General features: G+C 54.4%; 53 protein-coding genes and 2 riboswitches (2 of these 55 cut by a window edge). Of the genes, 36 read left to right on the top strand and 17 right to left on the bottom strand.

Annotated elements, in window-relative coordinates:
- The 4 genes in view from B5D39_RS05005 to B5D39_RS04990 are tightly spaced (at most 8 nt apart) and all read left to right on the top strand, a layout consistent with a single transcriptional unit that may run on beyond the window.
- Nucleotides 1–596: the 3' portion of a potassium channel family protein gene (locus tag B5D39_RS05005; RefSeq protein ID WP_078789302.1), read on the top strand. Its footprint begins 457 nt before the window's first position; the window shows 596 of its 1,053 coding nt (coding positions 458–1,053); its start codon lies beyond the left edge, outside the window; its stop codon occupies nt 594–596.
- Nucleotides 589–1,356: a sugar phosphate isomerase/epimerase family protein gene (locus tag B5D39_RS05000; protein ID WP_078789301.1), complete on the top strand. Its 768-nt coding sequence runs from the start codon at nt 589–591 to the stop codon at nt 1,354–1,356. Before B5D39_RS05005 ends, B5D39_RS05000 begins: the two co-directional genes overlap by 8 nt.
- Nucleotides 1,357–1,364: 8 nt before the next feature.
- Nucleotides 1,365–2,351, top strand: a complete 987-nt coding sequence (galE, locus tag B5D39_RS04995) for a UDP-glucose 4-epimerase GalE (protein WP_078789300.1) — start codon at nt 1,365–1,367, stop codon at nt 2,349–2,351.
- A gap of 4 nt (nt 2,352–2,355) precedes the next feature.
- The gene (locus B5D39_RS04990) at nt 2,356–4,998 is read left to right on the top strand and encodes a CBS domain-containing protein (protein WP_078789299.1); all 2,643 of its coding nucleotides are present in this window, start codon (nt 2,356–2,358) and stop codon (nt 4,996–4,998) included.
- Nucleotides 4,999–5,055: 57 nt separating this feature from the next.
- Here the strand turns inward: B5D39_RS04990 and B5D39_RS04985 are convergent, their stop codons facing one another.
- The 6 genes from B5D39_RS04985 to B5D39_RS04960 form a co-directional block, all read right to left on the bottom strand.
- Entirely contained in the window at nt 5,056–6,243 is a 1,188-nt protein-coding gene (locus B5D39_RS04985) for an MFS transporter (protein WP_078789298.1), read from the bottom strand.
- Nucleotides 6,244–6,259: 16 nt separating this feature from the next.
- On the bottom strand, nt 6,260–7,462 hold the full coding sequence (locus B5D39_RS04980) for a bifunctional 3,4-dihydroxy-2-butanone-4-phosphate synthase/GTP cyclohydrolase II (RefSeq protein ID WP_078789297.1): 1,203 nt from the start codon (nt 7,460–7,462) through the stop codon (nt 6,260–6,262).
- A gap of 331 nt (nt 7,463–7,793) precedes the next feature.
- On the bottom strand, nt 7,794–9,500 hold the full coding sequence (locus B5D39_RS04975; RefSeq protein ID WP_078789296.1) for an FG-GAP repeat domain-containing protein: 1,707 nt from the start codon (nt 9,498–9,500) through the stop codon (nt 7,794–7,796).
- A 127-nt stretch (nt 9,501–9,627) separates the two neighbouring features.
- Nucleotides 9,628–10,767 carry a TonB-dependent receptor gene (locus B5D39_RS04970; RefSeq protein WP_078789295.1) on the bottom strand — a complete coding sequence of 380 codons (1,140 nt, stop codon included), beginning with the start codon at nt 10,765–10,767 and terminating at the stop codon, nt 9,628–9,630.
- Nucleotides 10,768–11,249: 482 nt separating this feature from the next.
- Nucleotides 11,250–12,785 (bottom strand): FAD-dependent oxidoreductase, encoded by a 1,536-nt coding sequence (locus tag B5D39_RS04965; RefSeq protein WP_078789294.1) that lies wholly within the window; start codon nt 12,783–12,785, stop codon nt 11,250–11,252.
- A 72-nt stretch (nt 12,786–12,857) separates the two neighbouring features.
- Nucleotides 12,858–13,223: a cytochrome c3 family protein gene (locus B5D39_RS04960; RefSeq protein WP_078789293.1), complete on the bottom strand. Its 366-nt coding sequence runs from the start codon at nt 13,221–13,223 to the stop codon at nt 12,858–12,860.
- A 213-nt stretch (nt 13,224–13,436) separates the two neighbouring features.
- Here B5D39_RS04960 and B5D39_RS04955 point away from each other — a divergent pair, with 213 nt between their 5' ends.
- The 4 genes from B5D39_RS04955 (at nt 13,437) to B5D39_RS04940 (ending at nt 21,408) form a co-directional block, all read left to right on the top strand.
- Nucleotides 13,437–15,071: a sigma-54-dependent Fis family transcriptional regulator gene (locus tag B5D39_RS04955; protein ID WP_078789292.1), complete on the top strand. Its 1,635-nt coding sequence runs from the start codon at nt 13,437–13,439 to the stop codon at nt 15,069–15,071.
- A 2-nt stretch (nt 15,072–15,073) separates the two neighbouring features.
- Nucleotides 15,074–15,988, top strand: coding sequence for a tRNA glutamyl-Q(34) synthetase GluQRS (gluQRS, locus tag B5D39_RS04950; RefSeq protein WP_078789291.1), 915 nt, complete (start codon nt 15,074–15,076; stop codon nt 15,986–15,988).
- Between the two features lie 90 nt (nt 15,989–16,078).
- On the top strand, nt 16,079–20,002 hold the full coding sequence (locus tag B5D39_RS04945; protein WP_078789290.1) for a tetratricopeptide repeat protein: 3,924 nt from the start codon (nt 16,079–16,081) through the stop codon (nt 20,000–20,002).
- A complete protein-coding gene (locus tag B5D39_RS04940) occupies nt 19,999–21,408 on the top strand; it encodes an ATP-binding protein (protein ID WP_078789289.1) in 1,410 nt (469 codons plus the stop codon). The genes B5D39_RS04945 and B5D39_RS04940 overlap by 4 nt, the downstream gene beginning before the upstream one ends.
- 113 nt (nt 21,409–21,521) lie before the next feature.
- On the opposite strand, the gene mnmH is transcribed toward B5D39_RS04940, so the two are convergent.
- On the bottom strand, nt 21,522–22,589 hold the full coding sequence (mnmH, locus tag B5D39_RS04935; RefSeq protein ID WP_279627291.1) for a tRNA 2-selenouridine(34) synthase MnmH: 1,068 nt from the start codon (nt 22,587–22,589) through the stop codon (nt 21,522–21,524).
- Between the two features lie 91 nt (nt 22,590–22,680).
- Here mnmH and B5D39_RS04930 point away from each other — a divergent pair, with 91 nt between their 5' ends.
- From B5D39_RS04930 to B5D39_RS04920, 3 genes are all read left to right on the top strand, one after another.
- On the top strand, nt 22,681–23,658 hold the full coding sequence (locus B5D39_RS04930; RefSeq protein ID WP_078789288.1) for a class II fructose-bisphosphate aldolase: 978 nt from the start codon (nt 22,681–22,683) through the stop codon (nt 23,656–23,658).
- A gap of 155 nt (nt 23,659–23,813) precedes the next feature.
- Nucleotides 23,814–24,188: a PilZ domain-containing protein gene (locus B5D39_RS04925; protein WP_078789287.1), complete on the top strand. Its 375-nt coding sequence runs from the start codon at nt 23,814–23,816 to the stop codon at nt 24,186–24,188.
- Between the two features lie 15 nt (nt 24,189–24,203).
- Entirely contained in the window at nt 24,204–26,189 is a 1,986-nt protein-coding gene (locus B5D39_RS04920) for a methyl-accepting chemotaxis protein (RefSeq protein ID WP_078789286.1), read from the top strand.
- Nucleotides 26,190–26,270: 81 nt separating this feature from the next.
- Here the strand turns inward: B5D39_RS04920 and B5D39_RS04915 are convergent, their stop codons facing one another.
- A complete protein-coding gene (locus B5D39_RS04915) occupies nt 26,271–27,218 on the bottom strand; it encodes a YeiH family protein (RefSeq protein WP_078789285.1) in 948 nt (315 codons plus the stop codon).
- Nucleotides 27,219–27,471: 253 nt separating this feature from the next.
- Between B5D39_RS04915 and B5D39_RS04910 the strand changes: the two genes are divergently transcribed.
- From B5D39_RS04910 to B5D39_RS04840, 16 genes are all read left to right on the top strand, one after another.
- The gene (locus B5D39_RS04910) at nt 27,472–28,362 is read left to right on the top strand and encodes a LysR substrate-binding domain-containing protein (RefSeq protein ID WP_078789284.1); all 891 of its coding nucleotides are present in this window, start codon (nt 27,472–27,474) and stop codon (nt 28,360–28,362) included.
- 58 nt (nt 28,363–28,420) lie between these two features.
- Nucleotides 28,421–28,486: riboswitch (Fluoride riboswitch) on the top strand.
- A gap of 65 nt (nt 28,487–28,551) precedes the next feature.
- Nucleotides 28,552–29,955: a voltage-gated chloride channel family protein gene (locus B5D39_RS04905; RefSeq protein WP_078789283.1), complete on the top strand. Its 1,404-nt coding sequence runs from the start codon at nt 28,552–28,554 to the stop codon at nt 29,953–29,955.
- Nucleotides 29,956–29,970: 15 nt separating this feature from the next.
- Complete coding sequence (locus tag B5D39_RS16915; RefSeq protein WP_153304303.1) at nt 29,971–30,120, top strand: hypothetical protein; 150 nt, start codon at nt 29,971–29,973, stop codon at nt 30,118–30,120.
- Between the two features lie 6 nt (nt 30,121–30,126).
- The gene (locus tag B5D39_RS04900; protein ID WP_078789282.1) at nt 30,127–30,810 is read left to right on the top strand and encodes a phosphatase PAP2 family protein; all 684 of its coding nucleotides are present in this window, start codon (nt 30,127–30,129) and stop codon (nt 30,808–30,810) included.
- Nucleotides 30,811–31,203: 393 nt separating this feature from the next.
- Nucleotides 31,204–31,524 (top strand): type II toxin-antitoxin system RelE/ParE family toxin, encoded by a 321-nt coding sequence (locus B5D39_RS04895; RefSeq protein ID WP_078789320.1) that lies wholly within the window; start codon nt 31,204–31,206, stop codon nt 31,522–31,524.
- The gene (locus B5D39_RS04890; RefSeq protein WP_078789281.1) at nt 31,517–31,873 is read left to right on the top strand and encodes a helix-turn-helix domain-containing protein; all 357 of its coding nucleotides are present in this window, start codon (nt 31,517–31,519) and stop codon (nt 31,871–31,873) included. Before B5D39_RS04895 ends, B5D39_RS04890 begins: the two co-directional genes overlap by 8 nt.
- Before the next feature lie 140 nt (nt 31,874–32,013).
- Nucleotides 32,014–32,076: riboswitch (Fluoride riboswitch) on the top strand.
- Nucleotides 32,077–32,158: 82 nt separating this feature from the next.
- Nucleotides 32,159–32,536: a fluoride efflux transporter CrcB gene (crcB, locus tag B5D39_RS04885; RefSeq protein WP_078789280.1), complete on the top strand. Its 378-nt coding sequence runs from the start codon at nt 32,159–32,161 to the stop codon at nt 32,534–32,536.
- A 16-nt stretch (nt 32,537–32,552) separates the two neighbouring features.
- Nucleotides 32,553–32,900: a DUF190 domain-containing protein gene (locus B5D39_RS04880; RefSeq protein WP_078789279.1), complete on the top strand. Its 348-nt coding sequence runs from the start codon at nt 32,553–32,555 to the stop codon at nt 32,898–32,900.
- Nucleotides 32,901–32,918: 18 nt separating this feature from the next.
- A complete protein-coding gene (locus B5D39_RS04875) occupies nt 32,919–33,611 on the top strand; it encodes an iron-sulfur cluster assembly scaffold protein (protein ID WP_078789278.1) in 693 nt (230 codons plus the stop codon).
- 160 nt (nt 33,612–33,771) lie between these two features.
- Nucleotides 33,772–34,776: a GGGtGRT protein gene (locus B5D39_RS04870; RefSeq protein ID WP_078789277.1), complete on the top strand. Its 1,005-nt coding sequence runs from the start codon at nt 33,772–33,774 to the stop codon at nt 34,774–34,776.
- A 16-nt stretch (nt 34,777–34,792) separates the two neighbouring features.
- Entirely contained in the window at nt 34,793–36,034 is a 1,242-nt protein-coding gene (locus B5D39_RS04865; protein WP_078789276.1) for a hypothetical protein, read from the top strand.
- Nucleotides 36,035–36,422: 388 nt separating this feature from the next.
- Nucleotides 36,423–37,223, top strand: a complete 801-nt coding sequence (gene panB / locus B5D39_RS04860) for a 3-methyl-2-oxobutanoate hydroxymethyltransferase (protein ID WP_078789275.1) — start codon at nt 36,423–36,425, stop codon at nt 37,221–37,223.
- Entirely contained in the window at nt 37,220–38,071 is an 852-nt protein-coding gene (gene panC, locus B5D39_RS04855; protein ID WP_078789274.1) for a pantoate--beta-alanine ligase, read from the top strand. The genes panB and panC overlap by 4 nt, the downstream gene beginning before the upstream one ends.
- Entirely contained in the window at nt 38,071–39,687 is a 1,617-nt protein-coding gene (gene panP / locus B5D39_RS04850) for a pyridoxal-dependent aspartate 1-decarboxylase PanP (protein WP_078789273.1), read from the top strand. Before panC ends, panP begins: the two co-directional genes overlap by 1 nt.
- Before the next feature lie 317 nt (nt 39,688–40,004).
- The gene (locus tag B5D39_RS04845; protein WP_078789272.1) at nt 40,005–41,150 is read left to right on the top strand and encodes a hypothetical protein; all 1,146 of its coding nucleotides are present in this window, start codon (nt 40,005–40,007) and stop codon (nt 41,148–41,150) included.
- Between the two features lie 12 nt (nt 41,151–41,162).
- Complete coding sequence (locus B5D39_RS04840) at nt 41,163–41,462, top strand: hypothetical protein (protein WP_078789271.1); 300 nt, start codon at nt 41,163–41,165, stop codon at nt 41,460–41,462.
- 26 nt (nt 41,463–41,488) lie between these two features.
- Here B5D39_RS04840 and B5D39_RS17305 read toward each other — a convergent pair whose 3' ends face one another.
- The gene (locus B5D39_RS17305; RefSeq protein WP_244161356.1) at nt 41,489–41,656 is read right to left on the bottom strand and encodes a hypothetical protein; all 168 of its coding nucleotides are present in this window, start codon (nt 41,654–41,656) and stop codon (nt 41,489–41,491) included.
- Between B5D39_RS17305 and B5D39_RS04835 the strand changes: the two genes are divergently transcribed.
- From B5D39_RS04835 to B5D39_RS04820, 4 genes are all read left to right on the top strand, one after another.
- Nucleotides 41,633–42,730: an amidohydrolase family protein gene (locus B5D39_RS04835; protein WP_244161355.1), complete on the top strand. Its 1,098-nt coding sequence runs from the start codon at nt 41,633–41,635 to the stop codon at nt 42,728–42,730. The two genes, B5D39_RS17305 and B5D39_RS04835, sit on opposite strands and share 24 nt — an antisense overlap.
- Nucleotides 42,727–44,094: a sigma-54-dependent transcriptional regulator gene (locus B5D39_RS04830; protein WP_078789269.1), complete on the top strand. Its 1,368-nt coding sequence runs from the start codon at nt 42,727–42,729 to the stop codon at nt 44,092–44,094. The genes B5D39_RS04835 and B5D39_RS04830 overlap by 4 nt, the downstream gene beginning before the upstream one ends.
- A gap of 187 nt (nt 44,095–44,281) precedes the next feature.
- A complete protein-coding gene (locus tag B5D39_RS04825; protein ID WP_078789268.1) occupies nt 44,282–44,494 on the top strand; it encodes a hypothetical protein in 213 nt (70 codons plus the stop codon).
- Nucleotides 44,495–44,683: 189 nt separating this feature from the next.
- Nucleotides 44,684–46,312, top strand: coding sequence for a methyl-accepting chemotaxis protein (locus B5D39_RS04820; protein ID WP_078789267.1), 1,629 nt, complete (start codon nt 44,684–44,686; stop codon nt 46,310–46,312).
- A 103-nt stretch (nt 46,313–46,415) separates the two neighbouring features.
- Here B5D39_RS04820 and B5D39_RS04815 read toward each other — a convergent pair whose 3' ends face one another.
- From B5D39_RS04815 to B5D39_RS16710, 3 genes are all read right to left on the bottom strand, one after another.
- The gene (locus tag B5D39_RS04815; protein WP_078789266.1) at nt 46,416–46,715 is read right to left on the bottom strand and encodes a hypothetical protein; all 300 of its coding nucleotides are present in this window, start codon (nt 46,713–46,715) and stop codon (nt 46,416–46,418) included.
- 89 nt (nt 46,716–46,804) lie between these two features.
- Nucleotides 46,805–47,728 (bottom strand): diguanylate cyclase, encoded by a 924-nt coding sequence (locus tag B5D39_RS04810; RefSeq protein ID WP_078789265.1) that lies wholly within the window; start codon nt 47,726–47,728, stop codon nt 46,805–46,807.
- A 15-nt stretch (nt 47,729–47,743) separates the two neighbouring features.
- Complete coding sequence (locus tag B5D39_RS16710) at nt 47,744–48,013, bottom strand: DUF6166 domain-containing protein (RefSeq protein WP_139366678.1); 270 nt, start codon at nt 48,011–48,013, stop codon at nt 47,744–47,746.
- A gap of 221 nt (nt 48,014–48,234) precedes the next feature.
- Here B5D39_RS16710 and B5D39_RS04805 point away from each other — a divergent pair, with 221 nt between their 5' ends.
- A complete protein-coding gene (locus tag B5D39_RS04805; RefSeq protein WP_161947424.1) occupies nt 48,235–49,089 on the top strand; it encodes a LexA family transcriptional regulator in 855 nt (284 codons plus the stop codon).
- A 61-nt stretch (nt 49,090–49,150) separates the two neighbouring features.
- On the opposite strand, the gene hldE is transcribed toward B5D39_RS04805, so the two are convergent.
- The 4 genes from hldE to B5D39_RS04785 form a co-directional block, all read right to left on the bottom strand.
- Nucleotides 49,151–50,626: a bifunctional D-glycero-beta-D-manno-heptose-7-phosphate kinase/D-glycero-beta-D-manno-heptose 1-phosphate adenylyltransferase HldE gene (hldE, locus tag B5D39_RS04800; RefSeq protein ID WP_078789263.1), complete on the bottom strand. Its 1,476-nt coding sequence runs from the start codon at nt 50,624–50,626 to the stop codon at nt 49,151–49,153.
- 3 nt (nt 50,627–50,629) lie between these two features.
- Nucleotides 50,630–51,220, bottom strand: coding sequence for a D-sedoheptulose 7-phosphate isomerase (gmhA, locus tag B5D39_RS04795; RefSeq protein WP_078789262.1), 591 nt, complete (start codon nt 51,218–51,220; stop codon nt 50,630–50,632).
- 11 nt (nt 51,221–51,231) lie between these two features.
- Nucleotides 51,232–52,257, bottom strand: coding sequence for a glycosyltransferase family 2 protein (locus tag B5D39_RS04790; RefSeq protein WP_078789261.1), 1,026 nt, complete (start codon nt 52,255–52,257; stop codon nt 51,232–51,234).
- Nucleotides 52,258–52,339: 82 nt separating this feature from the next.
- The gene (locus B5D39_RS04785) at nt 52,340–53,383 is read right to left on the bottom strand and encodes a rod shape-determining protein (RefSeq protein WP_078789260.1); all 1,044 of its coding nucleotides are present in this window, start codon (nt 53,381–53,383) and stop codon (nt 52,340–52,342) included.
- Between the two features lie 171 nt (nt 53,384–53,554).
- Here B5D39_RS04785 and ileS point away from each other — a divergent pair, with 171 nt between their 5' ends.
- From ileS to B5D39_RS04770, 3 genes are all read left to right on the top strand, one after another.
- Nucleotides 53,555–56,329, top strand: a complete 2,775-nt coding sequence (gene ileS / locus B5D39_RS04780) for an isoleucine--tRNA ligase (RefSeq protein WP_078789259.1) — start codon at nt 53,555–53,557, stop codon at nt 56,327–56,329.
- Between the two features lies 1 nt (nt 56,330).
- On the top strand, nt 56,331–56,822 hold the full coding sequence (gene lspA, locus B5D39_RS04775) for a signal peptidase II (RefSeq protein WP_078789258.1): 492 nt from the start codon (nt 56,331–56,333) through the stop codon (nt 56,820–56,822).
- Nucleotides 56,823–56,915: 93 nt separating this feature from the next.
- Nucleotides 56,916–57,128, top strand: a complete 213-nt coding sequence (locus B5D39_RS04770) for a hypothetical protein (protein WP_078789257.1) — start codon at nt 56,916–56,918, stop codon at nt 57,126–57,128.
- Between the two features lie 71 nt (nt 57,129–57,199).
- Here B5D39_RS04770 and B5D39_RS04765 read toward each other — a convergent pair whose 3' ends face one another.
- Nucleotides 57,200–57,610, bottom strand: coding sequence for a hypothetical protein (locus B5D39_RS04765; RefSeq protein WP_078789256.1), 411 nt, complete (start codon nt 57,608–57,610; stop codon nt 57,200–57,202).
- Here B5D39_RS04765 and B5D39_RS04760 point away from each other — a divergent pair.
- A protein-coding gene (locus B5D39_RS04760; protein ID WP_244161354.1) for an HhH-GPD family protein crosses the window boundary here: on the top strand, nt 57,609–57,671 show its start. Its footprint extends 897 nt past the window's final position; only the first 63 of its 960 coding nucleotides appear in the window; it begins with the start codon at nt 57,609–57,611; the stop codon falls past the right edge of the window. The two genes, B5D39_RS04765 and B5D39_RS04760, sit on opposite strands and share 2 nt — an antisense overlap.

The raw sequence follows: 57,671 nt of genomic DNA, 5'->3' as shown, positions 1-57,671 counted from the left end.
GGATGAAGGGGGATGCCACCCTTGATGAAACCCTGATCCGGGCCGGTATTCAGCGGGCAACCGGTCTGGTCTCGGTGGTTACCTCGGATTCTGAGAACGTTTATATTACCTTGACCGCCCGGGGGTTGAATCCGGATTTGCATATTCTGGCCCGTTCCGGTGAAGAAGGAACTGAGTTAAAGCTGAAGCGGGCCGGGGCCAACAAGGTGGTTTCTCCCTATGCCATTGGCGGTATGCGGATGGCCCAGTCAATCCTGCGTCCCAACGTGGTTGATTTTATCGAGATTGCCACTGCCAGTGAACACCTTGATCTGCAGATGGAAGAGATCAGTATCCCCCATGATTCCGAATTTGCCGGTCACACCCTGGTCAGTACCGGCTTTCGCAAAGAGACCGGTGTCATTATTGTCGGCATCAAGAAATCCCATGGTCACATGGTCTTTAACCCTAACCCCCAGGCTGCCATTGACGAGGGGGACACCCTGATTGTGCTGGGGGACCCTGAATCGGTGGATAAACTTGAGGAGCTGGTCAAACGTCGGATAGAACCTGGACATAGCGCCCGCCGTAAACAGGGGGATGCTGCCCATGCCTAGCCTGCTTTGTGCCCATATACCCTGGCCCCGCTTGGCAGAGCATCGCTCATACCTGCTGGAGGAGCTGATCAACCCAGAGCTGTACCTTCCGGCTGATTCTTTGGATACGTTGAATACGGCTGCTCTGCAGACCTTGGCCAATGACCTGGCCAGCCATGGCCTGTCCTGTACCATCCACGCCACCTTTATGGATCTGAATCCCGGCTCGGTTGATCGGGCAGTGCGTGAAACCACCCGCCAACGGGTTGAGCAGACCTTGGATTGCGCGGAAATACTCAAGGCCCGGGTGGTGGTGTTTCATCCCGGTTATAGTCGGCTTTCCTATGGTTCTGCGGTTGATACCTGGGTTGCCAATACGGTTTCCTTCTGGCAACAGCAACTGCCCCGCATCAGGCAGGCCGGTTGCAAGGTGGCCCTGGAAAATATCTTTGAAGAAGAACCCTCAACCCTGGTGCAGGTCCTGAATCAGCTTGATAGAACCCTCTTTGGACACTGTTTTGACAGCGGCCATTTTAATATGTTCTGTACCGTGTCGCTGGAAGAGTGGTTCACTGCCCTGGGCAGTTTTATTATTGAAAGCCATCTGCACGATAATCATGGCGTGGCTGATGAACACCTGCCGGTTGGGGAAGGGGAGATTGACTTCCAGAAGGTAACCGATCTGCTGAAACAGTACGCACCCCAGGCGGTCTGGACCCTTGAGGCCCACAGTCGTGAACGTTTAGAACGATCAATGCAGGCAATCCAACGCTATCTATAGGACAAACTATGTCAGACAAAATTCTGGTAACCGGTGGATGTGGCTATATTGGTAGCCATGTGGTGCGACAGCTTTCTGAGGCAGGCCATCAGGTGGTGGTTTATGACAACCTTTCCACCGGATTTCGTGACGCATTGTTGCATGGTGAAGAGCTGATTCAGGCTGAACTGGCCGATCATGCAACTCTGGAAGCGACTTTTCAAAAGTACCGCTTCAAGACCGTGCTGCATTTTGCCGCCGCCATTGTGGCGCCGGAATCGGTTTCCCTGCCGCTTAAATATTACGGTAACAACACCCGTAATACCCTCGGGTTGTTGGAGACCTGTGTGCGACACGGCGTTGAGCGCTTTGTCTTCTCCAGCACCGCCGCGGTCTATGGTTTTCCTGAAGGGGGCAGTGCCTCGGAAGAGACCCTGCTGGCGCCGATCAACCCCTATGGCACCTCCAAGTTGATGAGCGAATGGATGCTGCGGGACACGGCAGCTGCCCACGGCCTTAAATATGTTGCCCTGCGCTACTTTAACGTTGCCGGGGCTGATCCCCAGGCCAGGATTGGTCAGCGTACGCCTGAAGCTACCCACCTGATCAAGATCGCCTGCCAGACCGCCCTTGGCCAGCGTCAGCAGGCAGCCATCTACGGCACGGACTATCCCACGCCTGACGGCACCGGCATCCGTGACTATATCCATATTGAAGACCTGGCAGCAGCCCACCTGGCGGCCCTTGGCTACCTGGATAAGGGTGGTGAGTCCACTGCCATCAATGTGGGCTATGGCAAAGGCAGTAGCGTGCGGGAAGTGATGGCCATGGTTAAGCAGGTCAGCGGCGTTGACTTCAAGGTGGTTGAAGAAGGCCGCCGTCCCGGTGATCCGGCCTGCCTGATCGCCCAGGCCGAGAAGATCAAACAGCTGACCGATTGGCGTCCACGCTTTAATAGTTTAAAAACTATTGTTGAAGATGCCTGGCGCTGGGAGAGTAAGTTAGCCGGAAAGTGACTCCATGGATCTGGTCATCTCACATCTGAATGCTGACTTCGATTGTCTGGGCTCCCTGGCAGCTGCCGGGCGGCTTTATCCCGGAGCCCTGCTTTCCTTTCCCGGTTCTCAGGAAAAAAATCTGCGCGACTTTTCTGCCCGTCATCCTGATCTGCTCCCTTCGCTTGTTCGTTCCAAAGATATTGATCTCTCCAGCATCACGCGCCTGATTATTGTTGATTGCCAGCAGCCCTCTCGTATTGGTCGTTTTGCAGAACTGCTGGAGCGGCCCGGCCTGACGCTCCATCTCTATGATCACCATCCAGCCACTGTTGACAGTATTACTGCTTCAGACGGCATTGTCCGGCCTGTTGGCGCCACCAGCACCATTATGACAGAGCTGCTGCGTGAGCGGGGGATAGAACCAACCCCTGCAGAAGCAACCCTGTTGCTGCTGGGCATCCATGAAGATACCGGACGGTTGCTGTTCCCCACGACCACGCCGGAGGACTATCGTGCTGCTGCCTGGCTGCTGGAGCGGGGCGCACGGCTGCATCTGGCGGATGAGATCCTGTCGCCGGAATTGACCACGCCGCAGGTGGAGCTGCTGCATGATCTGCTTTCAACCCTGAAGACCAGTGAAGTCAGCGGAGTGCGGATTTCTGTGGCCCATGCCAGTCGCCCCTGGTATGTGGGGGATATTGCCGGTCTGGCCCATATGATGCGGGATATGGAGAACCTGGATCTGCTGGTGCTGGTGGTGGCCATGGCAGACCGGATCTATCTGGTGGCCCGCAGTCGGGTGCCTGAGGTGGATGTGGGGGAGCTGCTGCGTCTCTTTGGTGGCGGCGGCCATGCCTCTGCTGCCTCGGCAACGGTTAAGGGCGAGCCGTTGTCCGTTGTGTTGGAGCGGCTTGAACGGAATCTACTGCTGATAGTGCATCCCCGCAAGACAGTGGGACAGATTATGTCATCACCGGTTCGTAGTTTGCCCGCAGAAACCACGGTGCTGGGTGCCCGGGATCTGCTGGTGCGCTACAACTACAGCGCCATGCCGGTGCTGCAGGGAGAGCAGTTGCTGGGGATCATCACCCGCAAGGTGGCGGAAAAGACCGTCTACCATGGCCTGGGTGATCGTCCGGTAACTGAGGTGATGCACACCGCAGTGATGCATGCCACCCCTGATACCCCGCTGACAACGGTCATGGACCATATGGTGGGTGGTGACCGCCGTTTTGTGCCGGTCTTTGACGGTGACCAGCTGGTGGGGGTGGTGACCCGCACTGACCTGTTGCGTCATCTGCACGGTAGCAGCAGGGATGGTGAGACCCTCTACGATCTGGAACGGCTTTCTCCTGAGCCAAAGCAGCGGGATCTGGCCACCCTGCTCAGAAGACGTCTGCCCGCTGATTCGGTCCAACTGCTGGAACTGTTGGGTAACAGTGGTGATGAACAAGGGGTGGCGGTGCATGCGGTGGGCGGCTTTGTGCGGGATCTGCTGCTGGATCTGCCTAATCTTGATCTTGATATTACGATTGAGGGGGATGGGATCTTTTTTGCCGAGACCTTTGGCGAGCAGCACGGTTGCAGGGTGCGACCCCACCAGGCCTTTGGCACCGCAGTGGTGGTCTTTCCCGATGGCCGCAAGCTGGATGTGGCTAGCACCCGATTGGAATACTATGACTCCCCCGGTGTTTTACCCACGGTGGAGCGGGCCTCCTTGCGTCATGATCTCTACCGCCGCGACTTTACCATCAACACCCTGGCGCTCTGCCTGAACCATGATCGTTTCGGTGTCCTGCTTGATTTCTTTGGCGGCCAGAAAGACCTGCAGGATAAAACGGTGCGGGTGCTGCACAACCTTTCCTTTGTGGAAGATCCGACCCGCGCCTTCAGGGCGATCCGCTTTGAACAGCGGCTGAGTTTTCAGCTTGACCCCCATACCGAAGGTCTGCTGCGTTCTGCGGTCCGGGCCGGACTGGTGGAGCGGGTTGGTGGCAAGCGCTTGATGGGGGAATTGATCCAGATCCTGAAAGAGCAGGAACCAACCCTGGCGGTCAAGCGGATGGCCCAGCTGGGGTTGCTGCCCTGTATTCATACGGGACTGCGGTTTGGACCAGACAGTGAACAACTATTTGCAGAGCTGGAGCGGGTACTGGCCTGGTACCAGCTGCTCTATCTGGAAACGCCGCTGGAACCCTGGACCGTCTGGTTCCTGGCATTGATGGACCGCCTTGATTCTCCTCAGTATCTGGAGGTCTGCCAGCGCTTGATGATGCCTGAACGTCTGATGGAGCGGATCTTTGGTCATCGGCACAAGGCCTTAAAACGGTTACAGCACTTGAGGCAGGCTCTGGGCCGTGGGCAGGAAATCTCTAACAGCCAGCTTTATACCCTGCTGCATGGCATGCCGCTCGAGCTGCTGCTGTACGGTCTTGCCCGCAGTGGTCAGGACGAGTTGCGGCGGTTGGTGTCCCATTACCTGACCAGACTTGCTGAAGTAAAGTCGCTGGTAAGCGGCACAGAATTGCAGGACTTGGGAGTGCCACGGGGGCCTGCCATCCGTACGATGAAAGAGCGACTGCTGTCGGCTCGGCTGGATGGCTTGATCGCGTCAAAGGATGAGGAGTTAGAATTGGCACGGCAGCTGATTGTGGAGCAATTGTAGGGGAAGGTCAGTTACCGGTGATTGGCCGTAAGGTCTGGAACCGTGCGAATTCAGGCGTTAGACTCGCGCAGTCGCCAGTTTTCGCATCGGCTTATTCAGGATAAACCCGGCAACAGTGCAGAGTCCGATCAGGCCGATGGCGATAAACACCCCCTGCAGCCCTGCTGAACTCTGTAATAGTGACCCCACCAGTGGACCCGCTACAAATCCCAGGTTTAAAAAGGCATGGAAGGTGCCGATCGAGGTCCCCATCCCCAGCCGTTGCCCCTCTTCAGCCAGCAGGGCACTGGTGGCCGGCTGTGAAAGGGCGCTGAAGGCGCCGATCCCCAGTGTGACACCGAGCATCTGCATGAAGTCGGCTGCAACGGGCAGCAGCATATAGAGTAAGGGTACCATCGTGCCGCCGCAGATCACCAGCAGTCTGCGGGGAACCCGGTCGGCTATCCGGCCTGCCGGGCGCAGCAGTAACGTCATGATCAGGGTGGCCGAGGCCATGATGATCCCCACCTGTACCCCGCTCATCCCCAGTTTTGATGAAAGCAGGATCGGCAGAAATGTCCCGCAGGCCGTGATACCGCAGGCCCTGCCGAAGATGAACAGCAGCAGCCCCTGCAGCGTGCCGCTCTGGCGGTACAGGGCACTGATTCCAGGCTGTACAGGAATCTCTGCTGAAGCCTGAGATGGTCTCAACTGTCGCGGGATTATGGCAAAGGCCAGTCCCAGCGCGGCCATGCTGCAGATGATCAGGACGCTGAATAGCCCTTGAAAGCCTGCCTGATCCATGATGATGCCGCCGATGATCGGGCCGCAGCTGAGTGCGGCGTAGAAAGAGATGTCAAAACTGCCCATGGCCTTGCCCCATTGTTGGCTGCTGGTATGATCAGCAATCAGGGTCTGCACCACCGGGCGGAACATGGCGCAACCGGCACCCTGCAACAGGCGCAGGCAGACCACCACAACCAGGTTGTTGGTCACCAGGTAACTACATGAAACCAGCAGGTACACCAGCAGACTGGTAATAACCAGCTGTCGCCGACCAAAACGGTCTGCCAGCGACCCCATGATCGGGCTGAAGATGATCTTAGACAGCGCATACCCGCCAACCGCTACACCCAGCAGCAGACCCCGGGCCCCGATGCTCTGGCAATAGAGCGGGAAAAAGGCGTCGCTGACACCGAACCCCAGCGAGATCAGGAAGTTGATCAGAAACAATCCTTGGAACAACTGCTGGTTGCGGACGGCCATGACTTCCCCCATCTCTTTAGCAGACAGCCAGCAGGTGCCCGAGTTTTTCCCGTTTCGTCTGCAGGTAGCGGACATTGGTACTCAACGCCTTCATCTCGATCGGTATCCGTTCAACAATAGTCAGGCCATACCCATCCAGCCCAATCATCTTCTTGGGGTTGTTGGTCATCAAACGGATCTTTCTGGCTCCCAACGCCCTCAGCATCTGGGCGCCAATGCCGTAATCACGCTGATCAGCCTTGAATCCCAGTGCCTCGTTGGCCTCAACGGTATCGCAGCCTTGATCTTGCAGTTCATAGGCTTTAAGCTTGTTGATCAGGCCGATCCCTCTGCCTTCCTGCCGCATATACAACAGGATGCCTGAACCCTCCTGCTCGATCTGGTCCATGGCCCGGCTTAGCTGTCCACCGCAGTCACAGCGGATGCTACCGAACACGTCACTGGTCAGGCACTCCGAATGCACCCTGACCAATACCGGCTTATCCGGGTCGATCTCGCCCTTGATCAGTGCGATATGCTCCAGGCCGTCAATATCATTCTCAAAGGCGATCACGCGGAACTGTCCGGCCCAGGTGGGCAGTTTTGCCTCCGCCACCGGCCGCACCAGTGATTCGTGATGCAGGCGATGGGCCACCAGATCAGCCACCGAACAGATTCGGATGCCGTGCCGCAGGGCAAACTCCTTCAACTGCGGCATGCGGGCCATACTGCCGTCATCGTTCATGATCTCGCAGATCACTCCGGCTGGTTTCAGTCCGGCCAGACGGGCTAGATCCACCGAACCTTCGGTCTGACCGGTGCGAACCAGTACCCCGCCGGCCCGTGCACGCAATGGAAAGATATGGCCGGGGCGGGAGAGATTTTCCGGCCCGGTGTTATCTGCAATGGCGGTCAGGATGGTATGGGCCCGGTCAGCTGCCGAGATGCCGGTGGTCACTCCGTGGCGCGCCTCAATGGACACCGTAAAGGCGGTTTGGAATGGTGAATTGTTTTCTGAAACCATTGGCGGCAGATCAAGCTGGTCACAGCGCTCTTCGGTCAGGGTCAGACAGATCAGGCCGCGACCGTACTTGGCCATGAAGTTGATCGCCTCTGGAGTGACATGTTCGGCCGCCATGGTCAGATCGCCTTCGTTCTCTCTGTCTTCATCATCAACCAAAATAACCATTTTACCGTTGCGGATATCCTTGATTGCCTGTTCTATGGAGGATCGTGCCATGGGTCTATGCTCCTTTGGCTGGTACTGAAGAGATCTGCTGTCTGCTGAAAAATTGGGGGAGATTGCTCTCCCCCCCATTGCACCACCTAAGGAGGATGCTCACCTGACGTAAGCGTCCGGTCTTAGTTTTGTAGCTGTTAATTGCACGGTCTGTGCCAGAGTGTAACTATTTGTAATTACTTGTTTGATTTCGTGGCGACGGGTAGGTGTTCCTGTCGTTTTGGAGGTTGGTGTTATCATATTGATAGTGATAATGACAAAAGCCCGGACAGTGCCGGGCCTTTGTGTCCTTCAGATTATTTTGTACGTCATAATGCTGGCATCCTGATGCTCAGGGCGTTCCCAGATCGTACATCCGTACTGAAGCCGTACGTGCAGTCAGCGGATTCATTGACGGGAAAGCCACGACAGTAACCAGTTTTGAATTCTCACCAGCCGTGCCGGGTAGCAGCCTGAAGTCTGCCAGATAGCTTTTTTCCGGAGTCGTATGCCAGGTTTCACGCAGGTCTTTGCCGTTCCAGTGGAATAGTTTCAGCTCTGATTTAACATACATCCTGAGACGGCCCAGGAAGCCAAGTCCGCTATTGGCGCTGACCAGGATGTTGCCCTGGCTGGTCGCCTCAACGCGGGCTTTCAGGTACACCTGGCGAGGTTCTCCACCGGTGGCGGTCTCATCGTTCATCTCAAAGTAGGATTCTGTTCCGCCCACGGTATCTGCGCTACCGGCCAACTGTTCTCCTGATGCTGTAAGGACGGAGAGGTAGCCATCATCATCCAGGTTAGCAACCAGTGTGCGGCCCTGGCTGCTGAAAAGGGCAAAGCCGTACAGGTTGATCCGTTTTGGCAGCGGAAAGGTTTCGGCACGAGTAAGGCTATCTCCGGTGCGTTTTACCCTGAAGACCGGCCCGTTGAATTCGCGCCCCAGGCCGTTGTATTCCTGGGCCAGCAGTACGTTGCCTTCGCCTGGCAGCATCACCGTGCGCAGGTGCCAGGAGATCTTGCTGATTGTGGTCCGGTAGCGGCCGTCACGGAACTCGATGCTGATACCGGCAGGATTGCCGTTGCTGTTCATGGCAGAGACGTACAGTTCGGTGCGGCCGTTTGAGTTCAGATCTGCGGCGTCCAGCGCATAGGCCTGGCTTCCGCCAGCAAGCCGGATTGCACCCAGTGACTGGTAGCCATCAGCGTTCAGGCGGCCGATCTCAATCCGGTCACTGAAGGCGATGGCTGCTTCCTGGCGCCCGTCGCCATCAAAGTCGCCCACAGCAACGCCAATCGGTGTGCCTTTCAGGTTGGCATTGTTCCAGATCGGTTCGCCACCGGCCTGGACTGCGCCTCCTGTTGCCGGGGCTATAACCGGTAGCAGTGGAAGGGCAGGCAATGCTGCAGTCGTCAGCGTTGCATTGCTGGTTGAAGCTGGCGTGCCGGTAACCGGATAGCTGTGGATGAGCTCAAAATCAGGACCCCTGACCTCAAGGGTCTGGCTGGTGAGGATAAAATACAGGGTCGGTGTCATGGTTTCGGCGCGTGCAGGTGTCGTCGGGCGTTTTTGTTGAGCATCGGCATAGTCTTTCCATTGCAGATGGGGCAAGCCTGACTGTAGCTGTCTGGCAAGCTGATGACCCTGGCCGGTGTAGTCCCATACAACGGCAGCCATATCCTGAAAACGCAGGATGCTGTCGCCCCGTTTGATGCTATCAGTCACGGCACCCACCGGTCGACTCTGCGAATAGCCGTTTTTGAGGCGCGTAAGGCGAAGCAGTCCCTTAACCTGTTCCTCGGTTCCGATAATCTTGCCGCTCACCGGATGGGTGATCGCCTTTCCGGGGCCGACAACACTGAACAGGTCGCCTGCCACGACCCCTTGACCGATTCCCAGGTCAATCAGGTAGTCATTCCCGCTGGATTGTACGACATAGCCGGAGATTGGTTTAAAATCACGGGCAACCTGCTCAGGCAGTGGCAGTGCGGCATAACCAAGTGCCGTGCTGAATAGTACGATGATAGATGCGTAAAGTACGCGAAGTGTCTTAAACATTGGTTCCCTCCTTCTGTTGGCTGCACCTGTTTGGCTGGGTACAGCGTAAACCACGTCCCCTCGTGGCCTTGAAACCGTGGAGGTCAGGCCCTGTGTTCATTACAGGGCCTAACCTCTACCGTTTTTCTTAGAACGTCATCTCCCACTTGACGCCGGCAGCATAGATCTGCGGTTCTTTAGCGCCTGTGCGGCTCCGCAGGTCGTTTAGATAGGTGAACTCCGGCACTATCTTGAAGTTTTTGGATACGGCGTACTGCAGGTTGGCAAAGGCAGCCATCCGGTCATCTACTTTGCTTTCTTTGGTGTCATTTGATTCGTATGAAGCACCGGTAAACATTTTGATTTTGTTATTCAGGGTGTAGCCGACCTGCGCCCAGCCGCCATAGGTGTAGGCATTATGGCGGTTAAAGTAGTATGAGCCGGTGGCTGCGCCAGAGTTTGCCATCAGGTTGCCCACGTTCTGGCCGGTGTACAGATTAAATTTCAGCTCAACCGGTGCCAGGTCAACGGTGCCATGGGCAAAGCCGAGATAGGAGTAAATTTCGTCCTTGGAGGTGACAACATCACTGGTGGTTTGAGTAACTTTGTAGAAGTTGAAGGCCATACCACCACCGTACTTCAGTATGCCGGCCTTGCCTTCGTACCCGACTGTGGTCTGGGGCAGATAGGTGTCGTAGTTGGTGTTGGTTGCTGCATACTGGGTGGCGGTCAGGTTAAACGGGGTGTTCTGCCAGGCAGGTCCCGTGTTGGTGGTGAAGTTAGAGGTGCCACCGGTATTGCTTGTCGACTGTTTTTTCAGGGTTAGATAGAGTCCGTTGTTCAGGCTTGCTTTAATCTGTGCATAGCGGCCATCCCAGAGTGAGCCGTAACCGTTAAAGCCGCCATCACTGTCGTAGGTCTGCTCAGAGCGGAAGACATAAGGGCTGGGGGCATAGCCGACCCGTACCTTGCCGCCGCCGAAATCCCACTCACCAAACAACATCCGCAGTTCTACGCCGCCTGCGCGGTTTTTGGGGTTATAGGCACCCATTTCTGCGATACCAGAAAAATCGCCCTCTTTAACCCGCATACCGACAAGGCTGTCTCCTTGCAGGTCGAGGGTAAAATCGGCGTCATGCAACGCGTTCTGGCCGTTGTAGTAGGTGCTTGAGGTCCACCAGGTGCCTACCCGGATTGCTCCGTATGGGGTGACGTCCAATGCCATGGCTGGTACGGACAGGCCAAGTGCTGCTGCGATGATTGATGCGCTGATAATTCGTTTCTTCATGCTGTTGCCTCCTTTGCATCTTCATGGGAATTGCTACATTGCTGTAGCTGATCAATGCCACGATGTTACTTTGCGTTTAAATCAGTCCCTCCTTTCCGTATGCGACGTGCTCTATCTGAACCGGTGGTATCCGGCTTGGTGCCTTCTCTCCTGTTGTTTGGCCATGTGCGTGAACGGCTGAGGCGGAGAGAAGGAGGGGGAATCCCGGCGTCTGCACCCTTCACGCACATGGCACGGGCCGGACATGACCGGTAACGGTTATGTCCCGGCTTACGAGCTATTTGCAGTCGCCGTGCCAGACTGCTTTTGAAAAAATAATCAACAAAAACAGTATGTTGATTTTGTAGTGAGCCTGCTGTTGATTTGTTTTTGATAGGTGGTAACTCATTTTGATAGGGTCTGTTTGGGGTGCATTACATACAAAACCCCGGAGGAATACTGTCCTCCGGGGCTGATGGTGTTGATCAGATATAAGGGGTGTCTTACTGCTTGATATATTTGATAGCGTGCTCTGCTGCAAAACGCCCGGAGTTGATGGCGTAACCTGCAGTTCCGCCACCCAGTAACAGGTCGTAGGAGTCACCATACATACCGCCGGAGTCAGTACCGACAGCGTACAGACCGCTGATCGGCTCGCCCTTGGTGTCAACTACCTGGTTGTCGCGGGTTACCTTCATGCCGCCCAGGGTGCCCAGGTGACGTGGGGTAAGTTTTGTTGCATAGAAGGGACCGGTAGCTACTTTACGCAGGAATTTGGCTGGCTTGCCAAACAGTTCATCTGTACGGCTTTCGGCAGCCTTGTTCATCTGGTCAACGCTGGCCTGCAGCACCTCAGGCTTCATCTTCAACTGTTTTGCCAGTTCTTCAATGGTGTCGGCCTTGAAGACAAAACCACGCTTGCGGGCCAGTTCCTTGTTGAAAGAGTCTTCCCATTTGACCAGTTTGGTGCCGGCCAGCACCCACTCACCCAGCGGCATTTCAATCCCTTGTTCAACGGCTGCCTTGCGGGTTGCATCGTCATAGATGGAGTAGGCCACACCACCAACACGGACCAGTGAGTTGTTTGAGTAAGGCCAGAAGACGATGTTAGACTCATCGGTGTAACGCTCACCGCGGGGAGTGACCCAGAAGTAGGGCTGTACGGCCAGGGCGATCATCTGGTCGGCCGGGTGGAAGCCTGGCAGGCCGGGACGATAGCCTTCAACGGTGTTCATACCCTCAAGGTCGGCACCGGCTGCAGTACCCATTCTGATGCCGTCGCCATCCTTGCCGATGTTACCCACCGCGGTGATGTCGGGATACTCAGGATAGTACTTTTTCATCATCTCCTTGTTGCTTGAGAAGCCGCCGGTGGCCATAACCACTGCCTTGGCGTTGATGCGGATCTTTTCGCCGGACTTGTCCTTGGCCCAGACACCGACAACCTTGTTACCCTCTCTGATCAGATCGGTACCGGGGGTCTGCAGCAGAACCTGGCCACCATGGTCGGTGACATACTTGTTAAAGACGTTGATGACCCGCTCGCAGTGATAATCATGCTTGTTCTTGCCGGAGAGGTAGTCCGGGCCCGGTGCGATGACGTGCCAGGTCAGAGGGCCGCCATGGCCACCGACGCCGACATACTCGATCTTGATCCCCATTGCATCCATCCATTCAATGGTCTCTGCCGAACGATCAACAAAGTGCTTGGCCAGTGCGCCGTTGTTCTTCCAGTGGCCGTAATCCATGATCAGCTTGAAGGCAAAATCTTTGGTGACATTGATGCCGATCCGCTTCTGGACCTTACTTTCAGCAGCAAAGACACCCTCACAGAACAGACCGGTGCCGCCGACCTTGGCCTGCTTTTCAAGCACAATTACCTTGGCCCCCAATTGGGATGCCTGGGTAGCTGCAGCCAGGCCGGAAAGCCCTCCGCCGACAACCGCAATGTCTGCCTCCATAGTCTTTTCGGCATAGGCCGGTAGCGCACATGCCACCAGCAGTGCTGCCGAAGCCATACTACTCAACAGCTTCTTCATATCTTCCTCCTGTGTTGGGTGTAGGTCCCTGAACAGCCGTTGTCAGGGACGTGAAAACTGTCTGCGAACCGGTTATTTAGGTACAAAATCGAAGGTGTGGCACTGTCCACAGACCAGTTCCGATGGTTTGTGGGTGCGGTGGCAATCGGTACAGTTGATCGGCCCCATGTGTGACTCGTGCGGATTGGCGTGCGACTCTTTGTCTGCCGGGTTGATCTTTTTGGGTTTGGTCTTCTGTGCCAGTTTCTCGTAGCTTTCGTGGCACGCGAGGCAGGCCTCGTTGGTAGGACCTGCCTGGGGTGCATCGGTCTTGTGGCAATCAGCGCACTTGAAGCCCATGGTGGCGTGGGGGCCACCAACGGTGAGCGCGTGGACAGCGGATACCGTGGCGGTGAGTAGTGTTAAGACAAAGAGCAGCTTGAATGTGGTTCTGAACATGAGAGTCTACCTCCTGGATTTTTTTAGATGGTGCGATCACCTGCGTGCCCCCGGATAAACGTAAGAAGCGGTGCAGGGATAGTGCACCTGTGGATACCATTGCAGATGGTGTGCCATGCGTATATCTAGCTGTTTTTACGTGAGTTGTATGGTTTGTGGCTTGACTTGTTCTATCGAAATGATAGGCTGTTTACTGAATTGAAAGGGGGGCGTATGCGTGCAGAGGATCTTGATTTACGGGAGTTACTGAGCTTTTCTCCAGCTGGCGGAATAATCCAGTTTATGGGCAAGCGGGCACTGTTATTTGATGCTGTGGCCCTGGGGTTACTCCGTAAAGAATTGATTGATACGCTGGGTCAGAATGCAGCGCGCAGTATCCTGACCCGTTTCGGCTATGCCCACGGCCGTCGGACTGCTGAGGCGCTACGGCATGAGTTTCCAAGCCTGCTGGAGGATAGCCAGACCGGCCCTCGCCTGCATAGTCTGCTGGGATTGGTGGAGGTCATTAACAACAAGCGAACCGATGGCAGTAGCGGTACCCCGTTGGTGGAATCTGATTGGCTTAACTCCTACGAGGCTGAGCAGCATCTGCTTCATCTCGGGCGGTCTGATGAGACGGTCTGCTGGACCCTGACCGGCTTTGCCAGCGGTTTTGTTTCGGCTTGGTCAGGTCGGGAGGTCTACTTTATCGAGACCCATTGCTGCGCCAAGGGGGATGCTATTTGTCATGTGCAGGGACGTTTTAAGGAGCAGTGGGGGCCTGAACTGGACGAGCAGTTGCACTATTACCAGATGGAATCTGCCGACAAGCTGCTGGCAGAACTGACTGAAAAGCTACGAACGGTTGAAAGTAAACTCAGGGCGCGAAAGCGCCAGTTATCCTGCCTGGATGGAGATGGCGGCGAGGAGGAGTGTGCCTGTATCACCGCTCGCAGCCCTGCCATGCGGAAGGCGATTGATATGGCCCGTCGGATTGCCAAGGTAGAGTCAACGGTGGTGATCAGCGGTGAGAGCGGTGCTGGCAAGGAACGGATCGCCCAGTTGATTCATGAAGGATCAGCCCGCATGGGACGGCCCTTTGTGGCGGTCAACTGCGGCGCGGTAACGGAGACCCTGCTGGAAAGTGAGCTGTTTGGCTATGTGCGGGGTGCCTTTACCGGCGCTGCTAAGGATACCATGGGGCTATTTGAGGCGGCCAACGGCGGCACCCTTTTTCTGGATGAAATCGGTGAGATCTCACCGGGGATGCAGGTTAAGTTGCTGCGTGCCTTGCAGGAACGGGAAATCAGGCGGGTTGGCGAAAACAAACCCCGGCAGGTTGATATCAGGGTGGTGGCCGCCACCAACCGTAACCTTGCCGACGAGGTGGCTGCCGGACGGTTCAGGCAGGACCTTTATTACCGTTTGCGCGTAATTGAATTGCGTATCCCGTCGCTGCGGGAACGGCGGGAGGATATTCTGCCCCTTGCCCGGATCTTTCTGGATGAGTCAGCCAAACGTTCAAGGCGTACCATCACAGGGTTTGACGCCCAGGCCGCTGATCAGTTGCTGCGCTACGATTGGCCCGGCAATGTCAGAGAACTTCAAAATGCCATGGAGTATGCAGTGGCGCTCAGTAGCGGTGAGCGAATCCAGGTGGAGGATCTGCCTGAAGAACTACGGATGGCGCTACCCAAGCCTGCCATTACCGGCACGATCATACCGCTGGCTGATCTGGAGCGGGATTATATTCTGGCTGCCATGCATGCCATGGGAGACAACAAGGCCCGTACAGCCACTGCCCTCAATATCGGCATTGCAACCCTGTACCGCAAGCTGAACGAATACGGTAAAGGCGAGGAAGCCTGATCATGACGGTGGGTAGAGCTAACACCACCTGTCCGGTCATCGGTCGTTTTGCCCCATCTCCCACCGGACCGCTGCACACCGGTTCTTTGGTGGCAGCTGTTGGCAGTTGGCTGATGGCTAAGGCTGCTGGCGGGCAGTGGTTGCTGCGGATTGATGATCTGGATGGACCCCGTTGTCGGCAGGAGTTTGAGGATGATATCCTGCGGACCATGGAGCGGTTTGGGCTCTGTTGGGATGGTAGCATTACGCGTCAAAGCGACAATGGAACTGCCTACGCCGAGTCTTTTGAACAGCTACAGAAGCTGGGGGCGGTCTACCCCTGTGGTTGCAGTCGAGCTGAGATCGCCCGTTCTGCCTCAGCTCCCCACCCCGGTGAAGAGATCCCCTATCCTGGCACCTGTCGTAGCGGTCTGTCTGCCGGACGTGAACCGCGGGCCTGGCGGTTGCGTACCGATGGGATGCAGATTGCCTTTGATGATCTGCGCCACGGCAGGATAGCTACGGAGCTGGATCGAACAGGTGATTTTGTAGTCAAACGGGCGGAGGGGTTCTTTGCCTATCAGCTGGCGGTGGTAGTGGATGACCACCTGACCGGGGTCAATCAAGTGGTGCGGGGGGATGATCTGCTGGATTCCACTCCACGACAGGTTTTGCTGCATCAGCTACTGGGCTGGTCGTTACCGGTCTATTGCCACCTGCCGCTGGTAACCGGACCGGATGGGGCGAAGCTGAGTAAACGGGACAATACGGTGTCGTTAGCTGATGGACGGGTGGCGGGCAAAGAGTCTGAGTTGTTGGTCTGGGGGTTGCGTTTTCTTGGGCTGGCAGTGCCGGATGCACTGCGTGGGTCGGACTGTGCAGAGTTGTTGAGCTGGGCGCGGGAGGCATGTAATCTCCCAAAATGTATCGCCAAGTAGAAGTTACAACAGCTTGTTGTTATCATTTGGGTAGTCACTGTTTTTGCTGTATGGTGAAACCACTAAACTCAACATGCAGGTGAGGTGGCCGTGTACACTCTGATCTCTTTTGCCACACAATGGGGAAGCAAATACGGCGGCATAAATTCGTTCAATACTGATTTCCTGAGCGCCCTTGGGGTTGCCTATCATCTTGGCATACAGGTTGTTTGCGTTGTAACCAGTGCCACTAACGAAGAGATTGAACAGGCACGCAACACCTACGTAACCCTGGTGCCCCTTCCATATTCTCCAGCGGATAAACAGCTTTCAACAACACATGCTCAGACAGCACTTGATGAGTTGAAACGCCGGGATATCGGCTTTGATCCAGGCAGAACGGTATGGCTCGGCCATGACAGAATTTCCGGGGCTGCGGCCATTGCAGCGGCACAACAGGCTGGTGGGCGATCCGCCCTGATACATCACATGAGCTACGATCACTACGAGTCGTATGCCGAAGATTCAGCAACAGCCAGAACAAAAGTTGAAGAACAAACAACACTCTTCAAACAGGCCGATATTGTACTGGCAATAGGTCCACTCTTGCGAGATGCATTGAGTGACATGATTGAGGCCACAAAACCGGTTTGTATGCTGATACCGGGACTTGCTGAAATATCGCTTCGTGAACCTCCTAAGAAATTCACCGCATTTCTCAGTGGCCGGCTCAGTGAAGACGCGGCCCGGATTAAACAGGGATACCTCGGTATTGCCGCCTTTGCCCTGGCGCACCGAGAAGCATGTGATAAAAGCATGCCGGATGGCCTCTGTAAAGAACCCAAGCTGGTATTGCGCGGTGTCGATCTTGAAGCCCCATTGCTCCAGGACAACCAGATAAATCCTGAAACAGAACTTAAACAGTTTGCGGAAAAATATGCACAACGAGTTATTAACCTCCACACCTTGCCGTTTACCCAAGATCGTCAGACGCTTTATGCCGACTTGAGCGGTTCAAGTGTAGCAATGATGCCGTCCTGGCATGAAGGTTTTGGTCTTGCAGCATGGGAGGCAATTGCGGCGGGTGTCCCCCTGATTATTAGTGAAAACAGTGGAGTGTTTCGGTTGTTGGATGAACTGAACCTGGATAATGAAGTCTACTCAATTAGCGTACGTGCCTCCAGCAATGATCCGTATTTCCGTGAAGAAGACCTACCGGCAGTCGTTGCCAAGCTTACAGAGATTGCCCACAAACCGGACAAGGCTCGTAGCATAGCAGGACGGTTACGCAATAATCTTGCAAAATTCTCATGGCCACATTGCGCAGAGCAGGCTACACAGGCGTTCGGCTGGACTGTACAGAAAGGGAGTTTACCGCCTGTCACGCCTGAACAGATCGCAGCAGTACTGAGTGCTCCTGCGCCTCCTCCCCAATCTCCAGCGACCATCTTTTCCCCCTTACAGATTCCTGCAAGACAATGGAAAGCCGGTAGCGGCCTGGCCGACAGCCAGTTGTTGCGGGCGGAAGAGGCGTTGGTGCCGTTTGACCCTGCCCGTCAGCCCGATCTTGATGCCTTGAATGCTTGGCTTGATGACCGGGAATGGCCGAACGCAGTCCGGTTGATTACCGGTGCGGGTGGATTGGGTAAGACTCGCTTGGCTCTGGAGCTTTGCCAGCAACGCGCGGCAAACGGTTGGCACACCGGTTTTCTGGATGCGCTACTGGAACCTCGGGAGATGAAGCAGGCTTGGGAGCAACTTCATGCTTTCGACATGCCTGTGTTGGCTGTTATTGACTATGCCGAAACCAGACAACCGGTACTGCTTGCCCTTGTTAAAGCAATCCTACAGCAACCCGGCAAGCATCCTATCCGGATACTGTTGCTTGCCCGTGATGGCGGGGAGTGGTGGGACAATCTGCCCAGTAAAGACCCCCATTGTGAAGCCTTGCTCTCCGGCTATGCCACAACTGGGCCATATACGCTGTTACCGCTGCATCCAGAAGAGGAAGGCCGTCGTCATGCCTACCGCCAGGCTCTGAGCGCTTTTGCCGATGCTCTGGGGGTGCGTGTGCCGGAGGTCACGCCTGAGCTGTCGGGAGAGCATTTCGGGCGACCGCTTTACCTGCAGATGGCGGCATTACTGGCACTGCACGGCGAACGCCCAACCACTGCAGAAGGACTGACCAGGGCGCTGCTTAACCACGAGCGCCGTTACTGGAGTCGCTTGCTTGCCAACTTCATTTTCAGTGAACCGGAACAGCATGCCCAGCAACTGTTGGCGCTGACCACCTTGGCAGGCGGCTTTGCCACCCCGAGAGATGCCCAGGTGTATTGGAATAAAAGTGATGCAAACAAGCTGAGTCCCGCTGAATTTACTTCTCTATTCAAAGCCTTGGTGCCGCTCTATCCCGGCAAACAAGGCTTGCAAGCGGTACGACCTGACCTGTTAGGTGAAGCGTTGGTTGCACAAACGCTAGCCGGTTCTGAGGCAACCCGCTTGCTGGATGCTGTCCTGTCAAACGGATCTACTCAGGGCATCCGACTCCACACCCTGACTGTTCTGGCCCGATTGTTAGATAAATACCCAGATTTGCATGAGACAGCGGCAGAGGCACTGGCTCGTAATTTTGCTCATTGTAATCAGGAAGTATTGACTGTGGCGATTGAGACCGCTGGGGATTTTGCTGTTGTGGCAGAAACTGCTTTTGCGAGATTGGATCCATTGGCAAAAAGCCAGGTTGCCGGTTTGCTGGAACCTCAACTACGGCAAGACTCGGTTCAGCTCGCGGTACTGGGGTGCTTGGTAAAAGAGTATCTTGTGGAAAAAGCCCGACAAAAATTAGACAAAAAACAAAATTTGGACAACCATGCCCATTACGCAAGGAAAATGATGAATTACTCGATATCACTCCGTCGGGTGGGTCGCAATGATCAAGCGCTTTATTGTGCTAAAGAAGCATATAAACTGTTTAAGTCGTTGCACTCTTTGGATTCAGAGCGCTTTGCATATAGTTATTCAACATCATTAAACTTCTACTCAAACCGCTTGGGTGATGCCGGGCAACTTGAAGCGGCTCTAGTCCACGCTAATCATGCTTTGGAAATTCGTAAATGGCTGGCTCAAAAAGAATCGGATAACTATAAACCCGCCTATGCTATGTCGTTAAACGACTATGCAAATCACTTAAGCTATTCCGGACAAAATGAAACCGCCTTGATGTTTGCACGACAATCATTGGAAATAAATAAACAATTAGCCCAAAATAATCCCGATCGCTATGAATCTGACTATGCCATATCATTAAATACCTTTGCAAATCGCTTAAGTGATGTCGGGCAGAATCAAGATGCTCTTGAGTTTATGTATAATGCGCTGGAAATCAACAAGCGACTAGTTCAGAAAACTCCAGACCGCTACGAGCCAGACTATGCATCATCACTAAATAACTATGCCGTTTGCTTATGCTCTGTTGGAATATACGAAGACGCTCTTAATTATGCAAAACAATCGTCAAACATTCGTAAACGACTTGCCCAAAAAAATCCAATGCGATTTACTGAGGAAATGTTAAGCAGTAACTGCTTAGCTGGTTTTATCTGCTGGCTACTTAATGATTTAAATGATTATTACGGCCTGGCAAACATTCATAATAATATACAGCCAACAATATTTTCTTATCGTTGGCAACTTATGCAATTGTTCATTGCCTTTGTACAGGCATGCTATTCAATGACACTAGAACAACGTGATAGCTCCATGAAACAGATAATTACCGTTTGGGATGAGCTGTCGCAAGCAAGCAGAAAAAAAGCTCAACCCTATTGGCTATGCGCAGTTGCTTGGTGCGCTACGTATAGTCCAGAGACCGTTGCCGATCTCGCTTGGCAAACTGACTGGCAGAAATTTGCCCAGCAACGCCAAGGCCGCATCCCGCACTGGATGCCGGAAGTGGCGCGACGGTTGGAGTTCCAGTGGCCCGATTGGACGGAACAATCCGATGAGCCGATAATACCTGTGGCAGGTCAGCCATGAGCATCAGCATTCCTGAACTAGAACGCCTGATGGCGGCTCCCCGTGAAGACGAGCATCTTGAATTCAAGGAGGCCAAGAACCAGTACGACACTACCAAGCTGTACCGGTACTGTGTGGCTCTGGCAAATGAAGGTGGCGGCAGGTTTATCCTTGGCGTGACCGACAAAAAGCCGCGCCGTGTGGTCGGCAGCACTGCCTTCCCCAATACCAGTAACATCCAGGCTAAGATTTTTGAAAAGCTGCGCTTTCGGGTTGATGTTGAAGAGGTGAGCCATCCCGACGGAAGGGTGGTTATCTTTCAGATTCCGTCACGACCGGCAGGAACCGCGTACCAGTTTGAAGGTGCGTATCTGATGCGTTCTACTGAGGATACGGTTTCCATGACCGAAGACCGGTTACGCAGTATCTTTAGTGAGGGTAAGGCGGACTGGCTGGCGCAAAACACCATGCAGGGATGTAGTGCAGACGAGGTGGTCAGATTGTTGGACTCCCAGAGCTACTTTGACCTGCTCAAGCTGCCCTATCCGGCTAACCGTGAGGGTGTTCTGGATCGTTTCGAGCGCGAGCGCTTGATTGTTAGACAGGGGGAACAGTGGGGCATTACCAGTTTAGGGGCTATTCTGCTGGCAAAACGGCTTGACGAATTCCCCGATCTTGCCCGTAAAGCACCGCGGGTGATTGTGTACGAAGGCACGAGCAAGCTGCACACCCGTCTGGATAAGCCGGGTAGCAAAGGATATGCCGTTGGTTTTGAAGGGTTGATAGATTTTGTTAACGGACAGATTCCCAGCAATGAGGTGATCGAAACAGCCCTGCGTCATGAGGTCAAGATGTTTCCAGAGATAGCCGTCCGCGAGTTGGTGGCAAATGCCCTGATTCATCAGGACTTCATGGAAAGCGGCAGCTCCGTCATGATTGAAATCTATTCTGATCGTATTGAGATAGCCAACCCCGGCAAACCGTTTATCCCGCCCGAGCGTTTTATCGATGAGTATCAATCACGCAATGAACGGCTTGCCGACTTGATGAGGCGCATGGGGATCTGTGAGGAAAAAGGGAGCGGCGTGGATAAGGTTATCCATGCCGCTGAGGTGTACCAACTTCCCGCCCCTGATTTCCGCATTGGCGAGCGTCACACTAAAGCGATTCTTTTCTCACATAAAGAATTTGAGGAGATGGATCGCAATGACCGCATCAGGGCTTGCTATCAGCACTGTTGCCTCAGATACGTCATGAATCAGAAGATGACCAACCAAAGCTTGCGCGATAGATTCAAACTGCCTGAAAAGAAGACGGAATCCGTGTCACGGGTAATCAGGGATACGATGGACGCTGAAATTATCAAGCTGGCAGACCCTACGATTACTTCGCTCAGATACCGCAGTTATGTGCCGTTTTGGGCGTAGCCGCTTATTTAGATGGTACGGCCAATGCTCGTGCCATTGGCTGGTCAACAAATTGATATCAAAAAGTTTTTTTATTTAGACGCAAAACCTCGCTTCAAGAAGATGCTGCCTCATCACGATTCCTCACCGCAAATCTTCGCCAGTTCCTCTTCCGCCTGTTGGTAATCTTCCAAACTGATGGTCCCTTGCGGTTCCCACTTTCTGACCCGGTAATAGAGTTTGTCGTAGTACTGCTCGATCAGATCCTGGGCCACCCCTGGAATATCCCAGGCCGCAAGTTTGCGCTGTAGTTCCTCGTACTGCGGTCCTCCCAGCTTCTTTTTGATCCGTTCCAGCGCCTCTGCCATCGGCTGGCGATATTCTTCCTTTGCATACTCGGCAGACAGACGCTTGACTCTGGTTGCAACGGAAACAGTACACCAGACCTTGGTGCTGGCTGCCATGACCTCGTGCAGGTCGCCAGGCAGGTTCACCCGGCCGATCCGTTTGCTTTCCCCCTCCACCACAATCGGTCGGTCCGTTGGCGCTTTGCGGAAGGCATCCCAGAGCAGGGTCTCAAACCGTTTCTGGGGTGGTTGTTCCCCTAGTCCCAGCGAGCCAAAGGCTGAACCGCGGTGTCTGGCCAGCCCTTCCAGATCAATGGTCGTGTACCGTTCCTGTGGCAACTGCTGCAGGAACTCGGTCTTGCCTGATCCGGTCATGCCGTGCAGTACCACCAGCTGTACCGGCAGGCTGACCGACTCAAAGAAGGCGCTGACGATTGTGCGGAACGACTTGTAGCCGCCAGCCAGTTTGACCACCGGGTAGCCGGTCATCTCCAGCAGCATGGCAATCGATTCACTGCGCAGGCCGCCCCGCCAGCAGTAGACCAGCGTTGGTCGTCCCTGGGCTGCTTCAGCAATGGTGGCAACAATGGCAGGAAAACGGTGGCAGGTCAGTTCCAGGCCACGGATACGGGCTATCTGTGGTCCCTGTTGCTTGTAAAGGGTGCCGATCTCCACCCGTTCAGCATCGGTCAGAATCGGGACATTGATGGCGCCGGGCAGGTGGTCTTCTGCAAATTCCAGCGGTGTGCGGGCATCAATAATACAGTGGGTCTCAAGCAGTGATGGATCAAACGGAATCGTGCGGGCCATTGCGATCAGATACTCCGGTGTTTTTTCTGGGATCACCCTTGCCATGCAGGGTGTTCAGTGGTACATATAAACACTCTTTCCCACGTATTTGCAAGGTTACATAACCTTCATATCACACATCCGCCAGGAGGAAACCATGGAGAAGAAACAGGTGCATTACAGCGAGCTTGGTCTGGTCAACACCAAAGAGATGTTTGCCAAGGCAATGGCAGGCAAGTATGCCATTCCGGCCTACAACTTCAATAATCTGGAACAGCTTCAGGCAATTGTGGTGGCATGCGCTGAAACCAATTCTCCGGTGATTATTCAGGTTTCCAAAGGGGCCCGCAGTTACGCCAACGAAACCATGCTGCGCTATATGGCCATGGGTGCGGTGCAGATGGCCCGTGAAATCGGCTCGACTATTCCGATCTGTCTCCACCTTGACCATGGTGATTCCTTTGAGCTCTGCAAGTCCTGCGTGGACAGCGGTTTTTCTTCAGTCATGATTGATGGTTCCCACCTGCCCTATGAAGAAAACGTGGCGCTCTGCAAGAAGGTGGTTGAATACGCCCATCAATTTAATGTCTCTGTTGAAGGTGAACTGGGGGTGCTGGCCGGGATTGAGGATGAGGTCTCTGCCGAGCATTCCACCTACACCAAGCCTGAAGAGGTGGAGGATTTTGTTAAGAAGACCGGTGTGGATTCACTGGCCATCTCCATCGGCACCAGCCATGGCGCTTACAAGTTCAAGGCCGGTCAACCGGTGCCGCCACTGCGGTTTGATATCCTGGCCGAGTGTGAAAAACGGCTGCCCGGCTTCCCGATTGTGCTGCACGGTGCCTCTTCAGTGGTGCAGGAGTATGTGGAGCTGATCAACCAGTATGGTGGCAAGATGGAAGGCGCTGTTGGCGTACCGGAAGAGCAGCTGCGTCAGGCCGCCGCAAGTGCGGTCTGCAAGATCAATATCGATTCCGACGGTCGTCTGGCCGTAACCGCCAAGGTGCGGGAATACTTTGGCAAGGATCCCAAAGAGTTTGACCCCCGTAAGTATCTGGGGGCGGCGCGTAACGAGCTGGTTAAGCTGATTAAGCATAAGAATGAGACAGTATTGGGATCTGCCGGTAAAGCCTAAGCGGGAAGCGGTCTTTTTTTGCCCTGCCCCCACCAAGCTGCGGAATGTCTTGTGCGGCGTACTATACGGTACGCCTCCGCGCCATTCCTTGCTTGTCGGACCCAGAACAAAAAAATCCTCGCTTCCTTGTAGATGTCGTTAGGAGGGTGATCACCATGAGTACCAGAAAATTCTCCCGTGTTCCATTTCATGTCACTGCGACCGCCACGATTGGTGGTCGCAGCTTTCAGGGTAAGGTCAGCAACCTTTCCATGAACGGGCTGTTTCTGGAAACAGCCGAGCGGCTGCCGGAAGGTGAAGCAGCAGATCTGGTGATTACCCTGGAAGGGACTGACCCGGAAGTTGCGGTTGCTTTTCAGGGGCGGGTCTGCAGGATCACGGATGATGGTATCGGCTTTCATTTTGAAAAGATCGACCTGGATTCCTATACCCATCTGCGTAATATCATCTCCTATAATATGGCTGATGCAGAGAAGGTCATGGATGAGATATTTACCAATATTGAAGAGAAAATTTCGTCTGGGGTCTGATTATCCGGGGGTGTCATGAGTCGTTGTAGTCACTGCAAAACATACTCTGTATTCGGCTTTCTGTTGGGGGTCGGAGCACCGCTGGGCTGGTTGTTGGTGCGTCTGGTGATGTTTAATGATCCCGGACAAACGATCTTTGAGCAACTGCTGGGAGATATTGTCAAGGATGCTGAACACCGTATGCTGTATCTGTATATGGGGGTCGGAACCTCATTTGTACTGGGCACGGTCGGCTTTTTGATCGGTAGAACCGGGGATGAGCTGCAACAGCGTGCCCATGAACTGGATGAACTGCATCAGGAGGTTGCCTCCCAGAAAGAGGTCTTTGAAAACCGCTTCAAGGTGCTGGACAGCAACGTCAAAAACTTCCATCAGATCAGCAGTAAAATCCAGACCTCGCTGAACCTTGAGGAGGTGCTACTGCTCTGTGCTGAAGGTCTGCATGATGTGCTGGGGTATGAACGGGTTAATATCCTGATGACGGCTAAAAATGGCCGCAGTCTGCGCTTTGTAACTGCAACGGGCAGCAAGGGACGTGAGATTGAAGGGCTTGAACTGCCGATTGATCCGTCAATCGGGGTGATCTACCGCAGTATCAGCGAGCGTAAGCCCTACCTGATTGATGACATTACCCGCTATGATGAAAGCTATCATCTGCAACCTCCCCATGACCGGATTGAGGTGTTGCGCTCCAAGAACTTCATCATCTGCCCGATGGTGGTTAAGGGTGAAGCCCTGGGGGCCTTTGCCATTGATAACAAACGTTCACGCCGGGCACTGAACGAGTCTGATCTGGATACGATCATGCTGTTCGCTGATCAGGTGGCCAATAGTATCACCCGCATCAACCTGCTGACCTCCATTGATACCCTGACCAGCGAGCTTGAAAGCTCGTTCTCGTTCCTGCTTTCCCATCGTGACCAGTATTCCCTGAACGTTGAGGATCTTAAGGCCAGCATTGAGTCGGTGGTGGATGGCGCAGCAGTGATCGCCTCTGCAGCAGAAGGTTCCACCGCTTCGGTGGATGAGACCAGTACGGCGGTTAATGAGATCTCGGTGGCCATTGAAGAGGTCTCCCGCAACCTGGATACCCTGGCCGGGATCGTGCATCAGTCCGCATCTGCCATGGAAGAGATTACCGGCAATATCACCAGTGTTGAGCGTAGCGCTGCCATCTCCCATGAAGTCTCCAGTCAGGTGCAGGCCCAGACCGAAGAGGGGCGTACAGCGGTCAACGAGACCATCGGTTCACTGGCAGAGATTCAGCACTCGGTTGAGGAATCCTACGCCGGTATTACCCGCCTGGCTGAGAAAAGTACCCGGATCGAGAATATCGTCAACGTCATCAACGACATTACCAAGCGGACCAACCTGCTGGCTCTGAACGCCTCGATCATCGCAGCCCAGGCCGGTGAATACGGCAAGAGCTTTGGGGTGGTGGCGGACGAGATCCGCAACCTCTCGCTGCAGACCGGCCACTCCACCGGAGAAATCACCGGCATTATTGATGAGATCATGTTTGAGTCACGCCACGCTGCCGACAATATCACCGCCACCAAAGGGCTGGTGGTGCGGGGGGTTGAGCTGGGGCATGTGATGGGTGAGACCCTGCAGGCGATCTATGACCGTTCGGTCTGCTCAATGGAGATGACCTCGGAGATCAAGCAGGCCACCGAAGAGCAGTCGCTGAGTGTGCAGATGGTGGCCCGCTCCATGGAGGATATCAGCAGCATGACCTCCCAGATCTTTAACGGCTCCAAGGATCAGGCCAAGGCCACCCGCAGTATTGCCCGGGCGATTGAGACGGTGAAGGAGATGGCCCACGAGATGGTGCAGTCCACCTCCAGCCAGGTGGAGGACGGACGCAGGATCAGGCGGACGGTGGAGTCGGTCAGCGCCATGGTGCATCAGATGTTTGATAATATGGAGGCCCGCCGCGCCCAGTCATCAGAGGTGGTCAAGGAGCTGGAGTCGATGAAGAGTACCACCTGCCCGCTGTAGAGTTTTAGTGTTCATGTGAAATGACAACAAGGGCTCCCGTCTGAAAAGACGGGAGCCCTTGTTGGTTTAGGGAGCGCTTGCTTAGCTGATCCAGCCCAGCAGGATCGCTGTGGCACTGGTTACTGAAACAATAATCCAGAGGGTAACCCCCTGCGCCAGCGGTTTGATACCGGTCTTGCCCAGTACCTCCCGGGTCAGGCCGCTACCGATCAGGAACAGCGTCACCACCAGACTCTGCTTGGCGATGCTGTTAAGCGGATGCCAGAGTTGTTCAAACTGCGGCAGGGCTGTCTTGATGGCGGCTGCAGCAATAAAGCCGATGATAAAGAGCGGAAACTTGGCCTTGCCTTCCGACTTGGTAAGCCAGGCCGCCAGCAGGGCAGAAGGCATGATCCACAACGCTCTGGTCAGTTTAACCGTGGTGCCGATTGCCAGGGCCAATCCGCCATAGGCTGCTGCAGCCCCCACCACGCTGCTGGTGTCGTGGATCGCCAGGGCAGACCAGAGCCCAAACTGCTCTTGCCCCATCCCCAGCAGGTGTCCCAAGGGCGGGAACAGGATCAGGGCAATGGAGTTGAGGGTGAAGATGGTTGCCAAGGCAACTCCGGTTTCCTCTGCTTCTGCCTTGATCACCGGGGCCATGGCAGCAATGGCGCTGCCGCCGCAGATGGCGGTTCCGAATGAGATCAGGGTTGATGTGCGTTGCGGGGTTTTGAACAATCGACCCAACAGCCAGCCTGCCAGCATGGTGAAGCTGATGCTGATGGCGGTGTAGAGAAAGGCATCTTTGCCGGTTTGCAGGATCACCGGCAGGTTGATGCCGAATCCCAGCCCCACCACCGATGCCTGTAGCAACCGTCTGCTCCAGGTGGATGTGGTGCTCTTCCAGGGGTTGCCGATCAGAAGGCCGAAGACGAGCCCTGCTGTCAGCGCCATCGGTGCGCTGACCGTCGGCAGGCAGCAGGCCAGCAATAGGAGCCAGAACAGTAGTTTTAATCCGTTATTGGTGGGCACGTTCAACTCCTTCATAGTGATTGATCCTAAAAACGGCAGTTACTCACGCGGAGCCGCGGAGCTCGCGGAGAAAATCAAGTAGTTACTTAAAAACAAGGAACTACCTACGGGTGAAGCAATAACATGGTGTAACCAAATGATTTTACTCTTCGCGTCTCCGCGGCTCCGCGTGCAACGGTTTTTGTAGGTTGATGGTTGCTACTTTAGCCAGAAACAATTATAAATAAAAATGAATAATAATGATTAAATAAATCAATTGGATTTATGTATGGCCTTGTCGCTTCGACAATTGGAAATTTTTGAAAAGATCGCCTCCACCGGCAGCGTTACCAGGGCCGGAGAGGAGCTGCTGCTGACCCAATCAGCGGTCAGCATGGCCTTGTCTCAGCTTGAGCAGCTCAGCAGTGTCCCACTGTTTGAGCGTGTTGGGCGCCGGCTGATGCTCAATGATGCCGGTCGAATGTTGCTCAAGGATGCCCGTGAGATCCTTTTGGCCGTAAAGCAGCTTGAGCAGCAGCTGCAGGGAGATAGCGGCGAGCTGGTGGGTGAACTACTGGTGGGTGGCAGTACCACCATCGCCAACTATCTGCTGCCGTCGTTGTTGGGGGCCTTTGCACGGCAGTATCCCATGACCAGGGTGCAGTTAACCGTTGGCAATACCCAACAGGTGGCTGATCTGCTGGCAACAGGGCAGCTGGATATCGCCTTTGTTGAGGGGCCCTGCCATAACCGCGAACTGGTTGCCCTGCATTGGCGGGATGATGAACTGGTGGTGGTGGCCGGGGCTGAACATCCGTGGGCCAAAGAAAAACGTGTGACACCGGAGCAGCTGACTACAGCCCCCTGGATCATGCGGGAAAAGGGCTCCGGTACCCGCGAGATCTTTGAAGATGCCATGGACAGGGCCGGAATCAGTTATGCCATTGCGTTGGAGTTTGGCCATACCGAAGCGATCAAGAACGGTGTTGCTGCCGGGCTGGGGGTCAGCTGCCTTTCGCGGATTGCCGTTGATCGGGAGCTGGAATATGGTCGCCTGGTTGAAGTGGCAAGCCCATTGCTGCTGACCCGTTCGCTGGCGCTGCTGAAACGGCGTACCAGTCATTGTACAACGTTGTTGGAGGCTTTTTTGAAGGTGTCAGGTGGGCAATGGGAGGCATAGCCCAGAGTACAATCGTTCTTGACGACAGGGACTTCAATCCGTATTGTACGTTACCTGCAATTATTACGGCGATGGAGTTCGCCATAACCGCTTGTTGGCCTAAGCTGATGACTCCTACTTCAATTGCGAGGTAGGGGTCTTTTTATTGCCCTGAAAATCTATTGATTCTTAAAATATGGTGAAATAACAATGCCTTTTCGTTGGAACCCCCGCGAGCATCTGTCATTGGGTGTCTATATCCTGAAGTGGATCTGCCTGGCCACGCCGGTTGCCGCCGCAGTCGGATCTGCCTGTGCCCTGTTCTTGTGGTTGCTTGATCGCAGTACGCAGCTGCGCATTGAAACACCCTGGCTGCTGTTTCTGCTGCCCCTTGCCGGTGCCGGGATCAGTATCCTTTATACCAAGCTGGGGCATGTGGCGGAAGGTGGCAACAACCTGCTGATGGATGCGATTCATGGCCATGAAAAGGTTGACAGCGGCATTGTGGTGCCGCGTCGCATGGCCCCCCTGATCTTGGTGGCAACGGTGGTAACCCACCTCTTTGGTGGGTCAGCCGGTCGTGAAGGTACGGCAGTGCAGATGGGGGGGAGCATCGCCTCCACCATCGGCCGTTGGTTCCGTCTAAGTGGCACAGACATGCGCACCTTGCTGATGGCCGGCATTGCCGCCGGTTTTGGCGGTGTGTTTGGCACGCCGCTGACCGGGGCTGTCTTTGCCATGGAGGTGCTGGCGGTTGGACGGATGAGCTACGATGCGCTGATCCCCTGCCTGATCGCTGCGGTGATTGGTGACTGGGCCTCTGGCGCCTGGGGTATCCATCATGCCCAGTATGTTATTTCATCTGCGGCAGCCAGCCTGGGCGGCACACCGCTTAACTGGCTGCTAACCCTGAAGGTCGCTGTAGCTGCTGTGGCATTTGGCCTGGTAAGCGCCCTGTTTGCCGAGATGATCCATGGCATCAACCAGTTTTTCAAGCGTACCGTTGATCGCCCCTGCCTGCGCCCGATCATTGGCGGCCTGCTGATTATCGCCCTGGTCTACCTACTGGGTACCCGCGATTATCTGGGGCTGGGGGCCAGTTCTGCTGACCCGCATACTGTAACCATCCTCTCCTGTTTTCAGCCGGACGGAGCAACCCCCTGGAGCTGGTGGTGGAAACTGCTCTTTACAGCAGTCACCCTGGGGAGCGGGTTTAAAGGGGGCGAGGTGACACCGCTGTTCTTCATCGGGGCCGCATTGGGCAATACCCTGGCGCATCTGATGGGAGCGCCGGTTGATCTCTTTGCCGGGCTTGGGTTTATTGCGGTGTTTGCCGGTGCTACCAACACACCGCTGGCCTGCACCTTGATGGGGATTGAGTTGTTTGGTTCCCAGTATACGCTCTACTTTACCATCGCCTGTTTTCTGTCCTACCTGCTAAGCGGGCATTCAGGCATTTACTTGTCACAGCGGATCGGCACGCCAAAACTGAATCTGGCACACCTGCCGCTGGGCGCCTCTCTGCGAGCCACACGGGAGCTGAGAAGTGGCTGGGGAGCCTATCTGCTACGGCGTCGCAGCAAGGCTGACAAGCCATCTGATCAAAACAACTGAACCGGGGGAGTTATCATGGCAGATCGTCACCAGGTTGATACATCAGAAGTTGGTCAGGTTCGCCAGGGCGAACGGCGTAAAAGAGCTGGAAAAGGCCTTGAAAACTGGCTTTCAGGCTCGCCGCTGCTGTACCGGGAGACCTTTATTACAGATGAGCAGGAGTAGTTAGCTATGGATCCAATGAGGGCCGTTACCGTGCGGCATGCCAGCTATATCTTTTTTGCGCTGATACTGGGAACTGTCGTCATCGCCTGGTTCGGCTGGGATCTGCCGTTGGCGCGGAGCTTCTATGTTCCGGGCCAAGGGTTTCCGGTCGGTCTGCAGCAACCCTGGTCCGCCCTGTACCGCTTTGGCGAATGGCCTGCCTTTCTGCTGGGTGCTGCTGCCGGGATAGTCTTTCTGCTGGGCTTCTTGCGCCCATCACTGGCAACAGTTCGGAGGCAGGCTCTGTTCCTGGCGTTGTTGTTGATCATCGCTCCCGGTATCCTCGCCAACGCTGTTTTCAAAGATCACTGGGGCAGACCTCGTCCACGGCAGGTCATTGAGATGGGGGGCAGCTTTGCCTTTCACCAGCCCTGGCAACCCGGGCCTGCCCCAAAGAACGCCTCCTTTCCTGCCGGGCATCCGACAGTGGCCTTCTACCTGTCTGCTCCATATTTTGTGCTGCGCCGGACAAACCGCCGCAAGGCTCTGTACTGGTTGTGGGGCGGCCTTGTCTACGGCTGCATCATGGGGGCGGCCCGGATCATCCAGGGGGGGCATTTTCTGTCTGATGTGCTCTGGAGTGCCGGTTTTGTGTATCTGACTGCCTTGGTGCTTGCTGACCTGTTACGGCTTGATGCCGAGCAGGGATGACAACGCTGGAATCTGCGCTATATTCTTTACAAGGAGATAACGAATGGCCGTGACTACACAAACCAGCTATGAAAAGGGACGTTATATGAGCTGAACATTGCGGATCTGCAGCCTGATCCACAACAACCACGCACGTGGAGGAGCGGAGACGCGAAGAGTAAAATTGGTTGGTTGCGCCATGTTATAACTTCACCTGTAGGGTTGCTCCTTGTTTTTAGGTAACTACCTGATTTTCTCCGTGAGCTTCGCGGATCAGCGTGAGTAACCTGTCCACTCAGATCTGTTGTGCGGCACAGCAAATCCTTATAAAAAGTAAATTTCCCAACAAGCAACAAGGCATCTCAATTAAGATTCACCCTTGCCTCAACTGCGTCAATGGCGTATAGTTTTTTCATGATCATCATCGAAACTCCAATATTTACCAAACAGCTTTTAGCCACCCTATCGGACGAGGAATATCGTCTGTTTCAGGCGACCCTGTTGGAGCGACCTGATGCTGGAAAAATCATTCCCGGAGGTGGTGGACTCCGTAAAGTACGATGGGCCTTGGAAGGGCGAGGCAAAAGCGGTGGGGCAAGAGTAATCTACTACTGGTTTACGGGGAGGGGAACACTTTTGCTGTTGTTCATGTATCCCAAAAACGTGCAGGAGAATCTTACACAAGACCAACTTAAACAACTCAAGAAGATCGTTGAGGAGGAATATCATGAATGATGAACTTTTTCAGGAACTGCTGGCAAGCGTGAAGCAAGGCGCAGAGATAATGAAAGGCACAATGCAGCCCTCGCGAACATTTGAATTCCCAGAAACCGAGGTGCGGGCTTTACGTGAGCAGTTCGGTCTTTCACAGGATAAGTTTGCAGAGCTTGTGGGGATCAGCGTAGGAACACTAAGAAACTGGGAACAAGGCCGACGAAAACCAGAAGGCCCGGCACGTGTGCTTTTGCGGGTAGCATCCCGTCATCCAGAAGCACTTTTAGACATCGGAAGGGAACAACCCAAACGTGCAGAGCGCACACCATCTCACTCAACCGGACGAACTAAAAAACTTCGCGCCGCTTAGCAACTTTCACTTGAGGAAGAGACGGGTCAGGTCTTGAAAAGTTAGTTTTTGAGTGAAAAGTGATAGTTCAAGACCTGACCCCACGGCTCCCGGCCGGTTTTGCCGTTTGACAAGCCGCATTCGGCAGATTATGCTTTCCAAAACCTTACGGCGATGGAGTTCGCCATAACCGCCTGTATCAGGCTGATGACTCCTGCTCTTAAACCCGAGGGCAGGAGTTTTTTATTTTTCCGGAAGGTGACATTACCCAGAGTTCGGCTATACTTTGCGTAGGAGACAAAAGCTATGAAAATAGCTGCAACCATTGCCCTGTTCTGTGCCGCTGGGGGGCTTACCCGCTATTATCTTTCTGTGTGGATCCATAGCCTGTTGGGGCGCTCTTTTCCCTATGGGACGTTTGCCGTGAACATCATCGGCGCCTATTTAATCGGCCTGATCATGGAGCTGAGTCTGCGTAGCACCATGATTCCAGGTATGTTGCGGATTGGTCTGACGGTCGGGTTTATGGGAGGGCTGACCACCTTTTCAAGCTTCAGCTATGAGACCTTCAAGCTACTGGAGGATGGGCAGTTTGCGATGGCGTTTGTGAATGTGCTGGCCAGCGTGGCGGTCTGTCTGTTGTGTACCTGGCTGGGGATTGTGACCGTCCGTTCGTTAGCATAGCAAGGAGAAATAAACCATGTCCAAGCTGATTGGTGAGCAGCAGTTGATGCGGATCGTTATTGGTGAAAGCGACCGTCATGGTCACCGCCCGCTCTACGAGGCGCTGGTGGAACTGTTGCGCAAGGAAGGTTTTGCCGGGGCAACGGTGTTGCGTGGAGTCTGCGGTTTTGGAGCCAATCGGGTCTACCACACCCAGAAACTGCTGGACCTGTCGGCTGATATGCCGATGGTGATTGAGGTGGTGGACAGCCAGGAGAAGATTAACGCCATTATGCCGCAGATTGACGCCATGATGGGCGGTGGTATGATTACGCTGGAGAAGGCAACCGTGATTCGCTACAGCCATGATCCAAAGAAGCACTAACCAATACAGGAGGCGCTGATGCTCTATTCGGAAGAAGTTGAGAAGATGACCTGCGTGGCCAAGGGGCCCAACCATGGTCCAGCACCAATCCCCCAAGAGGGCCGCTGGACCCAGGCCAAAGAGGTCAAGGATATTGCCGGTCTGACCCACGGGGTGGGCTGGTGTGCCCCGCAACAGGGGGCCTGCAAGCTGACCTTGAATGTGAAGAACGGCATCATTGAAGAGGCGTTGGTGGAGACCCTGGGCTGTTCCGGCATGACCCACTCGGCTGCCATGGCGGCAGAGATCCTGCCGGGCAAGACTATCCTGGAGGCGTTGAATACCGATCTGGTCTGCGATGCCATCAATACCGCCATGCGTGAACTGTTCCTGCAGATCGTCTATGGCCGTTCCCAGACCGCTTTTTCAGAAGGAGGGCTGCCGATTGGCGCCGGTCTTGAAGACCTGGGCAAGGGGCTGCGCAGTCAGATCGGCACCATGTACGGCACGGTTGCCAAAGGGGTGCGCTACCTGGAGATGGCCGAGGGGTATGTGACCCGTCTGGCTCTGGATGACAACAGCGAAGTGATCGGCTATGAGTTTGTCCATCTGGGTAAAATGATGGAGATGATCCACAAAGGGATGGATGCCAATGAGGCGTTGGCCAAGGCAACCGCCAGTTATGGCCGTTTTGATGAGGCTGTCCGTACCATTAATCCAAGACATGAGTGATCTGCTAACACAATTCTGAATTGCCGCGAAAGAACGCAAAGAACTCAAAAAGCTTCAGCTGTTTGCAAGTTGTCACTGAAACACCAATAGTTTGATCTTCTTTTTAATCTTTAAGCTCTTTTGCGGCTATTAACGGTTTAGGCTCCGGGAGGAATTTAATATGGCACTGTTTGAAGGATATGAGCGCAGGATCGCAAAGATTACCGCCGTGCTGGCTAAGTACGGCATCGCCTCTCTGGAAGAGGCCCGTGCATTGTGCGAGGCAAAGGGAGTGGATCTCTACGGGATTGTCAAAGGGATCCAGCCGATCTGCTTTGAAAACGCCTGCTGGGCTTACATTTTGGGGGGCGCCATTGCCCTGAAAAAAGGTGAGACAAAGGCGGTGGAGATTGCCCGTTCTTTGGGTGAGGGGCTGCAGGCCTTCTGTATCCCCGGCTCGGTTGCAGAGGATCGCAAGGTGGGGATCGGTCATGGTAATCTGGCTTCCATGCTGCTGTCTGAAGAAACCAAATGTTTTGCCTTCCTGGCTGGGCATGAGTCCTTTGCTGCAGCTGAAGGGGCGATCGGTCTGGCAAAATCAGCCAACAAGGCCCGCACAGAACCGCTGCGGGTAATCCTGAACGGCCTGGGCAAGGATGCTGCCCAGATCATCTCCCGTATCAACGGTTTTACCTATGTGCAGACGCAGTTTGATTATGCCAGCGGTGATCTGGCCATTGTGCGTGAGGTGGCCTACTCCAAAGGGGAAAAGGCCAAGGTGCGCTGTTATGGCGCCGATGATGTGCGGGAAGGGGTTGCCATCAATCATCATGAGGGGGTGGATGTCTCCATCACCGGCAACTCCACCAACCCGACCCGTTTTCAGCATCCGGTGGCCGGCACCTACAAGAAGGAATGTCAGGAACAGGGCAAGAAGTACTTCTCGGTGGCCTCTGGTGGCGGCACTGGACGGACTCTGCACCCTGATAACATGGCAGCCGGACCGGCCTCCTACGGCATGACCGACACCATGGGCAGAATGCATTCTGATGCTCAGTTTGCCGGTTCGTCGTCGGTTCCTGCCCATGTGGAGATGATGGGATTTCTGGGTATGGGCAACAACCCGATGGTAGGTGCTTCTGTGGCTGTGGCGGTGGCCTTGGAAGGGGCGTTACGTCAATCATAATCAGGAGGATGGTTCTATGAAGATGCTGAACACGGTGTTGATAACAGCAGGTCTGGTTTCACTGGTTTGCACAATGGCGCAGGCAGCTGAAAAGCCTCGTCCAGCCTATCCCCATTACTGGATCAGTGTGGCAACCACCAATCAGTCCATTCCCGGTATGTCTGAAGAGATGTCCGGCATGGCCTCCATGTTTGGTGGACGTGGGGCCGCCTTTGGTCCCCGCCGTAGCCTGCAACTGCAGCTGGAAGGTCCCCGCGAGGTTGCCGAGCCCAAGGCAGAGCACCTGATTCCGCCGAGCCAGAAGATGGGAGATAGTCTGCCCCTGATTACCCCCAAACAGGAAAAGGCTGAATATCAGCCGGAACAGCGGGGCGAACGGCCTGAAAAGTATGAAAAGCCCAAGGCCCGCATGCTGATTTACTGGGGCTGTGGCGAAAATGTTGCCAAAGGCCAGCCGCGGGTGATTGATACCGCAAAGATGTCAGCCATGGATTTTGGCAAGGCCTTAAGCGGGCGTAGCGGTACCCATCAGACACCACCTGCCCCCCACAAAGGCTGGACCTATGGTGATTGGCCCAACAGCGAAGACAGAAAAGATGTGCCCAAGGATGCCTCACTGGTGGGTGAACATCAGCTAAAAGGCAGCTACCTGCCGGACAGCATCCGTTTCAGTCTTGATCAGAAGCGGGACTTCATGGCGCCGGTCAGTTTCAGCGCCATCAGCAAGACCGCTGCTGGTGCCTGGCCGTTCAAATGGCAGCAGGTGCCCACTGCCATCGGTTATTTTGCCACGGCCATGGGGCATAACCAGAAGACCGGCGAGACCATCTTCTGGTCATCCAGCGAGGTTCCTGAGACCGGATTCGGTCTGATGGATTACCTGACACCCCATGATGTGCAGCGTTTTCTCAAGGAAAAGGTGCTGATGCCGGTCAGCCGCACCAGTTGCACCATTCCTGCCGGGGTGTTCAAGGATGCGGAGGGCGCCATGCTGCAGTTTGTGGCCTATGGCGAAGAACTGAACATTGTCTATCCGCCAAAGCCGAAGGATCCTAAACAACCCTGGAATCCGCAGTGGTCGGTTAAGGTGCGGCTCAAGTCAAACGGCTCGTCACCATTGATGGAAGGCTCTGAAAAGGGCAGCCGTCCATCAAAGAAACGTCCTGCCGCTGATGATGGTGATGAGCAGGAACAGCAACCAGCTGAAAAGAAAAAGGGTGGCATGATGGATGGGATGCGAGGCATGTTCGGCTTTTAACAGGCTGCTTAAAAACTACTGCGGAGCCTGTCTACTGCGTTGCGCGGTGCTCACTTTTTCGCCTAACGGTTTGTTATGTCTCAGTCGTTGCGCTCCGTGCGCCTTGTAGCCAGGCTTTCTCATGACGTTTTTTACAGCCTGGTGTTGAGAAAAACTGCTGGCATTCAAATTTTTGAATGTGCTACTGTAGCAACTCTTTATGACAGCCACCCGTTTGGGGGATGATCTACTGTTGCAGTACCAATTCTAAGACATACCGCCCGGATTTGTTGTTCAGTACAAACCGGGACGGACGGAACATGGAACCTGCCGTTGCACCTGATGCAGCTGGTTTGTGGTAACAGGCACACCGTCCCTTGGTGTGCCTGTTTTATTTTGGAGTCCTGGCATGCGCAAGAAGATGACCATACCTGATATGCTGCTGATGAAGCAGGAAGGCCGTAAAGTGACGGTCCTGACTGCCTATGATTACCCGACCGCTCGTCTGGTGGATGCTGGCGGGGTGGATGCCATTCTGGTGGGGGATTCTGCCGGGGTGGTGTTTAGCGGTCATGAGAACACCCTGCCGGTGACCATGGATGAGATGCTGTACCACGTCAAGGCGGTGGTGAGGGCGAAACCCAAGGCTCTGGTGATTGCTGATATGCCGTTTATGGCCTGCCAGAGCGGCGAGATCGAAGCCCTGAAAAACTGTGGCCGGATGCTGCAGGAAGGCGGGGCCGAGGCGGTTAAGATTGAAGGTGGCAGCAACATGGCCCGCATCATCCGGGCCATCACCGAGATGGATATTCCGGTGATGGGGCATGTGGGGCTGACTCCCCAGTCAGTCCATCGTATGGGAGGCTACAAGGTGCAGGGGCGCAAAGACCAGGCAGAACGGATTCTGGAGGATGCCCATGCCGTGCAGGAGGCTGGTGCCTTTGCCGTGGTGCTGGAGGGGGTTCCGGCCAAGCTGGCTGCCCGGATTACCGAGATGCTGGATATCCCCACCATCGGTATCGGCGCAGGTCCGGCCTGCGATGGCCAGGTGCTGGTCATCCACGATATCCTGGGTCTGTGTGAGAAGTACTCCCCCAAGTTTGTCAAACGGTATGCTGATCTTGCCCCGCTGATTACGGAGGCAGCACGACAGTATGTGTCAGAAGTAAAGGATGGAACCTTCCCGACTGAGGAGCATTCGTTCTCGTGAAACTAATCCAGGATGTGCAGGAAATGCAGCAGACGGTTTTGGGGCTGAAGCGTCAGGGCAAGCGGATCGCCTTTGTACCCACCATGGGATTTCTGCACGAAGGTCATGCCTCTCTGTTGCGGGAAGGCCGCAAACGGGGCGATGTTCTGGTGCTCTCCATCTTTGTCAATCCAACCCAGTTTGGTATCAATGAGGACCTTGCCAGCTATCCCCGCAATCTGGAAGGGGACTGTGCCCTGGCTGAGTCCTGCGGTGTGGATCTGGTCTTTGTTCCGACAGCGGTTGGTATGTACCCGCCTGGTTTCCAGACCACGGTTGCTCTTGGTTCACTGACCAAGCCGCTTTGCGGTGCCAGTCGGCCCGGTCATTTTAACGGCGTGGCGGTGGTGGTGACCAAGCTATTCGGCATTGTCCAGCCTGACTGTGCCCTGTTTGGCAACAAGGATTTTCAACAGCTGGCCATTATCCGTCAGATGACGATTGACCTGAACCTAGCGGTGGAGATCATCGGCATGCCGATTGTACGGGAGCCTGACGGTCTGGCCATGTCTTCCCGCAACAGCTACCTGAGCCCTGAACAGCGCCAGCAGGCGCTCTGTCTGAGCAAGGCGATCCTGAAGGTGCGCGAGTTATTCGCAGGGGGGGAAACCTCGGTTGATCGACTGCTTGGCGAAGCCCGCATGATCATCACAGCGGTAGCGGGGGCCTCAGTCGATTATCTGGAGCTGCGGGACAGCACAACCCTTGAACCTGCTGTAACTGCCACAGCTGATACCCTGTTTGCCCTGGCTGTCAAGATCGGATCTACCCGGCTGATTGACAACACCGTACTGGGGGGAGATCTGTAATGTCCACCAAGGCCCGCGCCAACCTGGAAACCCTCTACCGGATCTTTACGGTACCGGAGGCCCCGGATTCAACACTGGGATCGGTCGATAGGGCCATTACCGGTGATGTTGCCGGTTTTCTGCAAAATCATATTGTCGCCATGGAGCGGCCGTTGGAAGAGATCGAAGCCAGCTTCTCCAACTTTGCAATCCCTGAAGAGCCGACCTACGTCTCTGACTACACCGAATTTGTTAAGCAAAATCTGGTGGCCCAGTCGGTCCACACCGCAGCGCCGGGATTTGTGGGGCATATGACTTCGGCACTGCCGTACTTCATGCTCCCCTTGACCCGCTTGATGACCGCCCTGAATCAGAACCTGGTCAAGGTGGAAACATCCAAGGCATTTACACCTCTGGAGCGTCAGGTGCTGGCTATGCTGCATCACCTGATCTACCGTTGCCCCGATGATTTTTATCCCCCCTGGATCCATAACAGTCAGGCTGCTCTGGGAACATTCTGTTCCGGCGGCACCATTGCCAACACCACCGCACTCTGGGTGGCCCGCAACCGTTTCTTTGCACCGGAGGGTGAGTTTCGCGGTATTGCCCAGGAAGGGTTGATGAAGGCATTGCGTCATAAAGGGGTTGACGGGATCGCTGTACTGGTTTCAGAGCGTGGGCATTATTCGCTGGGCAAGGCTGCCGACCTGCTGGGTATCGGCCGTGACAGTCTGATCAAGGTCAAGACCGGCGAGAACAACCGGATTGATCTGAATGCCCTGCGTCAGGAGTGCCAGCGTCTGCAGGATCAGAACATCCGTCCATTGGCTCTGGTGGGTATTGCCGGGACAACAGAGACCGGCAACATAGATCCACTGGAGGCGATGGCGGATTTTGCCCAGGAATTGGGCTGCCATTTTCATGTGGATGCAGCCTGGGGCGGTCCAACCCTGTTTTCTGAAACCCACCGGCATCTGTTGGCAGGGATTGAGCGGGCTGATTCAGTCACTATCGATGCCCACAAACAGCTCTATGTGCCGATGGGGGCCGGGATGGTGGTATTCAAAGATCCCACCGCTGTTTCAGCCATTGAACATCATGCTGCCTATATCCTGCGCCACGGTTCAAAGGACCTGGGCAGCCATACCCTGGAAGGCTCACGCCCCGGCAAGGCGCTGCTGGTGCATGGCGGTCTCTCGATCATGGGCCGCAAGGGCTATGAGCTGCTGATTGATCTGGGGATTGAGCGGGCCAGGACCTTTGCGGAGATGATCCGTCAACATCCTGATTTTGAACTGACCAGTGAGCCGGAACTGAATATCCTGACCTACCGCTACTGCCCAGCAGCGATCCAGCAACTCCTGGCAACCGCGCCAGCAACGGAGCAGGCCAGCATCAATGCCCTGCTGGATCAGGTCTGCCAGCTGTTGCAAAAACACCAGCGTGAGGCTGGCAAGACCTTTGTTTCCCGCACCCGGCTCCGACTGGCCCGCTATGGTGAAGAAATTACCGTGCTGCGCAGCGTGCTTGCCAATCCGCTCACCACTGACGAAATCCTGGCATCGGTTCTGACCGAGCAGTGTGAGATTACCCAGCAGCCGGAGATTCAGGAACTGCTTCGGCAGATAGAGGGGTAATCAGTATCTTGAACGATCAAGTGGGCACTAACCTCAACCACCCCCACCCCCTCCTTAGTAAGGAGGGGAGTTAATTCCCCCTCCTATTTTAGGAGGGGCCAGGGGTGGTAAGGTGTTGGCTTGAATGCTACTTGAAATGAGAACCTCCGTAGCTGAAGACAGAAACAGGCGATAGACTACGGTCTTCCGCCTGTTTCTGTCTGGAGTGTCGTGGTTGGTTGATCACCGGTGTAAGCTGCTTGACAGTGACTAAAACTGCAGTAGAGTTTGCTTGTCTCGTGCAAGGAGTAAATGTACCAACCAGACAGGGGGGCACCATGAACTGGAACCGTTTTACATTTCTGTCGCTGGCCAGTGGAGCTGTTTTTGGTTTAATGGTTTTCGTTGCTGGTACGGTGTCAGCAGAACAGCCAGACATGGCTGCGCGACGTATTCTGTACGATTGCCAAAAGAAAGCTGCAGAGTACACCTACAATCTTGACAAGGCTGGAGATCAGGAGCTGTTTGACAAGCATGTTGCTGAGTGTATAGCTGCAAGCAAGGCGCGGCCAGCGCCAACCGTACAGCTTAAAAGCGTTTCAGGAAGCATGCCGATCTGTACCGATGCTGATATGGCATGGTGTTCCCCTTGCTGGATGACCCCGAATAATGACTGGTGCTGTAAGAAGAAAAATCCTGGGCAGGTACTGCCCAGTTGCGGCTCTTCTTCCAACAATGCCACCTGCAACTATACCCTTTGCAGTAATGGTTGTGATGGTGCATGCAGGAAGCCAGAGAAAAACTACTACGGCGCAACCAATATCAAGATCACCAATCAGACCGATGCCGATGTGACCTTCATGTTTGTAACCGGTGCAGTGACAAAACCTGGTGAGCTTGGAGCCTGCACGGATAATGAGAAGATTATCTCCTATCAGTGGATTGCCCAGAATACTGACTGGTGTAAAGATCCGCAGGCAGGTAAGGAGAAAAATGCCGGGTGGTGCACAGGGACCGTGAAAAAAGGTTCATCGGTGGAGTTGAAACGGACCGGCAATGATGCTGAAAAATGCCTGACCGGGGGGATACACCTCTGGCCGGAAAAGGCCTCGTGCCCCTCACCTAACGGTTTTACCCAGGGAGAATTTACTCTTAACCCCACCAACACCTCTACTGAGGCGGTCAACATAAGCCTTGTCAACGGCGTCAGCTATGCTCTGTCCATCAATCTGCCGGGTGAAGCATGGACGGTCCAGAACCAGACAAAGTCGGTCAAGGTAATCGGCCCCAATGAATCAATAACCGGAGATAACAACAAGCCGGGCATCTATCCCCCTGGCTGCACTGACTGTATTCAGCTGGTTGGTGAGCTCCCCTGCAAAAACGTCCCCAACAGCAGATGTCAGGCGACCCGCCAGTGCCATGTCCAGCGTGGCGGTATAACAGGCGGAACCGTTGAGTTTGTCATTGAAAAGAAGTTTTAGGGAGATACGAAAATGACGAGATCATATGTCAGTACCGCCAGGGCATTACTGTTTTTTTCTGCTGCAGTAGTGATACTGCTTGCTTCGGGCTGCGCCTCTCCAAGCTATGTCTGGTATCAGGGAGGTAAGGACCGGGCTGCCTTTGCTAAAGATAATCTGGAATGTGAAGAAGAGTCAGCCCTGTATGCCAAACATCTTGATAAACGTGGCGATAAAGAGGTCATCTCCGCCCGTATGAAGGAGTGTATGGGGCTGCGCGGGTATGTAAAGGTTCTTGAGCAGGATGTCCCGCAGGGGATGGAGAAGTTCTGATACCTGATACTGTCGTCTATACCGCCTCATGGCTCTACAATCCCGGTCAGCCGCCCGTTGCAGGTGGCGCTCTGGCGGTTGCCCATGGCCGGATTCTGGAGGTTGGCACAGCCAGTGATCTGATCGCTCGCTATGGCCAGCCAGCTGCAGAGTATCCCGGTTGCGTGATTATGCCCGGCTTTGTTAATGCCCACACTCATCTGGAATTAACCCACTTTCCTGCCTGGCGTCTGCGGGATGGCCTTGATTACCATCCCCGTGGTTTTGTGGACTGGATCATCCAGATGATCAAGGTGCGGCGCGGTGTGTCAGTTGAGGAAACCCGTACATCACTCAAGGCCGGTATAAAGGCCTGTCTGCGGGCCGGTACCACCGCTGTTGGCGATATTGTCACCTCGCCGGATCTGTTGCCCGCCTATGACGGTACCTTCATTGGGGGGCGGCTTTACCTGGAGCTGATCGGACAGGATCGTCTGCTGTTTGAACCTCGGCTGGCCAAGGCGCTGGAGGCATGCAAGACCGTGAACGGCTGTCGCCTGCCGGGCCTTTCTCCCCACGCACCGTACACACTGCATAGCAGCCTACTGCCTGATATTGCCGCTGCTGCAGACCAGATGCAACTGCCGCTCTCGCTGCATCTGGCAGAATCCCGCGAGGAGTCTGCTCTGCTGTTTGATTCTACTGGTCCACTGGCTGAAGAGATGTATCCACTGGTTGGCTGGCAGGATTATCTGCCAGCGCCACGCAGGACCACACCGGCCCGGTTCTTTGATGATGGCGGTCTGCTTGGCTCCTCAACCCTTGCGGTGCATGGGGTGCAGTTGACCCCGGCTGACGCTGCCCTGCTGAAGGAACGGGGTGTGACCCTCTGTCTCTGTCCTCGCAGCAATGAACGTCTTGCGGTTGGTACGGCGCCGGTACATCTCTTTAACAAACTGGGTATTCCGCTCTGCCTGGGCACTGATTCGTTGGCCAGCAATGATTCGCTTTCCCTGTGGGATGAGATCCGCTTTGCCCTGGATTGTTACCGGGGTGAGCTGGGGCCGGAGCGTTTGCTGGAGATGGCAACCAAAGGCGGCGCAGCCGGGATCGGTCTGGCCGATTGCACGGGTGTGCTGGAAGCCGGTAAACAGGCAGATTTTCAGGTGCTGCAACTGGATGGTGGTTGTACTGCAGAGCGACTGCTGGATGCTGGCAGGGTCAATGCCGTCTACCTGCAGGGGCTCTTGGCGGGGCTGGATGATTTTGGTAGTGGAGCTGCTGCATGAAAAAGAAGCCGCTCATACTGGTTGTTGATGATGATCCGCTGTCATTGACCATGCTGGAAAACATCCTGCAGCAGGAAGGCTGCTGTCCGGTGACCGCCTCGAACGGCCATGAGGCTGCGGAACTGCTTGAGCAGCAGTCGTTTGACCTTGTTGTCTCGGATATGGTGATGCCGGTTATGGATGGCAGGGAACTACTGGAACTGGTACTGAAACGATTTACTGGTACGCCGTTTATTGCAATAACAGCCGATAGTAGTATCAGCGGTGCGGTTGAGGCGATCAGGCAGGGCGCCTATGACTATCTTGAAAAGCCGTTCAATCTGGATCTCCTGAAAATAACCATCCAGCAGGCCCTTGATTATCATCGCGTGGTGCAGGAAAACAGCCAGATCCGGGAACTGCTGAAAGAACGTTATACCTTCCAGAGCATCGTAACCGTCAGTCCGGCCATGAAACAGACCCTGTCGCTTGCCGCCCGTGTCGCTGCGGCCCGGCAGACCACGGTGGCTATTTACGGAGAAAGTGGTGTTGGCAAAGAGGTGCTGGCGCGGGCAATCCATTTTGCAAGTGATGCCCAGCCGAACCGGTTTGTGGCAATTAACTGTGCTGCCGTACCGGAACATCTGCTGGAAAGTGAGCTGTTTGGGCATGTTCGAGGCGCTTTTACCGGCGCTGATCGTGATCGTGAAGGGAAATTCAGCAGCGCAAAGGGTGGTACCATTCTGCTGGATGAGATCGGGGATATGCCGCTGTCGCTGCAGGCCAAGCTGCTGCGGGTGTTGCAGGAACGGGTCTATGAGAAGGTTGGGAGTAATACCAGCTGTCCGGCAGAATGCCGGGTGATTGTTGCCACTAATCGCAATCTGGCTGAAATGGTGGCAGCCGGGCGCTTTAGGGAGGATCTGTACCACCGGATCAATGTCTTTCCACTGACCATCCCGCCGCTGCGGGAACGTAGGGATGATATACCGCTTTTGTGCGAGCATGCCCTGGCTGAGTTGCGTCAACACCTGGGTAAGTCATTGCCCGGTATTTCCCAGAAGGCTATGGAAATGATGCTGGTCTATCCCTGGCCGGGTAATGTGCGGGAACTGCGGAATTGCCTGGAGCGGGCTGCCATTTTAACTGATGGCGAGCTGATCCGTCCGGAACATCTTGGGCTGGCATCCGCATCGTCAGGTGCAGCTGCTGAACCGGCTGTTGACGGATCTGTCAGTTACACGCTGACGCTGCCTGCTGAGCAACTTTCCCTTGCGGCCCTGACAGATCAGATCCTGACCACCACCCTGGAACGGTGTGGTGGCAATAAATCCCAGGCAGCCAAGCTGCTGGGGATTGCACGGAAGAATTTTTACCGGACCTGATATTTTGAAAATAAGGTGTTCCCTCTGGCTCCACACTGTCCCCTATGGGTACAGTGTGGAGCTTTTTTGTTTTGTAACATGCTTGAATTACATGTTTGCCTGTTTGGCATGCTGGCTGCAACTACCTGTGTAAATACCTTGCTACTGTTCCTGGGCGGAGCAGTGGATGATCGCAAAGGAGGTTGGTATGTCACAGGAGGCGGTGGAACAGTTTTTTGGCCGATTAGTCACGGATGACCGGTTTCGGCGGCGGGCAATGGTGGCGTTTGAAGATCTCCTGCTTGAGGAGGGGTTTCAGCTGAGTAAAAAGGAACAACAGGCGATTAAACTTGAGGATCTGATACGGCTTGAGATGGTTTCTGCCAAGCTGGATACTACTCTTAAACGTTTTAGTGGATAAGTCGGCGACCATTTATGTGTAAAAACTAACGGAATATTAGCCTTTTATAGGGTGATCACCCTATTGTCATCGGGATGTTTTGTCCATTAGTATGTTGTTCTTGAAACGGTTTTTTCGTTATGCGGGCATGTGGTGATACGGACTTAGGGCAAATTTTATTTTAGACATAAAAATAACAGGAGGTTGTCTATGCAATGGTTTAAAAATCTGAAAGTTGGTGTGAAGCTTGTTGCCGGTTTTGTTACGGTTGCAATCATCGCAGCGGTTGTCGGCGCTATCGGTATTATGAAGATTTATGAAATAGATCATGATGCCGCCATGATGTATGAAAAGATGACGGTGCCTTTGGGGGATCTGGGTGCCATTTCGGTTGACTTCCAGCGGGCCCGGATTAACTTGCGTGATGTTGTAGAGTCAACCGATCCGGCTGAACGTCAGAAGTATGCAGATAACATCAAAAAACTGCGTCAGGATATGACAGAGCATGCAGAAAAGGTAGAAAAGACGCTTTTGACAGAGGAGGGGAGAAAGGCGTTTAATGAGTTTAAAGAGTCTCGCAAGGTCTATGGCGGTTTTATCGACAAGATTCTTGAGCTGGATAACGCAGGTAAAGATGCTGAAGCCAAGGCGTTGATGCATGGCGAGGCCTTTAAGGCAGCCTTGCATGAGCAGGAGATTATTAACCAACTGGTGGATTCGAAAAAGAAGCAGGCCAAGCTGGCGGCCGAGCATAACGACCAGACCGCATCCTTTGCAGCAAAGCTGATGATCGGTGTGATTATAGCTGCTGTTGTTCTGGCAATAACACTTGGGCTGCTTATTTCCCGTATGATCACCACTCCCTTGGCTGCATCTGTTGCTGTGGCCCGTCGTCTTGCTGATGGCGATCTGACTGCTGAAGTAACCGTTACCTCCCGTGATGAGGTTGGACAATTACAGTCAGCCATGGAGCATATGGTGCAAAGCCTGCGCACATTGGTGTCCCAGACGGTCCAGATATCAGCCGGTATCGCCTCTGCTTCCACCCAGCTGCACAGCACCTCTGAACAGATCGCCACTGGCGCTGAAGAGGTTGCTGCCCAGACCGGTACCGTTGCCACTGCTAGCGAAGAGATGGCTGCCACCAGTAGTGATATCGCCCGTAACTGTCATGCCGCTGCCGACAGTGCAGGGATGGCTGCCACTGCTACCGAAAGTGGCTTTGCCATTGTCAAGCATACGGTGGATGGTATCCGTACCCGTGGTGAGCATACCAAAGAAAACGCCAAGATTGTTTCAAGCCTTGGTGAGCGGTCCGAACAGATCGGCGCTATTGTGGGTACCATTGAGGATATTGCTGATCAGACCAACCTGCTGGCTCTAAATGCAGCCATTGAGGCAGCCCGGGCCGGTGAAATGGGACGTGGTTTTGCGGTGGTTGCTGATGAGGTGCGTGCCCTGGCAGAGCGTACCACCAAGGCCACTAAAGAGATCAGCGATATGATCCGCAGTATTCAGCAGGAAACCAGGGTGGCCATTACCTCCATGGAGGAAGGGGTGAAGGGTACGGAAAAAGGAGCTGCCGAGGCCGCTCAGCTTGAGACCTCACTACAGCAGATCCTTGAACAGGTGAACGATGTTACCATGCAGGTCAGTCAGATAGCTACGGCAGCTGAGCAACAGACCGCTACCACCAGTGAGGTGACCACCAATATCCAGCAGATCACCGAAGTGGTGCAACAGACCGCCAGTGGTGCTGAAGAGACCGCTGCCGCTGCTGCCCAGTTGGCTGGTCAGGCCCAGGATCTGCAGAATCTGGTGAGTAAATTTAAGCTGTAGCTAATGCGCAACAAATCAAAGCCCCCTCTGCAGAATTGTGCAGAGGGGGCTTTGTTACGGAGTCGTTTGGGGAGGAGGCCAAACTATTTCCGTGTTTGCAGCTTTAGCAGCCGGCAGCCTTAAGGAATTTGGCGCTGATGTTCTTGCCATTCTTTTCATCAAATTTAACTTTTACTTCATCGTCAACAACGATCTTTTTCCCACTCAGTTTGTCTTTTGTCAGGTCGTCAGCGACTTCAACCACAACGTCTTTCTTGGTGGCTTCATCCTTGATAACGGTTGTGTAGCTGCCATCTGCATTTGGGGTGATCTTGGTGACGGGACCTTTGATACTTGCTGCAGATGCCAGGGAGGCAACGGCGAGGATTGTGACGGCTGCAGTAATGGATACAAGCTTCTTCATGATCTGGATTACTCCTTTCGAGATAGGGGCAATTTACCCCAGGTTGTTTTCAGGCGGTTTATCTGCCAGAAGCGTGAGAAATTAGGTTGTTAAATGACTTGGTTTCTGCCGTTTTCTTTGGCCTGGTAGAGAGCTTGATCTGCATGTTCGAGTAGTTCTTCTGCTGTACCGATATTCATTCCTGGAAATTCAGCAACGCCGATACTGACGGTTAGATGCAGATTGACAAGTGCATCTGAAAACCTGATCGAATGCACCTTTTGACAGAGTCGTTGTGCCACGTTTCTGGCCTCGAGGAGACTGGTGTCAGGTAGCAACACTACAAATTCCTCACCACCGTAGCGGAAGAGGAGGTCATAGTCTCTCAGGCAGGCGGCTATTTCTGCGGTCATTCGTTTGAGCACATGATCGCCTGACTGGTGACCAAAGGTGTCATTAATTTGTTTGAAATGATCAATATCAATCATGAGTACAGAGACCAGGCTGTCTGTTCGGGCTGCTCGCAAAAGTTCAACAGTTAAAATATGGTTAAGGTAGCGTCTATTGAATGCACCCGTTAGAGTGTCTTTGTTTGAAAGCAGTTCAAGTTCCTGATTCTGTTTGCGAAGTTCTTCTTCACGGCGTTTGGCGTTTAGGTGCAGCCTGGCTCTGGCTGCAAGTTCCTGCGGGTCGTAGGGGATAAGAATAAAGTCACGCGCCCCGTCTGTTAGTCCTTTTAGTTTTACTCCGCGGTCCAGGCTGCTGGTGAGCATCAGAACCGGGATATGTTCAGTTTCAGGTTTTGAGCGGATGGCAGCCAGGAATTTAAGCCCATCAAGTCGGGGCATTTCAACGTCACAGAGGATTATATCGGGAAGTGTTAGTGCAACTTTATGTAGCCCGTCCAGACCATCAGCGGCCTCAAAAATCTGGTTGAAAAGGCCGCTTTGCTCCAGGTCGGACACGATTTGACGCCGTGTGCCTCCGTTGTCATCAAGCACAAGGGCTGTTGTTGGAGAGTCTTGCAGATTCATGGCTGTGCTACGCTTTTAAATTGCATTGACCCAACTCATAATGTCATGCCGGGAAAGAAAAAGTGGTGATCTGCCTTGGGGCAGCTCGTAGAGAACTTCAGATGCAAAACGCTGATGGAGTTGGTGAGCTCGCTCGTGGGGGAGGAAATCCAGAAGCAGGGCGAGCGCAAGCAGTGCATTTGAATCCTGGTGTCTAGTATGGTGCTGAAGCGGCTGCAGGGTGCGGCAATAGCTGTGATCAGATTGACTGGTGCTATTTGTTTTGTGGTGGTCTGGTGTGGTCATGCCTGAATCCTTATCGCTGATTGTAAACCGTGTCGAAAATTGGTATAACTGTTCTCGCTGGCGTTACCGTATTTGAGTAATTTGTTTTTCTTTGTTCATCAAAATCGGTAATTGATTGCCAATGTATATCCGTATGTGGTGAAGGTGTCAAGTATAAGCTGTCTATGGTGAGTAATCGTTAAGGTTGTTTGAGTAATTTTAGGCTGGGCAGGGGACTCGTTGTGAAAAATGGTAAAGTGATCGAACTTCATGAAGGTGGCAGTATTGCAGATGGCTCTACGTCCTCAACCAGGGGGGCTGTGTCTGCAGATGATGCGCTGTTAAGTACCAGAGATGTTCTGAGCAGGATCAAGGATGAGCTGGGGCTTGATACGGACCTGGAGCTGGCAGAGGTTATGGGGGTTGGTATCCGGCGTATTCATAACTGGAAGCACCGTAACACGGTGCCAACCGAGGAAATTGTTGGTATCTGTGGCAAGGAAGGCCTTGACCTGCAGTATGTATTGACCGGACAGAAGATCGGTCTGGGAAGGTCAGATGGCCAGGGTGAGATGCGGCAGGTTCAGGAAGGGCTGATGGGGACCTTCTTTGATCATGATACGGCGAACAAGACGCGGGATAGTTTTACCCTGTCTACATCTGGCCACCCATTGATTCATCCACCCTATAAGGCCTACACCCAACGCTCGGACAATGGTGAAGTGCAGACCTCTTTTGTGTCGCCGCAGATTGTTGATGTGCTTGCCCCCGGCCTTAACTGGCTTAATCATTCTCTGGGGGTTGCACCGGAAAACTTTCTGTTGATCAAGGTGTTGGGAGATAATATGGCTCCCTGGCTGCAGGATGGCGATCTAGTGATGGTTGACGCCGGTATCAAGACCACCATCAATGGCGGTTGTCTGATGCTGCGGTATGCTGATGGCATGATGATGGTGCGCCGCGTGTTCCGTAATCCTGACGGCACTTTTCTGGCCAAGTGTGATAACGAGTGCTGCCCGCCGGATATTATTGATCCCAATAATAACATGACCTATCCGATTGTGGTAGGGAGGGTGGTACGACGTCTGGTTCGTTAACAGCCTGTTAATGCGGAGATGGATATGAAAAAAGGGCGGCCTGGATGGTCGCCCTTTTTGCTTATTGTTCGTTTGTGTACCGTTCCAGTACCTTTTCAATGATGTTGGTTGTTGATTTGCCGTCTACAAACGGAATTAGCTCCACCCTGCCACCGTATGACTCCACCACCGCTTTACCCACCACCCCCTCCGGCGTGTAGTCACCACCCTTGACCAGAATCTGCGGCCTCAGGGCGGTAATCAGCTCCAGCGGTGTATCCTCTTCAAACAGGCAGACATAGTCGATGCAGTCCAGGGCAGCCATCAGGTGACCCCGTTCTTCTTCATCAATCAGCGGGCGTTTAGGTCCTTTCAGACGTCGTACCGAGGCATCACTGTTCAGGCCCAGAATCAGCAGATCACCCAGACGGCGGGCGGCCTGCAGGTATTTGACATGCCCGGCATGCAGCAGGTCAAAACAGCCGTTGGTAAAGACTACCTGTTTTCCTTTAGCCCGCTCTCCGGCAATGATTTCGGCCAGGACCTCGCGGTTTTTGATCTTGCTGTCACTGTCGCGATGTTCAAGGGAGACGGCAGCAATAATCTCGGCGGGGGTGACGGTGGAGGTGCCCAGCTTGGCCACCGCGATTCCGGCGGCAACATTGGCCAGCCGTGCTGCCTCGGCCAGCGGTAATCCGCCCGCCAGACCGCAGGCCAGCAACGCCAGCACGGTATCCCCGGCGCCGGTTACGTCAAAGACTTCGCGGGCTACGGTGGGGATATGGACGGTTTCGCCATTACCGCAGAAAAGAGACATCCCCTCTTCGCTGCGGGTGATCAGCAGATTATCCAGTTCCAGCTGTGACATCAGGGTTTCAGCAGCCCTGTTCAGGCTTTCCTGGTCACGAATCGGTATGCCTGATGCGGCCTCAGCCTCTTTGCGGTTAGGGGTCAGGCAGGTGGCGCCACGGTATTTGCGGTAGTCGGTCCCCTTGGGATCAACCAGTACCGGAATCTTTCGTTCTGTAGCGGTGGCGGTGATTGCTGTCAGTACCGCAGGTGTCAGTACCCCTTTGAGGTAGTCCGATACCAGTAGTACATCAAAACCGGTTATATGTTCCTGCAGCCAGGTAACCAGTTGCTGTTCTAGCTGCCCGGAAAGTGGTTCGCGGGATTCACGGTCAATCCGTACAATCTGTTGATTGGAGGCGATCACCCTGGTCTTGCGCCCGGTGCGGCGGCCCGGTTCCTGAAAGATCGGGGTTGTGTCGACCCCTTGTCGGCTGAACGATTTGAGCAGTGCCCAGCCATTTTCATCTTCACCGATTACCGAGGCCACCGTGACCTGACAGCCCAGGGCAAGCAGGTTATTGGCCACGTTGCCGGCGCCGCCCAGACGCAGGTCTTCCCGCAGAATATCCACCACCTGTACCGGGGCTTCCGGTGAAATGCGGTCGGTCTTGCCCCACAGGTATTCATCCAGCATCAGGTCGCCCACCACCAGGCATTTCAGATTGGTGGCGCGTTGAAACAGTGATTCAACGGTCTTGCGGTCCATGGCCTACAGTCCTTCCCGGGCAAAAATACCGAACAGGCCCTGCTCGATCAGGTCGCAGAGGATGTGGATCACAGTGATGTGGCCTTCCTGTACCCGTGGCGTGTCATGGGAGGGGATGATCAGCGGTATGTCGCAGACCGCCTTGATGCTGCCACCATCTTTGCCCAACAGGCCGATGGTGGTACAGCCGGCCTGGCGGGCCACTTCCAGTGCCTTAAGTACGTTGGGAGAATTGCCACTGGTGGAGATGCCGATGACCGCATCACCGGGTGCAGCCAGCGCTTCTACCTGGCGGGAGAAGATTCGATCAAAGCCATAGTCATTGCCGATTGCGGTAATGATAGAGGTGTCGGTGGAAAGGGAGATGGCAGGCAGGCCAGGACGCTCCATCCTGAAGCGGCTGACAATCTCTCCGGCAAAGTGTTGGGCATCGGCAGCTGAACCACCGTTACCCATGATCATGAGCTTGTTGCCTATTTTAAGGGTCTCAATCAGGCGTTCAGCCAGGTGTGCAATCGGTCTGGCCAGTTCTGTTTCAATTTTCTGGAACAGTGCCTGATGGTCCTGAAGTTGTTTGGTGACGAACTGCTGCATGGGAAACCTCCTTACGGCTTTGCAAGTTGCTGCAAAAGGGTAGTGGGTAGTGCGTTATCATAACCGGGAAACGGAATGCCGTCCAGGCCGCAGACAGGTTGCAGCTGTGGATTTTGAAGCTTCAACTTTTCCATGCTGCGTGCCAGGTTTTTAAGGGGGGTGAGCAGCGGCAACCTGTGGAGGGTTATGCCACTGTGCAGGCAGGCCGCGCCGTTTTGGAGCGCCTGCATATACTGGCGGCGATGCAGAAAAAGATCCAGCCGGTGGCCATGGCGTGCCGCAGCATGCAGTAGTTCCAGTGTCTCCTGCAGTTTGTGGTCATCGGTCTCTTTGGGGAGATACAGTGCAACCTGCTGCTGGGTTCCCCAGCGTTGTCTGAAGGTGCTGATGGCGGCCTCATCCATCATGCGCCGACGTTCGCGGGAGCCAAAGATGGTGATCGGCTCGCCCAGTGCAGCAACTTTAGGGAGCAGGTAGGTGCGGAAGCCATGGGCATCTGCCCGGTGGCGATAGTCCTGCAGGCACCAGGTGCCCCCATCCATATCTTCATCAAAAAGCCCGATGCTGGTACGCATTGCGTGGGAGAGGGCAAGCAGGGCAAAGCTGATTTCGCAGGTTTCAAGACAGCTGCAGTCGCTTTTAAGGAGTCGGGCCGGAAGTGGATGCTCTGAAGGACAATGGGGTGTAATGATGCCAGCCTGCTCTTTTGCTGTTGCCTCCAGAATCTGTTGGTAACATTCAGCGGTAAGCGTTCCGGTGGGGCGTACGATTATTGCCCAGTCCGCATCGGAGCGGTTCAGGGCACGGTTGACCGCAGGAACAAAACCGATATTGCGTTCCATGGTCATATAGATCGCACGGTCACCCAGATGGTCGGAAAATTCTTCCAACATCAATTCAGTGGCGCGGTCACAGCCATTGTTGATGATAATCAGGCGCGCGGTTTCAGCACAGTCCAGAATCGAGACAAGGCAGGCCCGTGCTTCAGTCGGGTGGTTCCAGACCGGAACTATGATGTCGAGCGTGGGAGCGGTCATAGGGGTCTAACAGAAAGGGTGGGCATCGCCCACCCATTTTGAGTAGATGTTGAAAAATGTACTGACGCGATAACGGGTGATCTTAGGACGTAACAGCAACGCGCTTCAGCAGGTGCAGCTCATCCAGTACCTTGCCAGATCCCAGAACAACGCAGTCCAGCGGATTTTCAGCAATCAGTACCGGTACCTTGGTGATCTCGCGCAGCAGTACGTCCAGGTTACGCAGTCCGGCGCCGCCGCCGGCCAGGAAGATTCCTTTGTCCACAATATCAGCAGCCAGTTCAGGTGGGGTACGCTCAAGGCATTGACGGACGGTATCCACAATGGCGTTGACCGCTTCCTTGAGGGCATCACGGATCTCGTCGGAGTTGATCTCGATGGTCTTGGGAATGCCGGAAACCAGGTCGCGTCCTTTGACCTCCATGGTCAGTACTTCAGGGCCGGGGTAGGCTTCGCCGATCTCGATCTTGATCGCTTCTGCCATCCGCTCGCCGATCTGCAGGTTGTACTTGCGCTTGATGTACTGGACAATCGCCTCATCCATCTTGTCGCCACCCATGCGGGTTGACTGGGAATAGACGATACCGGCCAGGGAGATCACCGCAACTTCAGTGGTACCACCGCCGATATCAACGATCATGTTGCCGCTGGCTTCGGTGATCGGCAGACCGGCGCCAATAGCAGCTGCCATCGGCTCTTCAATCAGGTAGACCTCGCGGGCACCGGCAGATTCGGCTGATTCCTTGACTGCCCGCTTTTCCACCTGGGTTATGCCGGAGGGAACGCAGATCACGATCCGGGGGCGGACCAGGGTCTTGCGGTTGTGTACCTTGTGGATGAAGTAACGCAGCATCTCTTCGGTGATGTCAAAGTCGGCAATAACGCCGTCCTTCATCGGACGGATAGCGGTGATGGAGCCTGGTGTGCGGCCCAACATCTGCTTGGCCTCCATCCCGACTTTCAACACCTTCTGCTGGCCGGTGGGCATCTTCTGTACGGCAACCACCGAAGGCTCACGGACCACGATCCCCTTGCCCTTCAGGTAGACCAGGGTGTTGGCGGTGCCCAGGTCAATGGCCAGATCGTTGGAAAACATCCCGAACAGGGAGTCAAATATTTTAAACATAGTAAGATTCCTTTCACTATAAATAGGACCTGAAAAACTATCAGAACAAGCAGTTGAATGCAAGGGAGAAAACAGGGATTCTTCTGTTCAGATAGTCGCTATCCCCTTGACTTGGCGTTGAGATGTCGGTAGTTTAGACAAATTTAGCAGCTTACTGTGGAGAACGTGACAATGGACTACAAAGCAACCCTGAACCTGCCCCAAACCGACTTTCCGATGAAGGCCAACCTGTACCAGCGTGAGCCGGAGCTGCTTAAACGCTGGCAGGAACTGGATCTGTACGGAATGATTGAGGAGGCCGGCAAGGACAAGCCGGTCTATATGCTGCATGATGGCCCTCCCTATGCCAACGGCCACACCCATATCGGTCACGCCCTGAACAAGACCCTGAAGGATATTGTGCTGAAGGTCAAGCGGATGGAAGGGTTCCACGCCCCCTATGTGCCGGGCTGGGACTGTCACGGCCTGCCGATTGAGCTGCAGGTGGAGAAAAACCTGGGTTCCAAGAAACACCAGATGACCAAGGCTGAGATGCGCAAGGAATGCCGTGTCTATGCCAAGAAATTTATCGATATCCAGAAGGAAGAGTTCAAACGTCTGGGGGTGTTGGGTGATTGGGACAACCCGTACATGACCATGACCAATGAGTATGAAGGTCTGACCGCTGCCGAGCTGGCCAAGTTTGCCCACAACGGCGGGCTGTACCGGGGTAAGAAACCGGTACATTGGTGCTCTTCCTGTGTGACCGCCCTGGCCGAGGCAGAGGTTGAGTATGCGGATCACACCTCACCTTCCATCTTTGTCAAATTTGCCCTGCAGGATGATGTTTCTGCCGCTATACCGGCCCTGGCTGGCAAGCCGGTTTTTGTGGTGATCTGGACCACCACCCCCTGGACGATCCCCGCCAACCTGGCCATAGCCATGCACCCTGAATATGATTACTGCGCCGTTGAGGTTGATGGTCAACTGCTGATCGTGGCTGAAGGACTGAAGGATCAGTTCCTGGCAGCCAACAGCCTGTCCGGTGAGACTGTTGCCACCTTCAAAGCTACTCTGCTGGAGCGCAAACGTTGCAAGCATCCCTTCTATGACCGTGATTCCATCATTCTGCTGGGGGAGCATGTCACGTTAGAGGCAGGTACCGGTTGCGTTCATACCGCTCCCGGTCATGGCCAGGATGACTACGTGCTTGGCCTGAAGGAAGGGCTTGATATCTACAATCCGGTGGATAACCACGGTAAGTATATCGGTAACCTTGAGCTGTTTGGCGGAGAAAAGGTCTTTGAGGCCAACCCCAAGGTGATTGAGAAGCTGCAGGAAGTGGGAGCGTTGGTGGGTGTCAGCTCTATTTCCCACTCCTATCCCCATTGCTGGAGGTGTAAAAAGCCGATCATCTTCCGGGCCACCGAGCAGTGGTTTATCTCTATGGATGCCAACCAACTTCGCCAAAAGTCGTTGGAAGCGATTGACAAGGTACAGTGGATTCCCAAGTGGGGCCGCGACCGGATCTACGGCATGGTGGAAAACAGGCCTGACTGGTGTATCTCCCGCCAGCGTTCCTGGGGTGTGCCGATTACCGCTTTCTCCTGCACCGATTGCGGTGAGTTTCTGGCCGACGGTCCCACCATGGATCATGTGGCCGGGCTGTTCAAGCAGCACAGCTCTGATGTCTGGTTTGAGTGGGAGGCTGCACAGCTGCTGCCTGCGGAAACCAAATGCCCCAAGTGTGGCTCAACTGCCTTTGAAAAAGAGAATGATATCCTGGATGTCTGGTTTGATTCCGGCGTCTCCCACGCTGCAGTGCTGGAGCCCAACCCCAAACTCTCATCACCGGCTGACCTCTACCTTGAGGGGAGCGATCAGCATCGCGGCTGGTTCCACTCGTCGTTGTTGGAAAGCGTGGGCACCCGTGGCGTTGCCCCCTATAAGTCAGTGTTGACCCATGGTTTTGTGCTGGATGGGCAGGGGCGCAAGATGAGCAAGTCCATGGGTAACGTGGTTGCGCCAGAGGATGTGATCAAGAAGTTCGGGGGCGATGTCTTGCGGCTCTGGTGTTCAGCCCAGGACTACCGTGATGATAACCGGATCTCGGAAGAGATCCTGAATCGGGTGGCAGAGGCCTATCGCAGGATCCGTAATACCTGCCGCTTTATGCTGGGCAACCTGTATGATTTTGATCCGGCAACGAACAGCGTCGCCTTTAGCGATCTGATGCCGATCGACCGCCTGGCCCTGCACCACCTGGAACTGCTGAAAGAACGGGTGCTGGCTGCCTATACGGATTTTGAATTCCATGTAATCTATCAGGCGGTTAATGGTTTCTGCACGGTTGAGCTGAGCGCCCAGTATTTGGATATTCTCAAGGATCGTCTCTATACCAGCCGCAAAGATGCCCATGAACGTCGCAGCAGCCAGACCGCCATGTATCTGATTACCGATACCCTGACCCGTCTGCTGGCGCCGCTGATCTCCTTTACCGCCGATGAGATCTGGCAGTACCTGCCGGGTGAGCGTGAGGCCAGTGTACACCTGGCAGCCTTCCCACAGCTGGTGCCTGGCAACAAGGACGAAACATTGGCAGAACGCTGGGGGCGTCTGTTTGATGTCCGGGCCGATGTGCTCAAGGCGCTGGAACTGAAGCGGGTTGAGAAGGTAATTGGCCATCCACTGGATGCTGCAGTCAAGCTTTCTGCCCCACCGGAAACCATCGCCTTTATGAACGATTATCTGGAAAAGCTGCGGGCAATCTGTATTGTTACCAGCCTTGATCTGGTGGAGGAACTTTCATCAGAAGCCTACGACGGTACGGTCGTTGAAGGCCTGAAGGTGCTGATTGAAAAGGCGCCGGGTGAGAAGTGTGAACGTTGCTGGTGCTACAGTGAAGAGCTGGGCAGCAATGCTGAACATCCCACCATCTGCCAGAAATGTATTGCAGCGGTGATATAGCATGAACCGTTGGGGGATCTTTTCCATTATTACGATTGTCGGGCTTGTGGTTGATCAGGCCACCAAGCTGTATGTAGACCGGGTCATGGCTCTGCATCAGTCCATCCCGGTGATTGATGGGCTATTCAGCTTTACCTACCTGCGTAACCGGGGGGCGGCCTTTAGTTTCCTCTCTGATGCCTCCTGGAGGCTGCCATTTTTTATTGGTATTACGCTGATCGCTGCTGTGGTGATTGTGGTTGCGCTGAAGAAGATGCGTGACGATCAGAAGCTGGCCCAGGTCAGCCTGGCCATGATCTTTTCCGGGGCCATCGGTAATCTGATTGACCGGGTACGATTGGGTGAGGTAATCGATTTTCTGGATGTCTACTGGAAGAGCCACCACTGGCCAGCCTTTAACGTGGCTGATTCCCTGATCTGTGTCGGGGTTGCTCTGGTCGCTCTGGATATGCTTAAGGAAGAACGGCGGCAACAGGTTGCTGCTGATAACTAGCCGGATGGTTTGTCTGTTTTAAAAGCCTGATTGGAAACTGGCGTGATTGTGTGTTAGTATAAACACAGTTTGCATCAAAACAGGAGGAAGCCCATGCCGTTGTTTGTAGAAGCAATTATGGTTGTGGTAATTATGCTGGCATGCTTCTTCGGAGTCTTTCTGCTCCTGTTTCTGTTTGCCCTGGCACTGTTTCCGGTGGAAAAATCACTTTCCAAGATGGTCTGGGATATGACCGCCCCCAAGCGGAAGCCGATACCTCAGCCCCAGGGTGGTTTCAAAGGGTTCAGCGAAAAACATCGTTCATAACAGGCTCTGTAACCTGGACCATAGCGTTGGCAAGGGGCACCTGATTTTCAGGTGCCCCTTGCTTGTTCAGGTTAGTCCAGATCACCGGTGATCCGCTGCAGCTCATACAGTTTAACATTGACCCCGCTGACACAGGCGATGATCTCTTTGAGGACGGTTTCATCCACTCCGCATTCTTCCTCAATCCCCTGAAAGAAGGGGTAGCCTTTGGGCAGTGGGGTGAGCGCTCCGTCTCGCAGCAGCATCACATCCACCAGATCATTAACCCGGCCGGTTGCCTCCCAGGGGTCGCGGTAGTTGAACTGACGGGCAACAATATGCAGCCCCATGCCGTTGGGAAAGATCGCCTTGGCTTCAAAGGAAAATTCACGGGGGGCGCTGTAGCTTTCAGAACGGCCGGAACGGGCCATTACCTGCGCCCCGGCAGCCTCCAGCAGTTCACGGACAGAATCATCAGTCATTGGTTGTAAAGGTGTCTCCATGTCATCCTCTCAAACAGAACAGTTGCAAGCAGCCTACCTGAAAGCTGTGCCTGACTGCAAG

The sequence above is a fragment of the Trichlorobacter thiogenes genome (assembly GCF_900167465.1).
Lineage (GTDB): Bacteria > Desulfobacterota > Desulfuromonadia > Geobacterales > Pseudopelobacteraceae > Trichlorobacter > Trichlorobacter thiogenes.
This window is presented reverse-complemented; position numbering and strand designations above follow the sequence as displayed.

Coding starts and splice junctions, on each gene's coding strand:
- B5D39_RS05000 (WP_078789301.1), top strand. CDS start 589: ATGCCTAGCCTGCTTTGTGCCCATATACCCTGGCCCCGCTTGGCAGAG.
- B5D39_RS04915 (WP_078789285.1), bottom strand. CDS start 27,218: ATGAAGGAGTTGAACGTGCCCACCAATAACGGATTAAAACTACTGTTC.
- ileS (WP_078789259.1), top strand. CDS start 53,555: ATGGACTACAAAGCAACCCTGAACCTGCCCCAAACCGACTTTCCGATG.
- B5D39_RS16710 (WP_139366678.1), bottom strand. CDS start 48,013: ATGACCACACCAGACCACCACAAAACAAATAGCACCAGTCAATCTGAT.
- B5D39_RS04895 (WP_078789320.1), top strand. CDS start 31,204: ATGATCATCATCGAAACTCCAATATTTACCAAACAGCTTTTAGCCACC.
- B5D39_RS04890 (WP_078789281.1), top strand. CDS start 31,517: ATGAATGATGAACTTTTTCAGGAACTGCTGGCAAGCGTGAAGCAAGGC.
- B5D39_RS04765 (WP_078789256.1), bottom strand. CDS start 57,610: ATGGAGACACCTTTACAACCAATGACTGATGATTCTGTCCGTGAACTG.
- B5D39_RS04970 (WP_078789295.1), bottom strand. CDS start 10,767: ATGAAGAAACGAATTATCAGCGCATCAATCATCGCAGCAGCACTTGGC.
- B5D39_RS04820 (WP_078789267.1), top strand. CDS start 44,684: ATGCAATGGTTTAAAAATCTGAAAGTTGGTGTGAAGCTTGTTGCCGGT.
- B5D39_RS04835 (WP_244161355.1), top strand. CDS start 41,633: ATGCCCGGCTTTGTTAATGCCCACACTCATCTGGAATTAACCCACTTT.
- lspA (WP_078789258.1), top strand. CDS start 56,331: ATGAACCGTTGGGGGATCTTTTCCATTATTACGATTGTCGGGCTTGTG.
- B5D39_RS04840 (WP_078789271.1), top strand. CDS start 41,163: ATGACGAGATCATATGTCAGTACCGCCAGGGCATTACTGTTTTTTTCT.
- hldE (WP_078789263.1), bottom strand. CDS start 50,626: ATGGACCGCAAGACCGTTGAATCACTGTTTCAACGCGCCACCAATCTG.
- B5D39_RS04905 (WP_078789283.1), top strand. CDS start 28,552: ATGCCTTTTCGTTGGAACCCCCGCGAGCATCTGTCATTGGGTGTCTAT.
- B5D39_RS04985 (WP_078789298.1), bottom strand. CDS start 6,243: ATGGCCGTCCGCAACCAGCAGTTGTTCCAAGGATTGTTTCTGATCAAC.
- galE (WP_078789300.1), top strand. CDS start 1,365: ATGTCAGACAAAATTCTGGTAACCGGTGGATGTGGCTATATTGGTAGC.
- B5D39_RS04920 (WP_078789286.1), top strand. CDS start 24,204: ATGAGTCGTTGTAGTCACTGCAAAACATACTCTGTATTCGGCTTTCTG.
- B5D39_RS04980 (WP_078789297.1), bottom strand. CDS start 7,462: ATGGCACGATCCTCCATAGAACAGGCAATCAAGGATATCCGCAACGGT.
- B5D39_RS04875 (WP_078789278.1), top strand. CDS start 32,919: ATGCTCTATTCGGAAGAAGTTGAGAAGATGACCTGCGTGGCCAAGGGG.
- B5D39_RS04990 (WP_078789299.1), top strand. CDS start 2,356: ATGGATCTGGTCATCTCACATCTGAATGCTGACTTCGATTGTCTGGGC.
- B5D39_RS04785 (WP_078789260.1), bottom strand. CDS start 53,383: ATGTTTAAAATATTTGACTCCCTGTTCGGGATGTTTTCCAACGATCTG.
- B5D39_RS04880 (WP_078789279.1), top strand. CDS start 32,553: ATGTCCAAGCTGATTGGTGAGCAGCAGTTGATGCGGATCGTTATTGGT.
- B5D39_RS04900 (WP_078789282.1), top strand. CDS start 30,127: ATGGATCCAATGAGGGCCGTTACCGTGCGGCATGCCAGCTATATCTTT.
- panB (WP_078789275.1), top strand. CDS start 36,423: ATGCGCAAGAAGATGACCATACCTGATATGCTGCTGATGAAGCAGGAA.
- B5D39_RS04955 (WP_078789292.1), top strand. CDS start 13,437: ATGCGTGCAGAGGATCTTGATTTACGGGAGTTACTGAGCTTTTCTCCA.
- B5D39_RS04940 (WP_078789289.1), top strand. CDS start 19,999: ATGAGCATCAGCATTCCTGAACTAGAACGCCTGATGGCGGCTCCCCGT.
- B5D39_RS04870 (WP_078789277.1), top strand. CDS start 33,772: ATGGCACTGTTTGAAGGATATGAGCGCAGGATCGCAAAGATTACCGCC.
- B5D39_RS04790 (WP_078789261.1), bottom strand. CDS start 52,257: ATGACCGCTCCCACGCTCGACATCATAGTTCCGGTCTGGAACCACCCG.
- B5D39_RS04910 (WP_078789284.1), top strand. CDS start 27,472: ATGGCCTTGTCGCTTCGACAATTGGAAATTTTTGAAAAGATCGCCTCC.
- gmhA (WP_078789262.1), bottom strand. CDS start 51,220: ATGCAGCAGTTCGTCACCAAACAACTTCAGGACCATCAGGCACTGTTC.
- gluQRS (WP_078789291.1), top strand. CDS start 15,074: ATGACGGTGGGTAGAGCTAACACCACCTGTCCGGTCATCGGTCGTTTT.
- B5D39_RS04925 (WP_078789287.1), top strand. CDS start 23,814: ATGAGTACCAGAAAATTCTCCCGTGTTCCATTTCATGTCACTGCGACC.
- B5D39_RS04930 (WP_078789288.1), top strand. CDS start 22,681: ATGGAGAAGAAACAGGTGCATTACAGCGAGCTTGGTCTGGTCAACACC.
- B5D39_RS04960 (WP_078789293.1), bottom strand. CDS start 13,223: ATGTTCAGAACCACATTCAAGCTGCTCTTTGTCTTAACACTACTCACC.
- B5D39_RS04770 (WP_078789257.1), top strand. CDS start 56,916: ATGCCGTTGTTTGTAGAAGCAATTATGGTTGTGGTAATTATGCTGGCA.
- B5D39_RS04830 (WP_078789269.1), top strand. CDS start 42,727: ATGAAAAAGAAGCCGCTCATACTGGTTGTTGATGATGATCCGCTGTCA.
- panP (WP_078789273.1), top strand. CDS start 38,071: ATGTCCACCAAGGCCCGCGCCAACCTGGAAACCCTCTACCGGATCTTT.
- B5D39_RS04815 (WP_078789266.1), bottom strand. CDS start 46,715: ATGAAGAAGCTTGTATCCATTACTGCAGCCGTCACAATCCTCGCCGTT.
- B5D39_RS04845 (WP_078789272.1), top strand. CDS start 40,005: ATGAACTGGAACCGTTTTACATTTCTGTCGCTGGCCAGTGGAGCTGTT.
- B5D39_RS04975 (WP_078789296.1), bottom strand. CDS start 9,500: ATGTTTAAGACACTTCGCGTACTTTACGCATCTATCATCGTACTATTC.
- B5D39_RS16915 (WP_153304303.1), top strand. CDS start 29,971: ATGGCAGATCGTCACCAGGTTGATACATCAGAAGTTGGTCAGGTTCGC.
- B5D39_RS04965 (WP_078789294.1), bottom strand. CDS start 12,785: ATGAAGAAGCTGTTGAGTAGTATGGCTTCGGCAGCACTGCTGGTGGCA.
- B5D39_RS04825 (WP_078789268.1), top strand. CDS start 44,282: ATGTCACAGGAGGCGGTGGAACAGTTTTTTGGCCGATTAGTCACGGAT.
- mnmH (WP_279627291.1), bottom strand. CDS start 22,589: ATGGCAAGGGTGATCCCAGAAAAAACACCGGAGTATCTGATCGCAATG.
- crcB (WP_078789280.1), top strand. CDS start 32,159: ATGAAAATAGCTGCAACCATTGCCCTGTTCTGTGCCGCTGGGGGGCTT.
- B5D39_RS04810 (WP_078789265.1), bottom strand. CDS start 47,728: ATGAATCTGCAAGACTCTCCAACAACAGCCCTTGTGCTTGATGACAAC.
- B5D39_RS04865 (WP_078789276.1), top strand. CDS start 34,793: ATGAAGATGCTGAACACGGTGTTGATAACAGCAGGTCTGGTTTCACTG.